57 protein-coding genes and 1 pseudogene (1 of these 58 cut by a window edge) are annotated in these 56,251 nt (G+C 68.8%); 28 read left to right on the top strand and 30 right to left on the bottom strand.

Annotated features, from left to right (window positions below):
• A protein-coding gene (locus tag NB3_RS23075) for an ABC transporter substrate-binding protein (protein ID WP_067807238.1) crosses the window boundary here: on the bottom strand, nt 1–826 show its 5' portion. Its footprint begins 467 nt before the window's first position; the window shows 826 of its 1,293 coding nt (coding positions 1–826); the start codon lies at nt 824–826; the stop codon falls past the left edge of the window.
• A gap of 256 nt (nt 827–1,082) precedes the next feature.
• Between NB3_RS23075 and thrS the strand changes: the two genes are divergently transcribed.
• The 3 genes from thrS to NB3_RS23060 all read left to right on the top strand — a co-directional run bounded on the left by thrS (nt 1,083) and on the right by NB3_RS23060 (nt 4,502).
• Nucleotides 1,083–2,303, top strand: coding sequence for a threonine--tRNA ligase (gene thrS / locus NB3_RS23070; protein ID WP_067807236.1), 1,221 nt, complete (start codon nt 1,083–1,085; stop codon nt 2,301–2,303).
• 99 nt (nt 2,304–2,402) lie between these two features.
• The gene (locus NB3_RS23065) at nt 2,403–3,743 is read left to right on the top strand and encodes a cytochrome P450 (protein WP_067807233.1); all 1,341 of its coding nucleotides are present in this window, start codon (nt 2,403–2,405) and stop codon (nt 3,741–3,743) included.
• Between the two features lie 141 nt (nt 3,744–3,884).
• Nucleotides 3,885–4,502 (top strand): TetR/AcrR family transcriptional regulator, encoded by a 618-nt coding sequence (locus NB3_RS23060; protein WP_244892035.1) that lies wholly within the window; start codon nt 3,885–3,887, stop codon nt 4,500–4,502.
• A gap of 18 nt (nt 4,503–4,520) precedes the next feature.
• Here the strand turns inward: NB3_RS23060 and NB3_RS23055 are convergent, their stop codons facing one another.
• The 11 genes from NB3_RS23055 to NB3_RS23005 form a co-directional block, all read right to left on the bottom strand.
• The gene (locus NB3_RS23055) at nt 4,521–5,291 is read right to left on the bottom strand and encodes a 2-phosphosulfolactate phosphatase (protein ID WP_067807229.1); all 771 of its coding nucleotides are present in this window, start codon (nt 5,289–5,291) and stop codon (nt 4,521–4,523) included.
• Between the two features lie 103 nt (nt 5,292–5,394).
• A complete protein-coding gene (locus tag NB3_RS23050; RefSeq protein ID WP_067807226.1) occupies nt 5,395–6,396 on the bottom strand; it encodes an ABC transporter substrate-binding protein in 1,002 nt (333 codons plus the stop codon).
• 16 nt (nt 6,397–6,412) lie between these two features.
• The gene (locus tag NB3_RS23045; RefSeq protein WP_067807324.1) at nt 6,413–6,754 is read right to left on the bottom strand and encodes a 4Fe-4S dicluster domain-containing protein; all 342 of its coding nucleotides are present in this window, start codon (nt 6,752–6,754) and stop codon (nt 6,413–6,415) included.
• The gene (locus NB3_RS23040) at nt 6,754–8,343 is read right to left on the bottom strand and encodes an FAD-dependent oxidoreductase (protein WP_067807223.1); all 1,590 of its coding nucleotides are present in this window, start codon (nt 8,341–8,343) and stop codon (nt 6,754–6,756) included. The genes NB3_RS23045 and NB3_RS23040 overlap by 1 nt, the downstream gene beginning before the upstream one ends.
• On the bottom strand, nt 8,340–9,068 hold the full coding sequence (locus NB3_RS23035) for an ABC transporter ATP-binding protein (RefSeq protein WP_067807218.1): 729 nt from the start codon (nt 9,066–9,068) through the stop codon (nt 8,340–8,342). Before NB3_RS23035 ends, NB3_RS23040 begins: the two co-directional genes overlap by 4 nt.
• Nucleotides 9,069–9,911, bottom strand: a complete 843-nt coding sequence (locus NB3_RS23030) for an ABC transporter permease (protein ID WP_067807215.1) — start codon at nt 9,909–9,911, stop codon at nt 9,069–9,071.
• A 224-nt stretch (nt 9,912–10,135) separates the two neighbouring features.
• Nucleotides 10,136–10,339: a hypothetical protein gene (locus NB3_RS23025; RefSeq protein ID WP_067807208.1), complete on the bottom strand. Its 204-nt coding sequence runs from the start codon at nt 10,337–10,339 to the stop codon at nt 10,136–10,138.
• Nucleotides 10,340–10,582: 243 nt separating this feature from the next.
• Entirely contained in the window at nt 10,583–11,470 is an 888-nt protein-coding gene (locus NB3_RS23020; protein ID WP_157111965.1) for an NAD-dependent protein deacetylase, read from the bottom strand.
• A 59-nt stretch (nt 11,471–11,529) separates the two neighbouring features.
• The gene (lexA, locus tag NB3_RS23015; protein ID WP_067807318.1) at nt 11,530–12,189 is read right to left on the bottom strand and encodes a transcriptional repressor LexA; all 660 of its coding nucleotides are present in this window, start codon (nt 12,187–12,189) and stop codon (nt 11,530–11,532) included.
• 94 nt (nt 12,190–12,283) lie between these two features.
• A complete protein-coding gene (locus NB3_RS23010) occupies nt 12,284–14,578 on the bottom strand; it encodes a molybdopterin-dependent oxidoreductase (protein ID WP_067807314.1) in 2,295 nt (764 codons plus the stop codon).
• A gap of 54 nt (nt 14,579–14,632) precedes the next feature.
• Nucleotides 14,633–15,115 carry a nitroreductase family deazaflavin-dependent oxidoreductase gene (locus tag NB3_RS23005; protein WP_067807205.1) on the bottom strand — a complete coding sequence of 161 codons (483 nt, stop codon included), beginning with the start codon at nt 15,113–15,115 and terminating at the stop codon, nt 14,633–14,635.
• A 355-nt stretch (nt 15,116–15,470) separates the two neighbouring features.
• Between NB3_RS23005 and NB3_RS23000 the strand changes: the two genes are divergently transcribed.
• Both NB3_RS23000 and NB3_RS22995 read left to right on the top strand, forming a co-directional pair.
• A complete protein-coding gene (locus tag NB3_RS23000) occupies nt 15,471–16,790 on the top strand; it encodes a family 1 glycosylhydrolase (protein ID WP_067807202.1) in 1,320 nt (439 codons plus the stop codon).
• A gap of 34 nt (nt 16,791–16,824) precedes the next feature.
• A complete protein-coding gene (locus tag NB3_RS22995; protein WP_067807199.1) occupies nt 16,825–17,019 on the top strand; it encodes a hypothetical protein in 195 nt (64 codons plus the stop codon).
• 5 nt (nt 17,020–17,024) lie between these two features.
• Here the strand turns inward: NB3_RS22995 and NB3_RS22990 are convergent, their stop codons facing one another.
• Together NB3_RS22990 and NB3_RS22985 are read right to left on the bottom strand one after the other, a co-directional pair.
• Nucleotides 17,025–17,933, bottom strand: coding sequence for an NAD(P)H-dependent flavin oxidoreductase (locus NB3_RS22990; protein WP_244892034.1), 909 nt, complete (start codon nt 17,931–17,933; stop codon nt 17,025–17,027).
• 119 nt (nt 17,934–18,052) lie between these two features.
• Nucleotides 18,053–18,754, bottom strand: a complete 702-nt coding sequence (locus NB3_RS22985; protein ID WP_067807197.1) for a TetR/AcrR family transcriptional regulator — start codon at nt 18,752–18,754, stop codon at nt 18,053–18,055.
• Between the two features lie 187 nt (nt 18,755–18,941).
• On the opposite strand from NB3_RS22985, the gene NB3_RS22980 reads away from it, so the two are divergent.
• The 3 genes from NB3_RS22980 (at nt 18,942) to NB3_RS22970 (ending at nt 22,961) form a co-directional block, all read left to right on the top strand.
• Nucleotides 18,942–20,663 (top strand): GMC oxidoreductase, encoded by a 1,722-nt coding sequence (locus NB3_RS22980; protein ID WP_067807194.1) that lies wholly within the window; start codon nt 18,942–18,944, stop codon nt 20,661–20,663.
• A gap of 171 nt (nt 20,664–20,834) precedes the next feature.
• Complete coding sequence (locus tag NB3_RS22975) at nt 20,835–22,394, top strand: serine hydrolase (protein ID WP_067807309.1); 1,560 nt, start codon at nt 20,835–20,837, stop codon at nt 22,392–22,394.
• Nucleotides 22,395–22,526: 132 nt separating this feature from the next.
• On the top strand, nt 22,527–22,961 hold the full coding sequence (locus NB3_RS22970; RefSeq protein WP_067807191.1) for a hypothetical protein: 435 nt from the start codon (nt 22,527–22,529) through the stop codon (nt 22,959–22,961).
• Nucleotides 22,962–23,071: 110 nt separating this feature from the next.
• Here NB3_RS22970 and NB3_RS22965 read toward each other — a convergent pair whose 3' ends face one another.
• The 4 genes from NB3_RS22965 to NB3_RS22950 form a co-directional block, all read right to left on the bottom strand.
• Nucleotides 23,072–23,455 carry a VOC family protein gene (locus NB3_RS22965; RefSeq protein WP_067807188.1) on the bottom strand — a complete coding sequence of 128 codons (384 nt, stop codon included), beginning with the start codon at nt 23,453–23,455 and terminating at the stop codon, nt 23,072–23,074.
• 306 nt (nt 23,456–23,761) lie between these two features.
• Nucleotides 23,762–24,637 carry a DUF4231 domain-containing protein gene (locus NB3_RS22960; RefSeq protein WP_067807185.1) on the bottom strand — a complete coding sequence of 292 codons (876 nt, stop codon included), beginning with the start codon at nt 24,635–24,637 and terminating at the stop codon, nt 23,762–23,764.
• A gap of 285 nt (nt 24,638–24,922) precedes the next feature.
• Nucleotides 24,923–26,194 carry a cytochrome P450 family protein gene (locus tag NB3_RS22955; RefSeq protein ID WP_067807182.1) on the bottom strand — a complete coding sequence of 424 codons (1,272 nt, stop codon included), beginning with the start codon at nt 26,192–26,194 and terminating at the stop codon, nt 24,923–24,925.
• 358 nt (nt 26,195–26,552) lie between these two features.
• Nucleotides 26,553–27,665, bottom strand: coding sequence for a hypothetical protein (locus NB3_RS22950; RefSeq protein WP_067807180.1), 1,113 nt, complete (start codon nt 27,663–27,665; stop codon nt 26,553–26,555).
• A gap of 709 nt (nt 27,666–28,374) precedes the next feature.
• On the opposite strand from NB3_RS22950, the gene NB3_RS22945 reads away from it, so the two are divergent.
• On the top strand, nt 28,375–29,136 hold the full coding sequence (locus NB3_RS22945) for a bestrophin-like domain (RefSeq protein WP_067807178.1): 762 nt from the start codon (nt 28,375–28,377) through the stop codon (nt 29,134–29,136).
• A gap of 86 nt (nt 29,137–29,222) precedes the next feature.
• Complete coding sequence (locus tag NB3_RS22940; protein ID WP_067807175.1) at nt 29,223–30,137, top strand: hypothetical protein; 915 nt, start codon at nt 29,223–29,225, stop codon at nt 30,135–30,137.
• 34 nt (nt 30,138–30,171) lie between these two features.
• Here the strand turns inward: NB3_RS22940 and NB3_RS22935 are convergent, their stop codons facing one another.
• The gene (locus NB3_RS22935) at nt 30,172–30,933 is read right to left on the bottom strand and encodes a 3-hydroxyacyl-CoA dehydrogenase (protein ID WP_067807173.1); all 762 of its coding nucleotides are present in this window, start codon (nt 30,931–30,933) and stop codon (nt 30,172–30,174) included.
• Between the two features lie 238 nt (nt 30,934–31,171).
• Here NB3_RS22935 and NB3_RS22930 point away from each other — a divergent pair, with 238 nt between their 5' ends.
• Nucleotides 31,172–32,023, top strand: a complete 852-nt coding sequence (locus NB3_RS22930) for a crotonase/enoyl-CoA hydratase family protein (protein WP_067807170.1) — start codon at nt 31,172–31,174, stop codon at nt 32,021–32,023.
• A 42-nt stretch (nt 32,024–32,065) separates the two neighbouring features.
• On the opposite strand, the gene NB3_RS22925 is transcribed toward NB3_RS22930, so the two are convergent.
• A complete protein-coding gene (locus NB3_RS22925) occupies nt 32,066–32,728 on the bottom strand; it encodes a cyclase family protein (protein ID WP_067807167.1) in 663 nt (220 codons plus the stop codon).
• A 141-nt stretch (nt 32,729–32,869) separates the two neighbouring features.
• On the opposite strand from NB3_RS22925, the gene NB3_RS22920 reads away from it, so the two are divergent.
• From NB3_RS22920 to NB3_RS22870, 11 genes are all read left to right on the top strand, one after another.
• Nucleotides 32,870–33,076, top strand: coding sequence for a hypothetical protein (locus tag NB3_RS22920; protein WP_067807164.1), 207 nt, complete (start codon nt 32,870–32,872; stop codon nt 33,074–33,076).
• 354 nt (nt 33,077–33,430) lie between these two features.
• Nucleotides 33,431–34,225 (top strand): MlaE family ABC transporter permease, encoded by a 795-nt coding sequence (locus tag NB3_RS22915; protein ID WP_084823592.1) that lies wholly within the window; start codon nt 33,431–33,433, stop codon nt 34,223–34,225.
• On the top strand, nt 34,225–35,109 hold the full coding sequence (locus NB3_RS22910; protein ID WP_067807160.1) for an ABC transporter permease: 885 nt from the start codon (nt 34,225–34,227) through the stop codon (nt 35,107–35,109). The genes NB3_RS22915 and NB3_RS22910 overlap by 1 nt, the downstream gene beginning before the upstream one ends.
• Before the next feature lie 7 nt (nt 35,110–35,116).
• A complete protein-coding gene (locus tag NB3_RS22905) occupies nt 35,117–36,142 on the top strand; it encodes an MlaD family protein (RefSeq protein WP_067807157.1) in 1,026 nt (341 codons plus the stop codon).
• Complete coding sequence (locus NB3_RS22900) at nt 36,139–37,155, top strand: MlaD family protein (RefSeq protein WP_067807155.1); 1,017 nt, start codon at nt 36,139–36,141, stop codon at nt 37,153–37,155. Before NB3_RS22905 ends, NB3_RS22900 begins: the two co-directional genes overlap by 4 nt.
• Entirely contained in the window at nt 37,155–38,174 is a 1,020-nt protein-coding gene (locus NB3_RS22895; protein WP_067807152.1) for an MlaD family protein, read from the top strand. The genes NB3_RS22900 and NB3_RS22895 overlap by 1 nt, the downstream gene beginning before the upstream one ends.
• A gap of 11 nt (nt 38,175–38,185) precedes the next feature.
• Nucleotides 38,186–39,274 (top strand): MlaD family protein, encoded by a 1,089-nt coding sequence (locus NB3_RS22890; protein ID WP_169810736.1) that lies wholly within the window; start codon nt 38,186–38,188, stop codon nt 39,272–39,274.
• Nucleotides 39,271–40,302 (top strand): MlaD family protein, encoded by a 1,032-nt coding sequence (locus tag NB3_RS22885; protein ID WP_067807145.1) that lies wholly within the window; start codon nt 39,271–39,273, stop codon nt 40,300–40,302. Before NB3_RS22890 ends, NB3_RS22885 begins: the two co-directional genes overlap by 4 nt.
• The gene (locus NB3_RS22880) at nt 40,299–41,270 is read left to right on the top strand and encodes an MlaD family protein (protein ID WP_067807142.1); all 972 of its coding nucleotides are present in this window, start codon (nt 40,299–40,301) and stop codon (nt 41,268–41,270) included. The genes NB3_RS22885 and NB3_RS22880 overlap by 4 nt, the downstream gene beginning before the upstream one ends.
• On the top strand, nt 41,267–41,944 hold the full coding sequence (locus tag NB3_RS22875) for a hypothetical protein (protein WP_157111963.1): 678 nt from the start codon (nt 41,267–41,269) through the stop codon (nt 41,942–41,944). Before NB3_RS22880 ends, NB3_RS22875 begins: the two co-directional genes overlap by 4 nt.
• Before the next feature lie 86 nt (nt 41,945–42,030).
• On the top strand, nt 42,031–42,966 hold the full coding sequence (locus NB3_RS22870) for an oxygenase MpaB family protein (protein WP_067807136.1): 936 nt from the start codon (nt 42,031–42,033) through the stop codon (nt 42,964–42,966).
• Nucleotides 42,967–42,982: 16 nt separating this feature from the next.
• Here the strand turns inward: NB3_RS22870 and NB3_RS22865 are convergent, their stop codons facing one another.
• The gene (locus NB3_RS22865; RefSeq protein WP_084823583.1) at nt 42,983–43,747 is read right to left on the bottom strand and encodes a TetR/AcrR family transcriptional regulator; all 765 of its coding nucleotides are present in this window, start codon (nt 43,745–43,747) and stop codon (nt 42,983–42,985) included.
• Between the two features lie 147 nt (nt 43,748–43,894).
• Between NB3_RS22865 and NB3_RS22860 the strand changes: the two genes are divergently transcribed.
• Nucleotides 43,895–44,881, top strand: a complete 987-nt coding sequence (locus tag NB3_RS22860; protein ID WP_067807133.1) for an oxygenase MpaB family protein — start codon at nt 43,895–43,897, stop codon at nt 44,879–44,881.
• 510 nt (nt 44,882–45,391) lie between these two features.
• A complete protein-coding gene (locus NB3_RS22855) occupies nt 45,392–45,880 on the top strand; it encodes a DUF2505 domain-containing protein (RefSeq protein ID WP_067807130.1) in 489 nt (162 codons plus the stop codon).
• Nucleotides 45,881–45,906: 26 nt separating this feature from the next.
• Here the strand turns inward: NB3_RS22855 and NB3_RS22850 are convergent, their stop codons facing one another.
• The 3 genes from NB3_RS22850 to NB3_RS22840 all read right to left on the bottom strand — a co-directional run bounded on the left by NB3_RS22850 (nt 45,907) and on the right by NB3_RS22840 (nt 48,694).
• Entirely contained in the window at nt 45,907–46,971 is a 1,065-nt protein-coding gene (locus tag NB3_RS22850) for an LLM class flavin-dependent oxidoreductase (protein WP_067807127.1), read from the bottom strand.
• Nucleotides 46,968–47,798 (bottom strand): DUF1684 domain-containing protein, encoded by an 831-nt coding sequence (locus NB3_RS22845; RefSeq protein ID WP_067807301.1) that lies wholly within the window; start codon nt 47,796–47,798, stop codon nt 46,968–46,970. The genes NB3_RS22850 and NB3_RS22845 overlap by 4 nt, the downstream gene beginning before the upstream one ends.
• A 170-nt stretch (nt 47,799–47,968) precedes the next feature.
• Complete coding sequence (locus NB3_RS22840) at nt 47,969–48,694, bottom strand: SDR family NAD(P)-dependent oxidoreductase (RefSeq protein WP_067807124.1); 726 nt, start codon at nt 48,692–48,694, stop codon at nt 47,969–47,971.
• Nucleotides 48,695–48,752: 58 nt separating this feature from the next.
• Between NB3_RS22840 and NB3_RS22835 the strand changes: the two genes are divergently transcribed.
• Nucleotides 48,753–49,274 carry a MarR family winged helix-turn-helix transcriptional regulator gene (locus tag NB3_RS22835; RefSeq protein WP_067807120.1) on the top strand — a complete coding sequence of 174 codons (522 nt, stop codon included), beginning with the start codon at nt 48,753–48,755 and terminating at the stop codon, nt 49,272–49,274.
• Between the two features lie 157 nt (nt 49,275–49,431).
• On the opposite strand, the gene NB3_RS22830 is transcribed toward NB3_RS22835, so the two are convergent.
• Nucleotides 49,432–49,926 carry an anti-sigma factor antagonist gene (locus NB3_RS22830; protein ID WP_067807118.1) on the bottom strand — a complete coding sequence of 165 codons (495 nt, stop codon included), beginning with the start codon at nt 49,924–49,926 and terminating at the stop codon, nt 49,432–49,434.
• Between the two features lie 317 nt (nt 49,927–50,243).
• Between NB3_RS22830 and NB3_RS34420 the strand changes: the two are divergent.
• Nucleotides 50,244–50,477, top strand: a pseudogene (locus NB3_RS34420) (carboxymuconolactone decarboxylase family protein); the annotation flags it as partial.
• Nucleotides 50,478–50,577: 100 nt separating this feature from the next.
• A complete protein-coding gene (locus tag NB3_RS22825) occupies nt 50,578–51,819 on the top strand; it encodes an FAD-dependent monooxygenase (protein WP_067807114.1) in 1,242 nt (413 codons plus the stop codon).
• Here NB3_RS22825 and NB3_RS22820 read toward each other — a convergent pair.
• Nucleotides 51,813–52,610 (bottom strand): SDR family NAD(P)-dependent oxidoreductase, encoded by a 798-nt coding sequence (locus tag NB3_RS22820; protein WP_067807111.1) that lies wholly within the window; start codon nt 52,608–52,610, stop codon nt 51,813–51,815. The two genes, NB3_RS22825 and NB3_RS22820, sit on opposite strands and share 7 nt — an antisense overlap.
• Nucleotides 52,611–52,882: 272 nt before the next feature.
• Between NB3_RS22820 and NB3_RS22815 the strand changes: the two genes are divergently transcribed.
• The gene (locus tag NB3_RS22815; protein ID WP_067807108.1) at nt 52,883–53,275 is read left to right on the top strand and encodes an Rv0313 family protein; all 393 of its coding nucleotides are present in this window, start codon (nt 52,883–52,885) and stop codon (nt 53,273–53,275) included.
• A 27-nt stretch (nt 53,276–53,302) separates the two neighbouring features.
• Here the strand turns inward: NB3_RS22815 and NB3_RS22810 are convergent, their stop codons facing one another.
• The 4 genes from NB3_RS22810 to NB3_RS22800 form a co-directional block, all read right to left on the bottom strand.
• On the bottom strand, nt 53,303–53,746 hold the full coding sequence (locus tag NB3_RS22810) for a TIGR03618 family F420-dependent PPOX class oxidoreductase (protein WP_067807105.1): 444 nt from the start codon (nt 53,744–53,746) through the stop codon (nt 53,303–53,305).
• An 83-nt stretch (nt 53,747–53,829) separates the two neighbouring features.
• On the bottom strand, nt 53,830–53,955 hold the full coding sequence (locus NB3_RS36610) for an N-acetyltransferase (protein ID WP_280516597.1): 126 nt from the start codon (nt 53,953–53,955) through the stop codon (nt 53,830–53,832).
• 28 nt (nt 53,956–53,983) lie between these two features.
• A complete protein-coding gene (locus NB3_RS22805; protein WP_067807102.1) occupies nt 53,984–55,135 on the bottom strand; it encodes a serine hydrolase domain-containing protein in 1,152 nt (383 codons plus the stop codon).
• Nucleotides 55,136–55,396: 261 nt separating this feature from the next.
• Nucleotides 55,397–55,996 (bottom strand): SLATT domain-containing protein, encoded by a 600-nt coding sequence (locus NB3_RS22800; protein ID WP_067807099.1) that lies wholly within the window; start codon nt 55,994–55,996, stop codon nt 55,397–55,399.
• Between the last annotated feature and the right edge of the window lie 255 nt (nt 55,997–56,251).

The raw sequence follows: 56,251 nt of genomic DNA, 5'->3' as shown, positions 1-56,251 counted from the left end.
GCTCGGCGAAGTCGGGAGCGACGACCGCCGCCGCCCGGCGGTGCTGGAACACCTCCCGGACAGCGTCGGAGAACTGCCTGGTCAACGCGACGCCGACGCCGCCGGGAAACGCGTGACGCTGCCCCCACAACACCCCCAGATGCCCGAAGGCGGCCCGAACCGCCGGGTTGTCCCACTCCCGCTCGTCCTTGGAGGCCAGATCGTCGTAGATGCGCGGTGATTCGGCGAGCAGGACGTTTTCGAAGAAGTCGGTGAGCACCCAGCCGTCGGCCGCGGCCAGCGCCAGCAGGCGGATCGGCGTCTGCGCGAGCACCTCCATCCGGTCGACCCAGCCACCGAGGGTCCATGCCGCGGGTTCACCCAAGCCGTGGGCGTCGAACTGGTGGCGGTCGAACCAGACCAGCGATTTGTCCGCGGCCTTGAACGGCACGCCGTAGAGCCGATTCTCGTGGCGCAGCAACAGTTGCCAGGGTTGGGCGTAGCGGCTGCCGAGCGCGTCGGCCCACACCGACTCCGCGACGGGCCGCAATTTGCCCGCCTCGGCGAGTTCACGCACCCGACCGGCCTGCGGAAGCAACACCACGTCCGGCGCGGACCGGCCACCGGCGGTGAACGCGGTGTCGGTGTTGTCGCCCAGCGGGATCACCTCGACCTCGAAACCGAGATCCAGCCCGTCCAGTACGGCGTGGAAGGCCGCGAGTTCCTGCCCGCTCCAGGACACACCGACGCGCACCGCGTCCGAACTGCCCAGCAACAGCTCCGGCGCGCACGCGGCGGCCAGCGGGAGGACCATACCCGCTTGCAACACCGCTCTGCGCGTCCCCATCAACCCCCGATGTCATTGCCTCACAGACGAACCCGATTATGCGCCAAAGCCATGACGCCGTCGGGCGAACGTCGAAAAATCCTGTGCGCCGACGCGGATGCCTCTGCTAGCGTCGCCGGCATGGAGCGCGCTGCTGTGACGACGACGCCGGAATTCGTCCCGGCGCGCTGATCCATGTTTCATTCCAGCCCCGGGGCGCGCGTCCCGGGGTTTCGCTTCGTGGTCGCTCGCCCCTGTCGACGAGGAGACCACCACCATGCCCGACCATCGCACTCTCGGCCGTGCGCTGAATCTGTTCGACACCGACCCGCTCATCGGCGCGGGACTGCCGTTCTGGCTGCCGGACGGGGCGGCCGTGCGCCAAGCCCTGGAGGACTACCTTCGCACCGCCGAACGCCGCGCGGGCTACCACCACGTGTATTCACCGGTGCTCGGCAAGCGTGAACTCTACGAATTGTCCGGCCACTGGCGGCATTACCGGGACGAGATGTTCCCGCCGATGGATCTCGGCGGGGAGCAAATGGTGCTGCGCCCGAGTCTGTGCCCGCACCACGCGCTACTGTTTCGTTCGCGTGCACGCAGTTATCGCGAATTACCTTTGCGCATCGCGGAATTGGGCGGCATGTACCGATCGGAACTCTCGGGCGTGCTGGGCGGGTTGACCCGGGTGCGCGCGATCCAGCTCAACGACGCGCATACCTTCTGCACTCCCGAGCAAGCCGCCGCCGAAGTCGCCGGAGCGCTGGCGATGATCGCCGACGCCTATGCCGCGCTGGGCATCCGTGCCGCCCGCTATCGGTTGTCGCTGCCCGGCGCCGGCGGGAAATATGTCGCCGCCGCGCGCTTGTGGGAGCGGTCGATCACCTTGCTCACCGACGTCCTCGACGACCGCGGCGTGGATTACGACGCGGTGGAAGGCGAAGCCGCGTTCTACGGCCCGAAGATCGACGTGCAGGTGCGCGACAGCGCAGGCCGGGAATCCACCCTGTCCACCGTGCAGGTCGATTTCCATCAACCCGAGCAGTTCGATCTCCGCTACACCGGCGCCGACGGCGCCGCGCACCGACCGGTCATGGTGCACCGCAGCATCATCGGCAGCATGGAGCGGGCGGTGGCCCACCTGATCGAATGTCACGGCGGCCGGTTCCCGGCGTGGCTGGCGCCCACCCAGGTGGTCGTGCTGCCGGTGACCGACGCCCAGCTTCCGGAGGCCGTGCGGCTGGAGGACCACTGCCGTGACCGCGGGCTGCGGGTGGCGATCTCGCCGGCCGATCGCGGCAGTCTCGCCGCGCGCATCCGCGAGCACCGGCTCGTGCCCTATCAAGCGGTCATCGGCGCGCAGGAGGTCGCCGCGGGCCGGGTGGCGTTGCGGCTACGTGATGGTCGCCGCGTCGGCTCATTGCCTGTCGCCGAAGCGCTCGACCGCATCGCCGCCGCGCTCGCCGCCCGTGGTGCCGGGTTGTGGGACATTTCGTGACGACCGCGCGGATCGGCGCGGTGTAATCCTTGCCACAGTGCGGTACGTGCGCGTACCGTTCGGGTGGTACATCGAAGTACCACACGAGGAGGTGGGCGCATGCCCGCTGTGCGACTTCCCGACGGGCCATCCACCCCGCCGATCGTGCAGAATCTGCAGATCCTGACCGGGCGCACCCGGACCTGGCGGCGCCTGCACGACCGCTACGGCTCGGCCTTCACCATCCACCTGCCCCGATTCGGCCGCTGCGTCGTGCTCGCCGATCCCGCCGAGATCAAAGCCCTCTTCACCACGAGCACCGATCTCGTCGACAACATCGACGTCAACCTCGGCCAGTTCCTCGGCCCCGGTTCGCTGTTCGCCCTCAGCGGCGCCGAACACCGCAAGCAGCGCAAACTGCTCACCCCGCCGTTCCACGGCCGCAGGCTCACGGTGTACGAATCGCTCATCGAAGCCGAAGCCGTCCGTGAGATGAACTCCTGGCCCTCGGGCCAGGAGTTCGCGACCATGGACTCGATGATGCGCATCACCCTCGACGTCATCCTGCGCGCGGTCTTCGGCGCCGAGGGAGCGGAATTCGAGGAACTGCGCCGGCTGCTGCCCGAACTCGTCCTGATCGCCTCCGCCCTCGCCGCCATCCCGATCCCCCAACGGGCACTGGGCAGATTCGGCCCCTGGGCCCGCTTCGCGGCCCGCCGCCGCCGCTACGACGAGATCGTCGGCCGGCTCATCGACCGCGCCGCCGCCCAGCACCGTATCGACGAGCGCGACGACGTGCTGGCGATGATGCTGCAAGCCCGCTACGACGACGGCTCGGCCATGTCGCGCGGTGAGATCGCCGACGAACTGCTGACCCTGCTCACCGCCGGGCACGAGACGACCGCGACGACGCTGGCATGGACCATCGAGCGGCTGCGCAGGCACCCGGACGTGCTGCGCCGCCTGGTCGCCGAAGCCGACGCGGGAGGTTCGCAGCTGCGCGAGGCCACGCTGCTGGAAGTGCAGCGCGTGCGGCCGGTGATCGACGCGACGTTCCGCCAGGTCCGAGCCGAAACCCTGCAACTGGGCCGCTGGACCCTGCCGCGCGGGCAGAAGATCGTGGCCAACATCCGACTGATACACGACAACGAGGAACTCTTCCCCAACGCCCACGCCTTCGACCCCGACCGGTTCCTCGGTGTCCGTCCCGGCACGTTCAGCTGGATCCCGTTCGGCGGCGGCAGCCGCCGCTGCATCGGCGCCGCGTTCGCCACCTTGGAGATGAACGTCGTCCTGCGCACCCTGCTGCGCGATTTCACGCTCGAACCCACCACCGCCCGCGACGAGCGCACCCACTTCCGCGGCGTCGCGCTCGTCCCCGCTGAGAAAGGCCGCGCCGTGGTGCATCGCCGGACATCCAGCGGGCGTGCGCTCGGCCGCGCCGTCGAGGCCACGGCATGAGCCAACGGCCGCCCCCTCCGCGTCACTCGAACACGCCGTGACATCGCGACCCGGATACCGGCCGACCGACGGCCTGAGCATCGCCCCCGCGGCGCTCGGGCCGGACGCGACGCACCGAAGTGAGTAACTACCCTGATTCTCGTGACCCGCGCCGCGCCCGTACCCCGCACCACCGCCGACAACGGCCAGGATCCGGGGTTCCGCCGCCGCCTGCTCGACGCCATGGCCACCGCGGTGCGCGAGCGCGGCTACCAGGACTCGACCGTCGCCGACGTGGTCCGCCACGCCCGCACCTCACGCCGCACCTTCTACGAGCACTTCACCAGCAAACAGGACTGCTTCATCGCCCTGCTCACCGAGCACAACAAGGACATGATCCAGCGGATCGAGGCCGCCGTCGACCCGCACCTGCCCTGGCGCACCCAGGTACGCCAGGCCATCGAAGCCTGGATCCGCACCGCACAACAAGAACCCTCCCTCACCCTCAGCTGGATCCGTGTCATCCCCGCTCTCGGGGACGACACGCGGCAGTTGCAGCGCGAGGTCGGCGCGGCATTCGTGACGCTCATCCAGAAACTCGCCGACACACCGGAATTCGCGGCCGCCGGACTGCGGCCGCCATCGCGCCAGGTGGCGACAATCCTCTTCGGCGGCTTCCGGGAACTCATCGCCACCACCGTGGAAGACGGCGACGACATCGCGGGCATCGTCGACGTCGCGGTCGAATCGGCGATCGGACTGATCGCGCCCCGCCACTGACACTCACCCGCTGCGAAGTCACCGCGCGGCGTCGACGAACGCTCCGTCGATCAAGACCGGCACCACCCCGCTGCTGTCGAGCTCCGTGGCCACCGCGACATCCTGCGCGAACCCGCCCTCGCTGAGCTCGCGGCCGGACGCGCAGTCCCGGATCAGCGCCGCGACATCGGCGATCCCGTCGTACGCCACCGCGGCGGCGTGCGCTTCCGCGGACAGCGGCCCGGCTCCACCGCGCGCCAGCGCCGCCGCGACCGCCCCGGCGCCGAGCCAGTCCTCCACCGCGGGCCGCAGCACGTCACGGCCGGGCCACTGCTCACCGGCCGCGATCAGAGCCACCGGCTGCCGCTCGGTCCCCCATCCGCGCCCGGCGATCCACCCGGCGACCGCACCGGCATTGCGCAGGCACGCCGCGACCACCGGCACACCGCTGACGGCCGCGGCGATGGCCGAACCATTGGGTGAGGGCAGCACGAGCCGCTCGACGACCGACGCAGACCGCAGCGCGGCCGGGGACAGCGACCACGGCTGCCGCTCGGACACCGCTCGCCGCCCCACCGCCAGCTCGGCGCCGTGCCGTGCGGCGAACTGCGCGGCGCCACCCTCCCGCGACGGATACGGCAGCACCCGCGTCCCCGCTTCGACAGCGACCGACACCGACGTGGTGAACGACAAGACATCGACCACCACCACACACGCGCACTCCGGTCCCAGCGCCGCCGCACCGGCCGAACCCCACTCCAGCCGCACACCCGACGGCCGCTGCCGCGCCCACTCGGCGATCTCCGCCATCGACTACCCTCCCGACGATCGACCCGGCCGACCCCCCAAGCACTCGCCGGAGAACCGGGCCATCACCTCCCGGCCCCGCACTTCCCCGACGGCCCGGACCAGCTCAGCCCTGTTTCGGCCGCTCCGGCCGGTAGAACCACTCCTCCAGCCCGAAATCCTCCCGGATCTTCTTCTGTTCCACGAGGAACTGCTTGGTGCCCGTCAGCAACTGCACGCCCAGCGGCGCGAAGATCTCGTCGGGAATGTAGCTCTGCCGCGCGGTGGCACGCACCACCGCTTCCGGCGATTTCGACTGCGACACCTCGTAGTTCACGTAATCGTCCCAATGCTGCTTGGCATACCGGTTGGCCTCGGCGATCACCGACTGCCACGCGGCGCCGAACTGGGGATGGCTGTCGAGGAAGTCCTGGCTGCTGACCGAAGAACTGGTACCGGCCAGATCGGGATGATTGTCGTGAATCGAGTCCACCTGGTGGAAACCCTTGGCCAAGAACGCGTGGAAGTACGACGACGGATTCACATCCGGCAACGCGACCGCCGCGATGTCACCGCCGTTGAGCGGAGCCTCCGCGTCGGTGGCCAGCAGATGCACCAGCTGCGCCTGAATCCCCTCCGCCTTCAGCGCGCCCTGCAGATACCGATCGATATACGAACCCGACTGCACGCCGATCTTCTTGCCCGCCAGATCCTTCAGCGTCCGGATCGCCGGATCCTTCGCCACCACACCCGCGTTGTAGTTCACCGCCGCGATGGCCAGCAACCGCGTCTTCAACCCGCTGCCGCGTGCCACCAGCGCAGGCGTGTCACCGTAGGTGGCGACGTCGAGGCGGCCACCGACCAGCGCCTGGTTCAGATCCGGCCCGTTGGGGAAGCTGTAGACCTCGATGGCGTCCACCCCCAGCGGCTTCAGCGCAGGCAGCAGAGCGCCACGCTGATGAGCGAAGCCCACCGGCCCGGTCAGCACATTGCCGGTGCCGATCGTGCCGATGCGGAGGGTCTTGATCTCGGCGCGCGTCGCCGAACCCGAGTCGTCCGACCCGCATCCGGTGAGGACCAGCAGTAGGGCGGACACGAGGGCAGGCACGATCAGCCTGAGTTTGCGCATGATTCGCTTTCGTAGTTCAGAGTTCCGACAACCGCGGCGGCGGAGTGCCGTGCGGAAGACGCGGCCCCACCGCGACCAGACTGCCCGGTTTACGGCCACGACCCCAGCCGAGTTCCTTGCGGTAGCGGCCGATGTGCTCGCCGGGCACGGCGTCGTGATCGGCCAGCGGCGTCGCCTCCGGATCGACGTACAGCGCGTCCGTCGGGCAGTACGCCTCGCACATGAAACAGGTCTGGCAATCCGATTGCCGCGCGATCACCGGAATCCCGCTGTCGGTACGGTCGAACACATTCGTCGGGCACACGTCCACGCACTTGTCGCAGCCGATGCAGTCATCCGCGCGCACGATCTCGATCATCACGCCACCGCCGCTGTGCTGACCGCCGCCGACGTCGCCGTCCACACCTCGTCGAGCCCGCCGGCCAGGATGTGATGGTGCTGCTCCGGGTCCAGATCCGGGTGATCCGCCCGTTTGCTCATCCCCCGCGTCTCCGTGCGCGCCAGCGTCGACCGATACATCAGCCGCCCCACGGCGGTCATGGCCGCGGCCTGGCGAGCCCGCACCCGCTCATCTCCCGTACCGCCGCCCAACCCACGGCTGGCGTCGGCCCACACGTCGTCCAGCCGGTCCACCGCGGGCCGGATCCGGTCGCCATGGCGCAAGTAGTTCTTCTCGAACGGAATCACCTCTTGCTGCACGGCCGCCACCACCTCCGCGGCGGACACCGACTCCGCGTGCTCCGGTCGCAACCCGGCACGCCCCGCGCCACGCACATCGGCGCTCCCGGCCCGGCCCGATCCCAACGCGAACAACGCCGCGCCACGACCCGCCCAACTGCCCGACGACATCGCCCACGCCGAATTGTGGCTGCCGCCACCGGTGAAACCGCCGCAGATCCGTTCTCTGGTCGCCGCGTCACCCGCCGCGTACAAGCCCGGCACCGTGGTGGCGCAGTCGTCGTCGACGACATCGATGCCGCCGGTGCCGCGAACGGTGCCCTCGGCGAGCAGATCCACCTCGAACCGGTCGGTGAACGGGTCGATGCCGCGCCGATCGAACTGCAGGAAGAAATTCGGCTGACCCAGCCGCATCTGCGCCTGCACCGCCGCGTCGGCCCGATCGAGCTGCGCGAACACTCTCTCCCGCAACAGAGCTCGCGCGATCACCGAACGGCCCTTGGTCGAACCCGCGCCCTCGAGCACCCGCCCGTCCTCGTGGAAGAACGTCGCGTAACCGTAGTAGGCGGTCTTGGTGATCGTCGAGCCCTTCGGCACGATCGCGTAAGCGTTGGAGAATTCCATCCCCGAGAACCGAGCACCCACCTCGGCCGCCATCAGCGCGCCGTCACCGGTATCGACGTTGGTGCCCAGCGCACGGGACAGGAACGCGCACCCACCGGTGGCCAGCACCACCGCACCGGCCACGACACGGTAGTCCCGGTCGGCCTGACGCTGGTAACCCGCCGCGCCGCGCACCACGCCGTCGGCATCGACCAGCAATTCCAGCGCGGGCGAGTGATCCAGGATGCGCACCCCGGCACGCTTCACCCACGCCCGCATCCGCCGCATGTACTCCGGCCCCTGCACACCGGTGCGGACCTGCTCACCCGTGGCGGGATCGACGGGAAACGGATACCGCCCCTCCACCGCCAGCCGATTCATGTTCGCGTAGGTCTGATCCAGCACCCGGTCCATCCAGTAGTGGTCGGCCAGATGCCCGCCCAACGCCTCCCGGCTGGCCTTCGCGTTCGCCCGCGCGGTCGCCTCCGGCGCCACGTACCACACACCGGTGCCGGAGGGGGCGGTGGCGCCGCTGGTCCCGCAGTACCCCTTGTCCACCAACGTGACCTCGGCGCCGGCCTCACGGGCATGGATCGCCGCCCAGCAGGCAGCGGGCCCGCCGCCGATCACCAAGACGTCGGTACTGATCTGCAACGGTTCACTCATGCGTCTGCTCCTGTCGGTGCCTCGGGATTCACGCCGAGTGCGAGCAGCAACCGGCGGCGAAGTGCGGAAAATTCGGGATCGACCACCGAACGCGGGCGGGCGACGGTGATATCGAAGGATTCGGCGATGCGACCCGCACGCAACACGAGCGCACGATCGGCCAGCAGCAGCGCCTCTTCCACGTCATGGGTCACCAGCAGCACCGACTGCCGGTGCAGCGTCCACAGACGGGCAACCAGAGCCTGCACCTTCAACCGGGTCAGCGCGTCGAGAGCACCGAACGGCTCATCCAGCAGCAGCAGCTCAGGATTGCGGACCAGCGCCCTGGCCAGGGCAACACGCTGCGCTTCCCCACCCGACAGCGTCGCGGGCCACGCGTTCGCCTTCGCGGTGAGCCCCACTTCCTCCAGCGCTGCCAACGCCCGCGCCTTCGTGGCCCCGTCGACACCCAGTACGACATTGCGCCACACGTTGATCCACGGAATCAGCCGATGCTCCTGGAACACGATCGCCTTCGACCCAGGCACCTCGAACGATCCGCTGAAGCCACGGTCGAGGCCACCGATACCACGCAGCAGCGTGCTCTTCCCCGAGCCGCTGGCACCGAGCAGGGCGACGAATTCACCCGGCGCGATATCCAGATCGACTCCGCCCAATACCGTGCGGCCGCCGAAAGCGCGCCCCGCCCCGCGGATGCGGACACCGGTCCCGATGGTGGCGGTCATCTACTTCCCCTCGTAACCGGTGCGCCACGCCAGGAACCGGTGTTCCAGCACACGCACGAACAGATCGGTGAGCAACCCCAGCACCGCGTAGATCACCAGAACCAGGAAGATCTGGTCGGTCCGCAAGAACTCCTTGGCATCGTTCATCAAGAACCCGAGACCGACCGGTGTCGTCTGCATCTCCGCGACCACCAAGGTCAGCCAGCCGATGCCGAGCGCTTGCCGCAAACCGACGAGGATCTGCGGCAACGCCCCGGGCAGGATGATTTTCGTGGTCAGCTCGAACCTGTTGAGCCCCAACGATTCCGCCGCCTCCACCAGCCGCCGGTCCACGCCCCGGATACCGGCCAGCACGTTCAGATAGATCGGGAAGATCGGCGCGACGATGATCAGCGCGATCTTGAACGAATCACCGATACCGAACCAGATGATGAACACCGGCACCAAAGCCAGCGTCGGCAACATCCGCAACGCCTGCAACGGACCGTTCACCAGATCCTCGGCGACACGGAACAACCCCGCGGCCACCCCGCACACCAGACCGATGCCGATACCGATGGCCAACCCGACCGCCACCCGGCGCCCGGAGGCGGCCAGATGCTGCCACAACTCACCCGACCTGATCAGCTCCCACCCGGCCTCGAGCACCTCCGTCGGCGCGGGAGTGGTCGCGCCGAGCCAGGATCGAGCGCCCAACTGCCAGATGATCACCGCCAAGACCAGCCCGGAAGAGGCCCGAGCCAGGCCGATCAGCCTGCGAGCGAAGGGGAACGGGCTCTCGGTCGCCGTCTCGGCCGGGGCGGAGGGCGGCGCGGAGGTGGCCGGATCCAACTGCAACGTCATCTGACACGGTCCTCACACGAGAAGTACTGTCCGGAACAGTAAGGTGTGCGGACGGTTCACAGAATGATTGCGATCAGCGCGATCCTGAACCCGCGGCGCGGGCGCTCTCCCCCTGCCGACCAGCCCCCATCAGGTACGACGCGGTACCGGTCGAGCGAATACCGAATCAACGCAAGCGCTTGCCGGACGCTCGACAGGCACCCGTTGTCACGACATCGGCTGCGTCACCCGTTCTCGGTGACGGTGGTGTCGGGATGGCGGCGGCTGGTATCGGGCTTGACGAAGTGCCCGGTGATCGCCGAACGGTCACGCCGATTGTCACCGTCGTGCGGCTCGTCCTCACCGAGCGTGGTCCTCGGGTTCTCCTCCGCGGTCTGCTCACTCACATATTCACCGGTTTCGGCGGAGCGATAGCTCTTCTCGGCCACAAGATCCTCCTTCGAATACCCCTCATCAGGGCATTGCGTCCATTCCTTCCCCGAATAGCACCAGCACGCCACGGGAAACGTCCCTTGGTCAATGGACCGATGTGCATGCCGGAATGGGTGACCCGCGCTGAACCGCGATCCCGGCCGCGCGGCTTGAACGTCACCGGCCCAGCGGCATCCAGGCTCGGCCCGGCAACCACCACACGGCGCACGACACCGGCCGGAATGAGCAGATGATCGGGACTACGCCCGCCCAGCGGATTCGGCCGCGACCGGCACGCGCGTCCCGTCCACACGCTCGGCGAGCGCGGACAGCACCGTCGAGCACCCCGCATCCAGCGTCAGCGCCGCCAGCTCGTCACCGCGCGTGCGTCCCCGATTGACGATGACGACGGGACGACCGCGCTTGGCGGCGTGACGCACGAAACGCAACCCCGACATCACCGTCAGCGACGACCCGGCCACTAGCAGCACGTCCGCGGCCTCGACCAGCTCGTAGGCCGCGGCGACCCGCTCCTTGGGCACGGTCTCCCCGAAATAGACGATATCCGGCTTCAGCAATCCGCCACAGCGCGCGCAGTCCACCATCCGGAAACCCGCTGTGTCGGCGACCACCGCATCGGCGTCGGGCGCCACCTCGAGCCCGTCGGTGGTCACCGCCTCCGCGAAGCCCGGATTCGCCGCCTCCAACCGGTCGGCGAGCGACATCCGCGAGATCAGCGATCCACAGCCCAGACAGCGCACCCGCGCATACGTGCCGTGCAGATCGATCACCCGCCGATGCCCCGCCTTGGTGTGCAACAGATCCACATTCTGCGTGATCAACCCGCTGACCACGCCCATCCGCTCCAGCCGTGCCAGCGCTCGATGCCCCGGATTGGGCCACGACCCGTCCATCCGCCGCCAGCCGACGTGATTACGCGCCCAGTACCGCTGCCGGAACACCGGATCGCCGACGAACTGCTGGTAGGTCATCGGAGTGCGCGGCGGCGAGGACGGACCGCGATAATCCGGGATCCCGCTGTCGGTCGAGATCCCGGCGCCGGTCAACGCGACCACCCGGCGCCCGTCCAGCAAGCCCACCAGCCGCTCGAACCCGGCGCCGAGCGGCATCCGCACCAACTCCGACATGCCGTTCAGGGTACGGCCGCCGCGGTCACCGCACCCAGCCCGCCGCCGGTTCGCCCAGGTCAGACCCGCCGCATCACCGACACGACCTTGCCGAGCACCACGGCTTCGTCGCCGTCGATCACCTCGTAGGCGGGATTACGCGGCTCCAGGAACACGTGACCGTTGCGCCGCCGGTAGACCTTCACCGTCGCCTCGCCCTCGATCATCGCCGCCACAATTTCCCCCGAATGCGCCTCGTGCTGCTGCCGCACCACCACGATGTCACCGTCGCAGATGGCCGCGTCGACCATCGAATCACCACGCACCCGCAACCCGAACACCGTGCCGCGACCGACGAGTTCACGCGGCAACGTCATCGTGTCGTCGGCATGCTCCTCGGCCAGGATCGGAGCACCCGCCGCGATATCACCGACCACCGGCACCGCCACCGAATCCTCCGCGGTCTCCCGCACCGGGGCCTGCAAGAACATCCGCACATCCATCGGACGCGACACCGTCCGGCCACGGCGCAGAAAGCCACGCTCCTCCAAGCTCTTCAGATGCTTGGACACCGACGACGCCGACCGCAGACCCACCGCATCACCGATCTCGCGCGTATTCGGCGGATACCCGTACCGCAGCACCCAGTCCCGAATCGTGGCGAGAATCCGCTGCTGGCGCGGCGGCAACGTCGAGGTGTCGAGGTGCTCGAACGCATCGAGCGGGTCGTATCCGGTCACCCGGGGAATGGTAGAGGCACCGGCCGACACCGCGAACCGGCCATCGCACTGGACCCACCGAAGCGCGATGTCGCCACCGCGCCGCACGGCGGCCTCACAGCGCGTCCGGTTCCAGCCGGTCCGGCGGGCGAATCACCTCCACCTCCTGGAGTGGGCCCGCATAGCGCGCGATCTCCACCATCGTGAGCTGCCCCGCACACCCTTGGCTGAGCGTGGAGGACGGACGGTCGGCGATGAGCACGTTCGGATTACCGTGGCGGCACAACGCCGGATCCGCCGGATCCGGGTCGTACCACGCGCCGGTGGACAGCTGCGCGACGCCGGGCCGCACCCCCTCGTCCACGACCAGCCCGGCCAAGCAACTACCCCGGTCGTTGAACACCCGCACGATGTCACCAGCACACAGACCACGAGCGCCCACGTCCGCGGGATGCATCCGAATCGGCTCCCGCCCGGAGATCTTCACCGACTGACTGTAGGCGCCCACGTCGAGCTGACTGTGCAACTTCGTGCGCGGCTGATTCGCCACCAACTGCACCGGAAACCGCTTCGCGACCGGGCCACCGAGCCACTCCTCCGGCTCCAGCCACGCCGGATGCGGCGGACAATCGGTGTACCCGAAGCCATCGATGGTCGCCGAGAAGATCTCGATCTTCCCGCTGGGCGTGCTGAGCGGGTACCGGCCCGGATCGGCGCGAAAATCCGCGGCCAGCACTTGCCGTGGGTCCGGCACCGGAAGCTCGATCGCCTCGCCCGACCAGAGCACGTCGAAATCCGGGAACATGTGGCCCGCACTCGACTGCTCCGCGCGCCACCGCTCGTACAGATGCCGCAGCCACTCCGACACCGAGCGCCCTTCGGTGAACTCCTTGCCGACTCCGAGCCGATCGGCCGTCTCGGCGAAGATCCGGAAATCGTCGCGCGCCTCGGCGGGCGGACGGGTCAACGCTCGCATCGCGAACAACGACCGGTCGCCCTCCCCCGCACCGAAATCGTCACGCTCGATCGACATCGTCGACGGCAGCACGATGTCCGCGTGCCGTGCGGTAGCCGTCCAGAACGCGTCGTGCACGACGACGGTGTCAGGACGTGCGAACGCCGCACGCAAACGGGCCAGGTCCTGGTGGTGATGGAACGGATTTCCACCACACCAATAGACCAACCGCACATCCGGATACACGAGTTCCCGACCGTTGTACCGATACGGCGCACCCGGGTTCAGCAGCATGTCCGCGATCCGCGCGACCGGAATGAACGCATCGACGCCGTTGCGCCCCTGCGGAAGTCGCGGCACCGGCCCACGCGCGGGCTCCCCGACGCCCGCGGCCGATCCGTAACCATGCCCGAACCCGCCACCGGGAAGCCCGATCTGCCCCAGCATCGCCGCGAGCACCACCCCAGCCCACACCGGCTGCTCACCATGCCGCGCCCGCTGCAACGACCAGCTCACCGTCACCATGGTCCGGGCCGCGGCCATCTCGCGCGCCAGCATCCGGATGCGCTCGGCCCGCACGCCGGTGATCGCCTCGGCCCACTCCGGATCCTTGACGACGCCGTCCACCGCCCCGCGCAGATACGCAGCGAATCGGTCGTAGCCGACCGTGTACTCCCGCAGGAACTCCTCGTCGGCCAGACCTTCCGCGTCGAGCACCTGCGCCAGCGCGAGCATCATCGCCACGTCCGTGCCCGGCAATGGGGCGATCCACTCGGCGTCGCTCTCCGGCGGCGTGTCGTCACGCAATGGACTGATCGACACGAATCGGCAGCCCCGCTCCCGCGCCGCCGTGATCCAGCCCCGCATGTTGTGCCGGGAGACGCCACCCGGCGACACGGCCGCGTTCTTCGGCGACAGACCCCCGAAAGCGACCACGAGTTCGGAGTGCTCGGCCAACACCGCCTTCGCCGTGGCTTGTTGCGTCACCCAGCCGATGTCTCCGATGACGTACGGCAGCAGGACCGTCGAGGTGCCCAAACTGTAGCTGTTCACGTGCCGGACATAGCCGCCGAGACAGTTCAGGAAGCGGTGCAATTGGCTCTGCGCGTGATGGAAGCGCCCCGCGCTGGCCCAGCCGTACGAACCGCCGAATACAGCCTCCGCACCGTACCGCCCGTACACCCGGCCGAGTTCGCCGGCCAGCAGGTCCAACGCCCGCTCCCAGGACACCGGAACGAAAGCTTCCGAACCGCGCGGCCCCGGCCCCGGTCCGTTCTCCAGCCACCCCCGACGGATATACGGACGATCGATTCGAGTGGGATGATGCTGCGCCGAAGCGACATTGCCGATCAACGGCATCGGCTCCGGGTCGCCACGCCACGGTCGTACCGCCGTGAGCCGTTCACCGTCGCTGTCCGCCTCGAAGGCCCCCCAGTGGGTCAGATGCGTGGTCACCGCCCCACCGTAACCGTCTCCACCCACACCGCGCCGCTGCCGATTCACCTTGCGTCAGTGAGACTTCCGGCGCAGTTCGAAGATCCGGAACAGCCGGCCGCCGGAGAGCTCGTACTCCATGGCGTAGCCGGGCCAGAACTCGACCGCCAGATCCCAGATGGGCTTGCGCTCAGCGCCGTCTATCTCGCGCACCGCGACCAAGAACTGCTCGCCCTTGTGGCGGACGGAGGCAGTCTGCGCTGCGCGCAGATTCGCCGACCACGCCGGATGCCGGGAACTCCCCCAGTTCGAGCCGAGGACGATGAAATCCGAACCGTGTGGCACGTACAGCAACGACGTGGTGCGCGGGATACCCGTCTTCCGGCCGGGCACGGTGACCTCGATGGAGGGCAGGCCAGCAAGATCCAGGACGCCCTTTCGCCCGCCGCTGACTCGCCGGATCAAGCGCTCGAGCCGAAGCACGGCCGGCGCCGTCCGCATGACCCAGCGGCGCTGGGCGAGCCGTCGGGCTACTCGCGGCAACGGATTGGACAGCATGGTCGCATCCTGACATGCCCTTGCTTCCGAGCAGGTGACCCAGGCCGTGAGCGAGGGACATCTCACAGCCGATTTCCGCCCCTCTCGTCCTTGCCGCTTTTGGGAGGCGCGGTGGGTGATTGGATAAAGTATAGTTAGATGCGAATATCTACGTATCAATATGTAAAATTAAGACCTCCGCTCCCGAACTTTCGTCACGGTTTATGCGGTTCGAATACCAGACATTCCATCTGCGCTGCCCGCCCTCCCCGAGTTCGAGAAAACGGTCAAGCGACCAGTTACCCTGTCCCCCATGCCGCCCCAGGCCTCGTGCGCCGAGGTCTCCCGAGGGCCCCCTTCTCGGAACAGGAGTTCGATGCGTTCACACCGCCGCCATATCCCGGCTGCGCTGGCGGCCGTCGCCGCGGTACTGCTCGGAGGCACCGCTCCAGCCGCCGCTCGTCCCGCGCCGCCCGCCGCGGTGGCACCGATGGGCCCGGATTTCCTCTGGGGCGTCGCCTCGTCGGGATATCAATCGGAAGGCCACGCACCGGACAGCAACTGGTCGCGTTATGTCGCGTCCGGGAAAACGGCGGATCCCTACCTGGATTCGATCGACTTCTACGCGCGCTACCGCTCCGACATCGCCCTCGCGGCCGATCTGGGCGTGAAGGTGTATCGCATCGGTGTCGAATGGGCTCGGCTCCAGCCCGAACCGGGCACCTGGGACCCCGCGGCGCTGAAGTTCTACGACGACGTCGTCACGGCGATCACAGCGGCGGGCATGCGCCCCATGATCACCATCGACCACTGGGTCTACCCGGGTTGGGCGGTGGACCGCGGGGGGTGGACCACCCCGGGCATCGTCGAGGACTGGCTGGCCCACGCACGCGCGGTCGTGGATCGTTACGCGCCGTACCAGCCGTTGTGGGTCACGTTCAACGAGCCGGCCTTCTACCTGGTGAACGAACTGCGCAACGGCGGATTGCCGCCCGCGGCGGCGCCCGCGATGCAGGACCGGATCGCCAGGGCGCACGACGGCATCTACGACTACATCCACCGGGTTCAGCCGGGCGCCATGGTGACCAGCAATGTCGCCTACATCCCCGGTGGCGAGGACGTGGTGAACAAGCCGCTGGTGGACAGGCTCGCCACGAAGCTCGACTACATCGGCATCGACTACTACTACGGCCTCTCCCCCGACAGCCTCACCGCGTCGGCGAGTTTCACCGAGTTGTGGAAGAACCCGCTGCAGCCGGAAGGGATCTACTACGCGCTCCAGCACTATGCGCGTCAGTTCCCCGGCAAGCCGCTCTACATCGTCGAGAACGGCATGCCCACCGAGAACGGCCTGCCGCGCGCGGACGGATACGGTCGCGCCGACTCACTGCGCGACACCGTCTACTGGCTCCAGCGCGCCAAGGCCGATGGCATGAACCTGATCGGCTACAACTACTGGAGTCTCACCGACAATTACGAGTGGGGTTCCTACACACCGCGTTTCGGTCTCTATACCGTCGACGTCCTGACCGATCCGGCCCTCACGCGCAAGCCGACGGACGCGGTGGCCGCGTACACCGGCATCACCCGGACCGGCGGCGTCGCGCCCGATTACCGGCCGACCCGTGCGCCGAAGGATTGTTCCCTCGTCGACGTGCCCGCCAGCTGCTCCGATCCGGTCACCGTGCCCCGGTGACGCGGCTGGGTACACCATCGACCGGAGGTGGACGATGACCGACGATCCCATCGAAGTGCTGCGGCGCTGGACCGATTCCGGCGGGATCTGGCGGGTCGCGGGACGCCGATCCGGTTCGGTCACCGTCGCGCTGTATCAGTGCACCGGCGGCGAGGAGGTCGACCGGCTGGTCTCTTCCGATCCCGAGCTGATTCGCTACCTCGGTGAGCGGATCAGCAGCGAGGACTGAACCGCTCAGCTCGCGACCGATCCGGTCGCGGCCGCCCACAGTCGCTCCAGCACGCGCGCGACCGGCTCCACAGCGGTGACCAGGCCGACGCCCTCCCCCGCGTCGATCGGCGTGACGGACGGGTCGTCAGCGGCGAGCGCCGCGGCGAGCGCGCGCTTGGCCGCCCCGTCCATGGCGAGTTCGTCTTCTCGTCCGGTCCACCGATCGGTGAACCCGGTGCGCAGTACCCGCGCGGGAAACTTTGGCGGCCACGGCAATTCCATTCCCACGTCGTAGGCGCGGGTGAGCACCGTGTCGTCGCCGCGCGCGTCGATCATGGCGCGACGGCCCGCCTCCGGCAGCAGCGATTCCGAGCACGCTGCCAGACAGGTGCCGAGCCAGGCCCCACCGGCCCCGGCTCGCAACACGGTGGCGAGGTCCCGTGGCGTGCCGATTCCACCGGCCGCGAGTACCGGTACCGACGCCACGGCCAGCACCTCGTCCAGTAGCGGCAGCAGCGCCGCGTTCACGGCGCCGTGTCCGCCGCCCTCCACACCGCGGGCGACGAGGACGCCGATACCGCCGTCTTCCGCACGCCGCGCATCCTGCCCGCTGTACACCTGGGTAACCGGGACGATCCCGGCCTCCGCGACGCGGGCCGCCCAGTCCAGGTCTTCCCCGAAGCTCACCGAGATCAGTGCGGGACGGGCTTCGATCGCGACCTCGAGCAGTCGCGGTTCCTTCGCCACCACCCAGTCGACCAGACCGATGCCGAAGGGGCCGTCGGTGCCGCGGACGTGCGGTAACTCCCGCTCCAGCGCCGCGACCGATCCGGCGCTGCCCATTCCGATCATCCCGAGTCCACCGGCGGCGGTCACCGCCGCGGCGAGCCTTCCGCCCGCCACACCACCCATCGGCGCGTTGACCAGGGGCATGCGCGCACCCATCCGGTGCGCCCATGCGATTGCGGAAGACTGTCGGCCGGGCATCGTCACACGTCCCATCGCAGCACATGCCGCCACGACCGGTCACGGGCCCCCGGTCCGGCGGATGATCAGCCGCGGCGGCCGAGCAGGTCCAGCAGTCCGCCGAGCTGGAGTTCGAACAACTCGTCGCGGTCGGCGAAGGTGTCGGCGCCGTACATGTCGAAGACGTCCGCGCTCACCGCCCCGAACAGGCCGACCCAGAACGTCACACCGCGGACGATCAGCCAGTCCGGCAGGTCGAGCCGGAACTCGTCCCGGATCAGCGCGAAGCTGCCCGCCAGAGGGGCGGATATCCGCGGCTGCTCGCCGGGCGCGGCGAGCAGGCCCGCACGATGGGCGCGAGCGAACAGGCTGAGCAGCGCGGCGATCACCCTGGTGCCAGGAGCGATGGTCTCGGTGGCGGGCGCGTCGTAGCCGGGAACCGGTGTGCCGAACAGCAACCCGTAGCGCGCGGGCTCGGCCAGCGCCCAACGCCGCACCGTGCGCCCGAGCACCCGCAGTCCCTCGATCGGATCGTCCCCGCCCTGTTCGGCCAGCGCTTCGTCGACCGCGTCGCCGAGTGCGTTGTAGCCGTCCACCACGAGCAGGGTGAGCAGTTCGTCACGACTGCGGACATACCGGTAGACGGCCGAGGAGACCACACCGAGGTCACGCGCCACCGCGCGCAGCGACAGCGCGGCCGCACCCTCGGTCGCCAGGTGCTCCCGTCCGATCCGGACGATGTCGTTCATGGTCTGGGCCCTGGCGCGGGCGCGGGGAGTCGTCGGCATAGCAGCAACGATGCGCGCTTGAGAGAGCGTTGTCAACTATTGAGAGCGTCGCTCTGAAACCGGGGCGGACAACTACCGGCAACGCCGAATACCGGAGCGATCGGCCGATTCCGGCCGACTTGCGAACCGTTACTTACCCGGGAGTAGTGTTAGCCGAGTCACTGGCGACACGATCGAGGAGTTCCACATGGACCAGCGGACGACGGATTTCGACGTGCTGATCGTCGGTTCCGGGTTCGGCGGCAGCGTCACCGCGCTTCGGCTGGTGGAGAAGGGGTACAAGGTCGGCGTGCTGGAGGCGGGCAGGCGCTTCGCCGACGACGAGCTGCCCAAGACCAGCTGGGAGCTGAAGAAGTTCCTCTGGGCGCCCGCGCTCGGCTGCTACGGAATCCAGCGCATCCACCCGCTGCGCAACGTCCTCATCCTCGGCGGCGCAGGCGTCGGTGGCGGTTCGCTGAATTACGCGAACACGTTGTACGTGCCGCCGGAGCCGTTCTTCCGCGACCCGCAATGGCGTGACATCACCGACTGGCGCGACGAGCTCACACCGTACTACGAGCGGGCTCAGCGAATGCTCGGCGTGGTGCGCAACCCGCACATGACGCCCGCCGACGAGGTCTTCAAGGCCGTCGCCGAGGACTTGGGCGTCGGCGACACCTTCGTGCAGACACCCGTCGGCGTGTTCTTCGGCGAGCCGGGCAAGACCGTGCCGGACCCGTACTTCGGCGGCGTGGGCCCGGAGCGCACCGGGTGCGTCGAATGCGGCGACTGCATGGTGGGCTGTAAGTACGGCGCGAAGAACACCCTCGTGAAGAACTACCTGTATTTGGCCGAGCAGGCCGGCGCCGAAGTCATCCCGATGACGACGGTCACCGAGCTGCGTCCGCACCCGGACGGCACCTGGGATGTGTCCACCGCGCGTACCGGCGCCTGGATTCGCAAGCAACCGCAGACGTTCACCGCCGCGCACGTCGTGCTCGCGGCGGGCACGCGCGGTACGCAGAAGCTGTTGTTCGCCATGCGGGACAAAGGCGTGCTGCCGGACCTGTCCGACCGGCTCGGCGTGCTCACGCGCACCAACTCGGAGTCGATCGTCGGCGCCGCGACCAAGACGGTGCGCCCCGGCACCGACTTCACCAAGGGCGTCGCGATCACCTCGTCCATCCATCCCACCCCCGACACGCATATCGAGCCGGTCCGCTACGGCAAGGGCTCCAACGCCATGGGCCTGCTGCAGACGCTCATGGTTGACGGCGGCGGCCGGATCCCGCGCTGGCTGCGTTTCCTCGGCTTGGTGCTGCGGCACCCGATGAACCTGCTCAGCTTCCTGAGCACGAAGAATTGGAGCGAGCGGACCATCATCTCGCTGGTCATGCAGCACCTGGACAATTCGATCACCACCTACACCAAGCGCGGCCTGTTCGGCCGCAAGTTGACCAGCAGACAAGGCCACGGCGAACCCAATCCGACCTGGATCCCCGTCGGCAACGACGTCACCAGGCGGGTCGCGGAGAAGATCGGCGGCATCGCGGGCGGCAGCTGGGGCGAGATCTTCAACATCCCGCTGACCGCCCACTTCCTCGGCGGCGCGGTGATCGGGGCCGACGCCGAGCACGGCGTGATCGACGCCTACCACCGCGTGTACGGCTACCCCACGCTCAGCGTCGTCGACGGCGCGGCGGTCTCGGCGAACCTGGGCGTCAATCCTTCCTTGACGATCACCGCGCAGGCCGAGCGGGCGGCGGCGTACTGGCCGAACAAGGGCGAGGTGGACGCCCGTCCGCCGGTGGGCACGGGATACCGGCGCATCGCTCCCATCGCGCCGGCGCATCCGGCGGTGCCCGCGAGCTCCCCCGCCGCGCTGGTGCTTCCGATCGTGGAGATCCGCGACACGCCCGCCGCGGGATAACCAGCCGGGATTCGACGGCGGCGGGCGAGCGCGGAGCCCGCCGCGGCGAAAATCCGAACCGTCCGCGTAGCAAATCTATCTCAACTAGCCTTTATCTGGTCTTTTGTCGCTCCAACGGCCAGGAGGCGACCCGTGAGCACACTGCGGCGCACATTGCTCGGTCCCACGGCGATGGCGACGGCCGTCGTCCTCGCGCTGACCGGGTGCGGCGACGACCGAGCCGACACCACGCAATCGGCAACACCGTCCAGTTCCGCGGCGCTGCCCAACCAGATCGCCGGTGTGCCGATACCGGAGGGCCGGATCGATGACGCCGTGGAGGAGCTGGACCGGCTCGCCGAAGACCTGTTCGCCTCCTCCGGCGTTCCCGGCATGGCGGTCGCCGTGGTGCACGGCGGGAAGGTCGTGTACAGCAAGGGGTTCGGCGTCCGCAATGTCGTCACCAAGGAGAGGGTCGACCCGGACACGGTCTTCCAGCTGGCGTCGCTGTCCAAGCCGGTCGGGGCGACGGTGGTCGCCCGCAGGATCGCCGCGGGAGGCGTCGAATGGGACACTCCGGTACACCGGCTGCTGCCGTCCTTCGCCTTGGCCGATCCCTACGTCACCGAACACGTCACGATCGGCGACCTGTACGCGCACCGCTCCGGGCTGCCCGATCACGCGGGCGACCTGCTCGAGGACCTCGGCTACGACCGCGACCAGATTCTCGACCGGCTGCGGCTGCTGCCGTTGGGCCCCTTCCGGACTTCGTACGAATACACCAATTTCGGACTGACCGCGGCTGCCGTCGCCGTGGCCGCCGCCGCGGGGACCGAGTGGGAGACGTTGTCCCAGCAAACCATCTACGGCCCGCTCGGCATGAAATCGACCAGTTCTCGCTATGCCGACTTCGCCTCCCGCGCGAACCGGGCGGAGGGGCACGTGCTGGTCGACGGGAAGTACGAGCCGGCGAATCCGCAGCGCCAGCCGGATGCGCAGTCCCCGGCGGGCGGGGTCAGCTCCTCGGTGGCCGACATGGCCGCATGGATGACGATGGTGCTGGCCGACGGGTCCGCGGGTGGCTCGATCCTGGTCCCACCGGAGGATCTCCTGCCCGCCGTCTCGCCCCAGGCCGTGTCCGCGCCGCCGAAAACGCCCGACGCGCGGGCCGGGTTCTACGGATTCGGTTTCAATGTCGGCGATTCCGCCTCCGGCCGCGTCGTGCTCGGTCACTCGGGGGCGTTCGGCCTCGGCGCGGCCACCGCGTTCACCCTGATCCCGTCCGCCGACGTCGGCATCATCACGCTCACCAACGCGGCGCCGATCGGGGTGCCGGAGACACTGAACGCCGAGTTCGCCGATCTGGTCCAGTTCGGGAAGGTGCAGCAGGACTGGCGCACCCTCTATCGCGAGGCCTTCCAGCCGCTCGGCGCACCGGCAGGGGCGCTGGCGGACAAACAGCCGCCCGCAAAGCCCGCTCCCGCGCGACCACCGGCATCGTATGCGGGCACCTACGACAACGCCTACTACGGACCGGCGACGATCAGCGCCACCGATCAATCGCTGACGCTCACCCTTGGCCCGAACAACATGACCTTCCCCTTGAAGCACTGGGACGGTGACATTTTCGTCTTCACACCTCCCGGCGAGAATGCCAATCGCGGATCGATCTCCCAGGCCACCTTCGACGGTGACCGGCTCACCCTCGAGTACTACGACACCGAACACCTCGGCGTATTCACCCGGCGCTGACGGTCACGCCATCGACCGCGATCCCCGGCCACGGATCGGCCCGCAACCGATCCAGGACATCGCTCATCCATTTCCCGGGGGTTTGCCGATCCCGGTTGCGGGAAGTCGCTGAATGCAGGAGAGGAGGCAGCGATGACCGAACCGAACGAGACATACGACCCGCCGCAGGACACCGGCGCGCCCGACTCGGTCGAAACCGATCCGGCGGCCCTCAACAGCGCCGAGGACCTGGACGAGGACCGGCTGCGTTCCGACCCGCTCGAGGCCGGAATGGACCCACCGGAGCACTGGAGCGGCGTCACGAAGTACGGCGTGACGCAGTGGGAGCAGGCTCATCCCCGATCGATCGGAGACCGGCTCGCCGAGGAAGAGCCCGACACCGACCCCGATCGAGAGCCGGAGCCGGAGGCCGCCGGAAGCGAGGACGACCGGCGACTCCAGGACATCACCGACGACAACGAGCGAGTGCCCGCCGCACACCGCTACGAGGAGGAGATCGGTGTAGCGGCCGACATCGCGGGCGGCTCGGTGGGCGAGGACATCCGGCGCCCGGCCCCACCCGACTGACGGACGCGGCCGATCGGCGGACACTGTCGTGGCCCGGCCCGCCGTACCGGAGAACGATCGCGCGATCGCCTCCGGTACGGCGGGCCGAGTCGCATGCACGGCCCCGGTTCTTACTCCTCCGGGAGCCACACCAGGCAGAACGTGTGCCCCACCGGGTCGGCGTAAACGCGGAACGCTCCATCGGTCCGGCCCTGCACGAGGGTCGCGCCCAACGCGAGCGCCGCGGGCTCCGCCTGCTCGATGTCGTCCACCAGGACGTCGAAATGTATCTGCTGTGATCCCTCGGGATCGGGGAATCGCGGCGGCTGGTAGTCGGGCGCCGTTTGGAATGCGATGCGCCGGCCCGAAGCCTCGATGAGCACCACCCAATCGTCGTCATCGTCCTCGAGCAGGTCTCCGCCGAGCAGCTCTTGGTAGAACCTGGCGAGTTTGCGCGGTTCGGGGCAATCCAGTACCACGCTGCGCAACCGTCCGACCCCGTTGTTCGATGCCATACTCCGACCTCCTGACCTTTGCCATTCGTCGTTGCCTACCCGCACCGCTCGGCGGCAAACGGGGGCGCCTGCCTCCACCGCGATGAACCGCACGGATTCGGTGTGCAGAGAGCCGGAGCGAACGCAACGGCCCGCCCGGCGCCACGCAATACGCCGGACGGGCCGCTTCCCCGTTCGCCGTGCGACGCCGCCACGTCACACAGCCCGTTCATGGTAAGCGCCGATGCCCGGCATATCCGGCAGCCACGCCGGATCATCCGATGTCCGATCGTCGCAGTCGCACCGGTCATCCTCCGTGCGCGAAAGTCATTCGCCGTGTGAGGCCCGCCAGAGCGTGTGTTCCCGGCTGATCGCTTCCTCCGCGTCGGATACCGCGTCGGCCCAGTCGGCTTCGGTGTCGTGCTGTTCCAGGACTTCGGCGACGATGCTCAATTCGTTGGAGGCGACGGCATAGGCAGCCGCGCCCGTGCTGTGCTGGCGAGCCGACGACCACGCGGCCAGTCCCGCCACCGCGGACGCGAAAATCCCTGCCAGATCGAAACTCACCGCGTTGAACGCCTTCGCCAGCGCTCCGGCGACACCAGCCACCTCGAAAACGAGTGCCAGCGTGCCGAACAGCTGGGACCTGCGCTGGTGGTATCCGGACTTGCCCGCGTACCACCGTTGTTGCTCCCGGATGCGGTCGTCCAGATAGACGCGGCGCCGTTGGTCGAACGGAGCGGAGCGCAGTTGCCGCATGCGAGCGGTGATGGCAGGGGCAGTGGTCGGCCGCAGCGCGAGCGCCGAGATGTCCTGGCGCAGCAGCATGAGTCGCTCGATCAGCATTCGATCGGCCTCGGCGGCGGACAGCGTCCCCACGAACGGCGCACCCCGCACCGCGTACTTCCAGGTCAACGTTTTCACCGACTCGGCGAGCGCGCGACCTTCGTACCAGGACTTGCCCGGACGGCCGCGCAGGACGCCCACATCCACCGCGAGGATGCCCACGAAGGCCATCGCGGTGAGAACGGCCGCGATATCGGTACCCGAAGAGCCGACGCGGACCGTGAACGCCGCACACGCCGCCGCCACCACGGCCAGCAAGAGCCGGGCTCCATAGGCGCGAAGATAGAACTTCTGGCCGTACAGCGATGCCGTGTCCGCGGACTGGAACAGCCCCGGGTAGTCGTCAGCGTGCTGCACGGGACGCGGGACGCGTTCGAACCGACATGGCGGAAGCGTAGCAGGCAGCGAATGCGCATCGAATCTGTTTGCACGGCATCCGAATTGCCGATTCCGCGGTCACAAAGTCGGCGTTTCTACCCGGATTCGCGTCATCCGCCACGGACCTGCCACACCGGCGTGCGCGTCCGCCGCGTCGGCGATATCGCCGTGCCGGCCGGCCGTTTCCACCGCCGAGCATCGGTATGGACCCGAACCGGCCGGGCCACATCCGTTTCCGCCCGTGCCGTCGAGCGGAGGCCGCGCCTACCCGATGTGCACCGGCGCGGACTTGGGGAAGACGACCGGCAAAGCGATCAGCGCACGGTGGAACGGTCCCGGTCGCCATTGCAGTTCGTTCTTCGGCTTGCCCAACTGCATTTCCGGCAGCGCGTCGAACAGCTGATCGATGGCGTTCTGCACCGTCATGTAGGCGACGGATTTGGCCGGGCAGGCGTGCGGACCCGCACTCCACGCCAGATGCGACCGATTGCCGATACGACTGCCACCGGGTTCGTCGGTACCGCGGATCTGGGGGTCGTTGTTGCACCCGGCCAGACTGATGACCACCGGCTGGTCGGCGGGCAACCAGACACCGTCGACCATGATCGGCTGCCGCGGGTACGTCGTGCAGAAGTTCGCCATCGGCGGGTCGTTGAACAACACCTCGTCGAGCGCGTCGGTGGTGGACAGATTCCGGCCGAGCACGTCGCCGAAGCGGAACCGGTCGTCGGTGATCATCAGCAGGACCGCGTTCGTCAGCAGATTGCGCTGCGCCTCGAAACCGGCGCCGTAGAAACTCATGAGCTGGGCGAAGATCTCGATGTCGTCGAGTTCGGTGGAGTGGTGCGCCAGCCGTGAGGTGACGTCGTCGCCCGGGTGCTGCCGCTTGAGCCGGATCAGCTGCATCAGCGCGTCCTTGAGCATCTTCATGCCCTCGGGCCCCCGCACCGTGTCGAAGCGCGCGGCCATACCGGTCGCGACCCGCTCGCCGATGTCGGCCGGGCAGCCGACCATCTCGTTGAGCACCTCCAGGACGAGCGGAAACGCGTACTCGGTGACCAGGTCGGCGGATCCGGTCGCGCAGAAGGCGTTGATCAGCGGGACGGCGATCTGCTCGACCGTGGAAGGCACGTCGAACAGGTCGATTCCGTCGATGGCGTCGACGGAAGCATGCCGGTAGCGATCATGGGCGAGTCCGGTGTTGTAGCGCGCGGCCGGATACCACTCCATCATCGGCCGCACGGGCGAGTCCTCGGGAATGGTCTTCTGCCAGGTGCGCGGGTCAGCGGGGAAATGATCGGGATCGCTGAGGATCCGCACCGCGGTCTGATAGCCGATCACCAGCGTGGCAGGCACACCGGGCGCCAGCTCGATCGGCACCAAAGAGCCGTGTTCGCGACGCATCTCGCGGTAGGCGCGGTGCGGGTCGGCGACGAACTCCTTCGTATACATCTGGACGCGTGGGGCATCCGCTTCCGTGAAGGGGCCGTGCTGGACGGGGCACGCTCCGGCTCCAGTGGTGTGCGGCGCGGCCATCGGGGACTGTGGTGTGGTCAAGAACGTGACTCCAGGTTATGGAACAGCAATTCGACGAAGGTGATCTGTGAGCGGGTACACGTGCCTTCCAAGACCTGTCGTCCAGAGCTCGGCGACCCGCCTACGCTAAGCAACATAGCAACGCTCCGATCCCACCGCTGACGAAGGCGGCGCCGCCGAACGCGCGAGAGCCACGCACGGACAAGGCAATTCGCCGCCCTTTCGCGGGCAACGCACTGTCCGCGCTGGTCGGCAGCGCACGATCCGGTGCTCGCGCATCGGCGCCCAATCGTGGTCCGCGCGTGCGGACCACCGGCGCTTCCGCACGGTCACGCGCGGTCGGCAATCGCGCGGCAGATCACTGTTCGGGTTCCCCGCCGCTGGTCAGCGCCACCGTGGTCGCTACCGCCTGCCGAGCGGCGTCGACGCTGCATCGGCCGAGTCCGCAGGCGGTGGCGACACCGTAGGCCGAGCGCCCGGCGGCTTGTTCGAAGAGCGCGAGCGCGCGAGCGCTGTCCTCGTCGGAGTCCGGAGAGACGACACCGGCGATCACTTTCCACTCGGGATCGAGCTTGCGCAACGGGGCGTAGAACCGCGGCTCCAGCGGCGCGGGCTCGGCGCCGTAGGCACACGGGATGTGCACCGGGGGTAACGGTGTGCCCTGTTCGCGCAGTAGCCGCGCGGTGCGGCCGAGCAGCTTCACCGCCGGAGCCAGAGTACGCGGGGTGAGCAGGCTCTTGTGCTGATAGTCGCCATAGCACAGGTGCACGATCGCTTCCGCGCCGATTTCGTGCATCCGGCCGAGGAAACCGGCCAGTTGCCGCGCGACCAGCGGCGCCAGCGCCCACTGCGAACGTAGTTGCTCGGCCTTGACCATGCTCAGCAGGGCGATCGGCGACTCCACCTGCCAGACGACACGGTCGCCGTGCCGCTCGACGACCTCGGCCATCTCCCGCACCACCGCTTCGGTGAACACGGGAAGCTGCCGAAGCGCGCCGACCACGAGCCCGGAGCGCCGGACGGCAGGCCATACGGGCAGCCCACCGGAGACCGCGGCGCCCGCGAAGACGAACATCGCCAGATCTAGCGGATTGGGCTGGCTGATCTGCACTTTCGTTCCGGCCAGCTGCGGACGGTCGTCGCGCAGCGACTCGAAGGTCGCCACGACCCGGCCGATCCGCTCGACCCGGTCCATCGAGACGTGCCGCGGCTCCAGCGTGCTCCCTGGCCTCAGCCCGTAACTGGGGAAATCACCGTAGTCGGCGTAGTCGCCAGGGCGGACGATCTCGAAGACGTCGGCGTGCTGCTTGCGCGTGCGCAGATAGTCGAGAATCCAGTCCGGATCGAGATCGCAAGGCACGGCGGTCACCGGCCGCCCCTCGCTGTGGTCGGCAAACCATTGCATGACGGCACGATCACCCGTCATCAGCTCGGCAGGCAGGCTGCCGACATAATGCGCGTATCTGGTCATCTGTGGCTCTTCTGTTGTCTGGACGCGTGATCCGCGACCCAGGGCCTTCCCGTTACGCCGATCGGTAGCTGTGCAAGCGTACACGGGCACGCTCCGATCTCGCATCCCCTGATGTTCTCATGCTATCGACGCGCACAGGGGCGTTTCCGGATGCATTCCGCTGTTGCGGTGGACCATCCCGGCAATCGCGGCTTCCGCCTGCCGAGGAATCGAATACGTTGTGGGACAGTGCGATAGGTCAACGCTGCGCCGGGAGCAGGGTCTGCTGCCATCACCGCGACAGACGAGCACGACCATCACGAGATTCGTCGCGCAGCCCGATGTCCCGACGGTAGGGGATGCTTGCCGACAGTTCCCCGCAGGCAGCGCCGGTCGGCATCACGTAGTGCCGCCCGATCCGCTGCGCCGTCCCGACCGCGTGCGGCGGGACATTCCCAAATTTCGCCACAGGCAGGCGGTTTCGCCGTCTACTATCGGTGTCGTCCGAACCGGTCTGCCGGGTAGGGCAATTCCACGGCGCCTGGTTCCTGGCGGCGCCGCAGCGCGTTACCGCTTTGCTGTGCATCACTGATCAGATCCGAACAGTCGCAGACTCTCGACAGCGTGATCGTCGATCGTCTCGGTAACCATCTCGGGGGTGAGGGCCGCAGCCCGAGGACGCTTCGCTTCCGACGGTCGCGAGAACCACTCAGACAGAACGGAGTCCCGCATGGCCTTCGAGTTCGTGGTGCCCGCTCTCACCGCGCTCGTCGCGGTGGTCGTCTTCGTGGCCGGTGATCGTCTACATCCGAAGGCATGGCGGCACACCGACGACGACACCGTCGGCGCGCTGGTGCTCAACTTGATCAACACGATCTTCATGGCGGTGGTGGCATTCATCGTGGTCATCGCCTGGCAGCAGTACGACAACGCGCGCAATCACACCATCGCCGAAGCCAAGGCGCTCATCGACACCTACTGGGCCGCGCACGGGATGCCCGAACCCGACCACGCACGCATCCAAGGCTTGGTGCACGACTACACCCAGCAGGTTCTCACCGAGGAATGGACCGTCATGGCCGACGACGGTCACCTCAGTCAATCCACCCAGGACACCCTCGACACCCTCCGCGACGCGGTGGCCTCGGTGAATCCGGCCGACACCGAGGTCGATGCCCTCCGGACCGGTGCGCTGACCAGCCTCGACGCGGTGGCACAGGCACGCGCCGATCGCGCGCTCGACGCCGGTTACCGGGTACCCGCCTTCCTCTATCTGGCCATGTGGATCTGCACGGTGCTGCTGCTGTTCAGTGTGGTGCTCTCCGGCGTCCAGGTCACCAAACGCACCGTCGTGACGACCGCGCTGCTCGGCGCCATCGTCGGTGTGGTGATCCGGGCGATCTACAACCTCGACGAGCCGTTCTCCGGCGGGAACGTGGTCCCGAAGGAGGCTTTCGAACTCGCGCTGTCGCGGTACCAGCACACGACGTGAACTTCCGGCCGGTTTCGACTACGACGAGGCGACTGCACATGCGACCCCACCGAGAAGCATCTCGAACACCGCGATGGGCACGAGGATTGACCTCTGCGCTGTTGCCGCTGACCATGGCGGCCTTCGTGGCGCACCCGTCGGAAGCATCCGCGCAGGCGCCACCGTGGTCGCCCTTCGGTGACCTCGCCACCGGGAGTTCGGGCACGGCCGCCGGCTTCGATCCGGTGGGCGCCTTCCCGGGTGGCGGTTCCAGCGGCGGTCCCGCCGTCTCATCCGGCAGCGCCGCCGAGGGCGATACTTCCGGCGGGTCCCTGAGCCTCGGACCGATCAGGCTGCCCTCCGGCAGCGCCGGTCTCAGCCCGACCGGCAGCGCCGGAACCGGCGGTGCTCGCGGTCTTCTCGCCACCGGCGATGCGGCATCCGGCGGCATCGCCCACCCGGTGGAAACGACGCCACGCGCGGATGCCGCGGCGGAACATCCCGCCGCGGCGCCGGGAGTCGACGCGGGCAGCGCCCAGCTGGCCTGCACCGGCAGCGCCGTGACGGGGAGCGCGTTGCTGCTGCTCGGGCTGGTGACCGGAAGCGGCTTCGGCTCGCTCGTTCCGGGTCTGATCGGCCCGGGGTCGAGCGGATCGGGTCTGGGCAGCGCCGCGGTCGGCAGCGCCGCCACCGGCAGCGCGGTGCTGACCTGTCTGCTACTGCTTCCCACCACCCCGCCCGAGCCCATGAGCCCGCTTCGGCTCGGCCCGCCCGCCCCGGTCCTCCCTGTCGTTCCGGCACCCGCCGCCGTTCCCGTACCGATCCAGCCGCGGGCCGAACGCCCCATTCCCGCGTCATCCCCTCCGCCGCAGCACCGGCAGCGAGGTAGGGACATCCAAGCCGCCGAACCGGCCCCCGACCCGGGTCCATGGAGTCTGATGAAGCTGATGACGGTGCTGGTGGTCACCGTCATCACCGTCGTCGGAATCCGTCTGTCCCCCGGCCCCAGACGTGCCCGCTAGGCCTCGATCGAGCCCGCTCGGCTCGGCGACTACTTCAGCGCGGAGCCATCCGGATCGCGCCGTCCAAGCGGATGGTCTCGCCGTTGAGCATCGGGTTCTCCACGATGTGGCGCGCGAGCGCGGCGTACTCGGCCGGATCGCCCAGGCGCGAGGGGTGCGGGACCTGCGCGCCCAGGGAGGCGATGGCCTCATCCGGCAGCGTGGCGAACAGCGGCGTGTGGAACAACCCCGGCGCGATGGTCACCACCCGGATCTTGATGGCCGCGAGGTCACGCGCCACCGGCAGGGTCAGGCCGACGATTCCGCCCTTGGAGGCCGAGTACGCCGCTTGCCCGATCTGGCCGTCGAACGCCGCCACCGACGCGGTGTTGATGATGACACCGCGTTCCTCGCCCACCGGATCGGTCTTCGCGATCCGCTCGGCGGCCAGACGGATCACGTTGAAGGTGCCGATCAGGTTGACATTCACGACCTTGGTGAAGTCCGCCAGCGGGAAGGCACCGTTCTTGCCGACGGTCTTGATGGCGTTGCCGATACCCGCGCAGTTCACCGCGATCCGCAGGTCGCCCAGCTCCTGCGCGGCGTCGAGTGCCGCCGTGATCTGCTCTTCGTTCGTGACGTCCGCCGCGGCGAAGACCACGCCGTCGCCGAGTTCCTTCGCGACGGCCTCGCCGGAGGACGACGGCAGGTCGATGATCACGACCTTCGCTCCCTTGCCGTGCAGCTCCCGCACGGTCGCCAAGCCGAGTCCCGACGCACCACCGGTCACCGCAGCGACCGAGTTGCTGATCTCCATCCCACTCCTCTTCTCCGGGTTGTCCAACGACGACGCCAAACGCAGGCCGACCGGTCCGCGCCGCCACCCCGGTGCGGGATGCCAGGTGCTGCGACCGATCGGGACACGGCGACAGGCTAACCGCCCGGGGAGCATTAAGTAAACAGTCATTCTCGTTCGATTCGATCCGAGGGTGCGGCGATGCCTCGGGAACCCCCTGCAAGAGCGCGCATGTCGAGGTGATGGCACAGTGTTCGTTATGGCCGATATTCGCCTGGACGTCTCCGACGCCATCGCCACCATCACCCTCGACCGCCCGCGGCAGCTCAACGCGTTCACCACCGCGATGAGCACGGAGCTGATCGAGGCGTTCGACACCTGCGACCGCGACGATTCCATCCGCGCGGTGATCATCACGGGTGCCGGGCGCGCCTTCTGCGCCGGCGCGGATCTGTCGGCGGGCGCGGAGACCTTCGTCGCGGGCGACCAAGACGCCGCGGAGTCCTTCCGCGACACCGGCGGCGAGGTCGTCCTGCGCATCTACGAATCCCGTAAGCCCGTCATCGCCGCCGTCAACGGCCCCGCCGTCGGGGTCGGCATCACCATGACGCTCGCGGCGGACTTCCGCATCGCCGTCGACGACGCCCGTATCGGGTTCGTCTTCAATCGGCGCGGCATCGTGCCCGAGTCCTGTTCCAGTTGGTTCCTGCCCCGCCTGGTTCCGATGCAGACCGCACTGGAGTGGGTGTACTCGGGCCGACTCGTCGACGCGGGCGAAGCGCTCGACGCGGGACTGTTCTCCGCGCTGTATCCGGCCGACACCCTGCTCGACGAGGCGCGTGCGCTCGCACGCCGCGTCACCGAGCATTCCGCGCCGGTCTCGGTGGCCCTTTCCCGCCAGATGCTGTGGCGCAACCTGGGAGCCGATCATCCGATGATCGCGCACCGCATCGAATCCCGCGGCATCTACCACCGGGGCGCGAGCGCCGATGCCAGGGAAGGCGTGACCGCTTTCCTGGAGAAGCGGCCCGCGCGATTCCCCGACAGCGTCGACCGCGATCTGCCGGATATTTTCGGCGACGATCTCGCGGTCCCGCCGTTCCGGCCCTGAGTTTCCCACGGCGACAGCAGGTTCCGTGGAGGACAGTCCCGGTCAGGATTCGTGTTCGGTCCACGCCACGACGCGCAGCGGGAACGAGCCCATCCCCCGCATCGGCGCAGGCAGTGCGACGAGCCGTGCGCCCGCGCCGGGGAGCGCGGCCAGGTTCGTCATCTGCTCGATGATCGGGATGCCCGCTCCCAGCAGCGTGTGATGGCACGGACGCGTCGGCAACGACGTGTCGTCGACGTCGAGCGAGTCGATGCCGACCAGCGCGACATTGGCGGCGACCAGCGCATCGGCGACCTCACCGACCAGGAACGGATGCCAGGGGTCCCGGTAGGCGGCCGAACCCCACTTGGCCGACCACCCGGTGTGCACCAGTACCGCCTTGCCCCACAGCAGCGCGGGATCGCCGAGCACATCCGGCCCCACCGCGCGCACTCCCGGCGCGCGGATCACCACGATCGGCACGTTGAACAGCCGTTCCAACGGCAGCTCGGCGATGTCCGCGCCCTCGGCGTGAAAAAGTCGCGGCGCCTCGATATAGGTCCCGGTGTGGCCGACCATATCCACACGCGCGATGTCGAATGCCATGTCGATCAGCGGTGATCTGTCCGGCGCCGCTTCGGTGCCGACGCGGGGCGCGGGCAGGCCCGGATAGGTGAGCATGCCGTCGGAGACCGGATGCGACAGCTCCACGATCGCTCGGCTCATACCTCGGACGCTACCGGCTGATCCCCTTCTCGCATACGGAGTCGTCGCGCGCTCGGCCACCCAGGAAGGATTCGGATTTTCGATCGGGTCGGCACATGCGCTTCGCCGCGCGCGAGCGCAGAATGGAACCGGAAGGTCGTCATGCGTGCGCTACAGGGCCTGCTCGGCGTCGTACTCGGGATCCTCACCGCCGTGCTCGGCACGGTACTGGGGCTGGTGGCGGCCGTGCTGTGGCTCGTCGGCGCGGTGCTGTGCGTGACGGTCATTCTTCTTCCCGTCGGCCTCCCGGTCGTGAAACTCGCCCGCCGCCTGCTGACCCTTTCCCGGCAGCTCATGCATCTGCCCTGACGGGCGTCGCGGCGCTCGGCGGGCATGACCGCGCGAAGGTCGCCGCGTCTCGCAGGTGTCCGACGACCACCGGCCGTCCGGCTCCAACCATGCTCGCCCACGCCCCCGAACGGACCTGATCGAGTTCTCGATGGATGTCATTCGATCGTTCTTCGCGAAACTGGCCCACCGGATCCCCTGGATTGATAGCCTTAGCACGGTTGAACTATCAACGGCTCAGCACTCCGCGCACGGAGCGATAGACGACCTCTCTTCGGGCGACGGGTTGGTTTGTTGCGCGAGGAGTGGGACGTGTCCGAGCACGCGGCGCCCGCGGAGTGGCCCTCCGGCGGGGAACAGGGCCCGGTTCCGCTCGTGGTCGCGCTGGCGAGCCGGACCGCGTCGAGCGCAAGGACTTTCGGGCGCACGGTACGACTCGGCGCCCGCTCCACCGCGCTGCTCGCCACCGATCTGGTGCTGCGCCGATTCCCGGTACGGGAGGCGCTGGTCCAGGCATGGTTCTTCGCGTCGGTGTCCCTGCTGCCCGCGATACTGATCTCGCTGCCGATGGGCGTGGTGATCGCGGTCCAGGTCGGCAGCATCACCGAGAACGTCGGCGCCGGTTCGATGGCGGGCGCGGTCGGCGGCATGGGCGTGATGCAGCAGATCGCGCCGCTGGCCGCGGCCTTGCTCGTCGGCGGCGCCGGCGCGTCGGCGATCGCCTCCGATCTGGGCGCGCGCACGATCCGCGAAGAGATCGACGCGTTGCGCACCATGGGCATCGACCCGCACCGCAGGCTCGTCGCACCCCGTCTGCTGGCGATGACCGTGGTGGCGCCGATGCTGGCGGTGCTGGTCATCCTGATGAGCATCCTGGCCAGTTTTCTCGTCGCCTCCGTGGGCCAGGGCGTCGCGCCCGGTTCGTATTGGCTGTCGTTCGGCAGCTTCGCCACCGTCACCGATCTGGTGATCTGTCTCGGCAAGGCAGCGGTTTTCGGCTATCTGGTCGCGGTGATCGCCTGCCAGCGCGGGCTGGAGGCGCAGGGCGGGCCGAAGGGTGTGGCCGATTGCGTCAACGCGGCGGTCGTGCTCGGGCTGCTGGCCTGCCTCGTCGTCAATCTCGTCATCACCCAGGTGGTGCTGTTGTTCGTGCCGTTGGGATTCCTGTGATGGCTCTGCGAAACGGGCCGTTGACCACGCGGCCGTCGGAGTATCGGCCTCGTGGCCTGCGCTGGACCCGGCACGTGGCACGGCTGTGGGAACCGTTGGACGAGTTGGGCTTCCAACTGCGTTTCGCGACCGCGGCGTGTCTGGGCGCCGGTTACGCGCTGCGCTGGTACCGCAAGCAGGTGGTGGCCGTCTTCACCGACCTGGCCTGGGGTGGCGGGCGATCGGTCATCGTCGGCGGCGGGGTGGTGCCCGTGCTGGTCATCATGGGCGCCGTGGCCGGGGCGATGATCGGCATCGTCGGCTTCACCGCCCTGGACATGCTCGGTATGGGTCCGTTGGCCGGCGCCATGTCGGCGCTGGCGAACCCGAGGGAACTGGCCCCGCTCATCGCCGCCGTCGGCTTCGCCGCGCAAGCGGGATGCCGGATGACCGCCGAGATCGGCGCCATGCGGATCTCCGAGGAGATCGATGCGCTCGAAGCGCAGGCGATCGACCCCATCCCGTACGTGGTGTCCACGCGGCTGGTCGCCGCCGTGATCACCGTGATACCCACCTATCTGATCGCACTGGCGCTCGGATTCCTGACGACCCGGCTCACCGTCACCGCGGTGCACGGCCAGGCGTCGGGCGCCTTCGCGCACTACTTCCACATGTTCGTCGCGCCGACCGACCTGGTGTACTCGCTGATCAAAGTGGTCGTCTTCGTGCTCGTGATCACCGGCGTGCACGCCTACCAGGGTTTCTACGCCACCGGCGGCCCCGAAGGGGTTGGTATCGCCTCGGGCCGGGCCATCCGGGCGAGCCTGGTGCTCATCGCATCGACCGACATGGTGCTGACGATCGCCATGTGGGGCTTCGACACCGATATCAGTTTCGGGGGGTGAGCAAGTCATGAGTCGCGCGGCGCAATTCTCGGTTCGTGGTCCCGGCCCCGCCGGTCTGCGCTTGCGCGGGCTGGCGCTGCTCGCCGCACTGGCCGTGCTCGCCGTGGCCGTGTGGCGCACCACGGAGCCCGCCCGTGCGGACCTGGCCGGTTTCGACCTTGTGATGACCGGCATCGGCGACGGCGTCGGCACGCATACGCCGGTCCGGCTGCGCGGCATGACGATCGGCTCGGTGGAGGCGATCGAGCCGATCGGCCCCGACCGGCAGCGGGTGCGAGTCGGCGTCGCGGCGCCGCGGCTGTCCGAGTTGTCGACGACCATGCAAACCCGGTTCGTCTCCGCCAACGTCTTCGGATCGACCGCGCTGGAACTGGTCCCGATGCCGGGCGGCGCCCCGATCGCCGCGGGCGGGACGCTCGATCTCGGCGATCGAGTCGACAACTTCACCGTGACGCGGATCCTGCGCGACTCCGGCCGCGCGGTGGCCGACGTGCTGACCTCCCGTATGACGACGTCGCTGGAGAACGCGGCGCGCCTGACCGACGCGGTGGCTCCGATGCTCACCTCGGCCCTGCTGCTCGCGCGCACCTGGCAGCGTGCGCGGCCCGGCCCGCTCGCCGACCTGCTGCGCCAATCGGCGGATGTCGCCGAAGGGGTCGGCGCGTTCACGCCCTCGGCGCTGAGCATCCTCACGGCCCTCGCGTCGGTCACCGAACTCGACGACGAACTGCGCACCCGCCAGGCCTCCGACACCATCTCCGAAGTCTCCAACCTCGTGTTCGCCTTCGCCGGTCAGCTGGTCGGCGCGCTCGGCCCGACCTCGCAGGCGGTGGACATGCTGCTGGACCTGGTGATTCCGCTCGATCGGGCGATGCGGGGCGTCACGCCGGGACAGCTGCACGACCTCGCCACCGGCATCGACGGGGCGCTGCACCGCCGCGACGATCGGGTGGTGCTCGACGTCGAAGTGCTCATCGCGGCGGTGCCCGCGTTCCGCTTCCCGGTCCAGGCGATGGGCGGTGCGCCGCGATGAGGACACCACGAGCCGCCGCCGTGCGCCTGCTGCTGTTGCTGCTGGTCGTGATCGCCGTGATCACCGTGGTCGTGCAGGCGATCCACCGGCCGGTCGGCGGCGAGACGACCGACTACCACGCCGAATTCGGCGACGTCTTCGGACTGCAGCAGAACGCCGATGTGCGCCTGCGCGGTGTGCAGGTCGGCAAGGTGACCGGCATCGAGCTGACTTCCGATCATCGCGCCAGCGTCCGCTTCACCCTGCTGTCGCGGTACCGGCTGCGCAGCACCGACCGCATCGCCATCCGATTCCAGAATCTCACCGGCCAGCGGTATCTGGCGGTCACCGTCGGCGAGGGGCAAGGACCGTTCCTCGACCCGGCCCGGCCGGTGGTCGACACGGTCGACTCGTTCGACATCACCACCGTCTTCAACGGGTTGCGGCCGCTGCTGCGTGAGGCCGATCCCCAGGTGTACAACAGGTTCGCCGCCCACCTCGTCGCGTTGGTCGAGGGCAGCGGCGGCGACATGGCCCCGCTGCTGCGCGATCTCGCCACGCTGACCGCCTATGCCGAGGACCGCACGACCGTCATCACGACCATCGTGGCGAATCTCGACGCGCTGTCGCAGCGGCTGCGCGGGCGCTCGGCCAATCTGGAGAACATCCTGCGCGTCTTCCACTCCATCTTCATGCCGGTCGCCAGCCGGATGGAGGAGTTCCTGAGCCTGATGGACAAGGGTTCGGTCGAGATGACCGAGATCGTCCGCACCGCCGAGGCACTCGCGCGGCTGCTGCTCGGGGCCCGCGACAGCTCCGACGCGCTCACCGAACGCATCCACCAAGCCATCCCCGACACCACCGCCGCCGTGCGCGCGCTGTCGGCTCTGCCCGGCCTGCTGGAAGCGCTCAACGCGCTGATCCCGCGCTCCGAGCCGTCCCGGCACTGCGCGAACGGCACGGTCGCGCTGCCGGTCACGGCGGCCGTGCTGCTGCACGGCCGCCCCTTGACCGTTTGCGAAGGGAGTCGGTGATGCGATTGATCCCGGCGCGCACCGTCGTTTCACTGGGCCCGGAAACCCCCTCCCCCCGAGCGCAATTGATGTGGGCGCTGTTCAGCGTCATCGCTGTCACCTTGGCTTTCACCACGGTGGGCGTGCTGTATCTCCGCCCGCCGGACTACGCGACCTATCGGCTGCACTTGCCGGAAACGGGGGGCTTGACCACCGGCGACAGCGTGCGGATAGCCGGCGTGAAGGTGGGCCGGGTGCTGTCCATCCGCCTCGGCGAAGATCACGTCGACGTCGAATTCATCGTGCGATCCGATCAACGTCTCGGTGACCGTACCGCCGTGGACGTGCGCATGCTCACCCCGGTGGGCGGGCTGTACCTGGCACTGCTGCCCGCCGGTGCACAGCCGCTGCGCGCACCCATTCCGATGGAACGCGCGCACCTGCCGTTCCTGGTGAACGAGCTGATCCCGGAAACGGTCAGGGTGACCGACCGGATCGACACCGAGTCGCTGCGCAAGACGCTCGACGCCGCGGCGCGCGCGCTCACCGACGCTCCCGGCACGGTTCGCCAGGCGGTGTCCTCGCTCGGTGCGGTGGTCGGCGCGCTGGCCGAGCAGAAGGAACAGGTGCAGGGGCTGCTGGCACTGTCCGACGAATACCTGGCGACCGCGCGGGACAACGAGATGCTGGCCACCGAGGTGATCCGCGCCTACGCCGTGCTCGGACCGCAGATCGTGGCGGCCCGGTCCAAGGTCGAGATCTTCGCCGACAAAGTGACCGCCGTGGTCGGGCTGCTGTTCGACTTCCTCGCCGGTCCCTACGCCGAGAAACTCGAACCGCTGTTCTTCCCGCTCGAGCAGAGCCGCGAACTGAGCCGCGAACTGCTGAGCTCGACGGACGCCGTCATCGCGGCGATGACGCACACGATGGAAGAACTCGCCGGACTGGCGGGACCGGAGGGCCGAGCGCTCATCGATCAGAGCGGCCTCACCGTGCGCCGCCCCGACGTCTGCCTGCCGGTGCCGGGAGCGGGGTGCTGATCATGTGGTCGATGCCGAGCGGACGACGCCGGGGACCGGCGATCCTGATCGCGACCGCCGTGGCGGTGACCGCGGTGGCCGGCGCGGCGATCCACGACGCCGAACGCCATACCCGTGCGGTGTGCGCCTTGTTCGACGACACTTTCGGGCTCTATCCGGACGCACCGGTGACGATCCGCGGTGTCGCGGTCGGGAAAGTGCGTGCCCTCGTGCCCGACCACCGACACGTCCGGGTGGAGATGAGTATCGACGAGCGCCCGCTCTCGGCTCGCGTACGGGCCGTGGTGGTGAATTCCTCGATACTCACCGACCGTCGCGTAGAACTGGTGGACACGCCGCCGCGGGACGGACCGGCGCTGCCCGCGGACCACTGCATCCCGCCCGACCGCACGGCGACGCCGGTGAGCGTCTCCGACGCGCTCGGCTCCTTCACCGGCCTCCTCGACGATCTCACCCGCCCCGGGCCGGACGGCGCGACGCCGTTGCGGGCCCTGCTCGACGGCACCGACCGCGAACTGCGCGGGCTCGGTCCCGCGCTCGACCAGCAGCTGCGGCAGCTGTCCGACCTGCTGGCCACGCCGGACACGTTCCTGGCTCAACTCGGCCGACTGCTGGACAACTCCGCCGAGCTGAGCCGGTTCGTCGCCGCGGAATGGAGCGATATCAAGACCTCGCTGATCACCTTCGGGCCCGGCCTGGAACTGCTCGAACGCACACTGGTGATCGTCAAGATCCTGGTCGGCAAGCTCGCGGCGGCGATCGGCCCGCTCGACCGGCTGTTCAACCACCACTTTCCCTACCTGATGGAGATCCTCGAATCCTCCGTCCCGATCGTCACGCTCGCCCGTACCAGGGCCGAGGAATCCCGTGATCTGCTCGCGGCCATACCGGGGGTCGTCACCATGTTGCGCGGCATGATCGAAGACGGTTCCGGCCTCAGCTTCGACTATCGCCCTCCCGAGGTCGTTCTCGGCGCGGCCGATGCGACGGCGCTGTGCGCCTCCGTGCCGGATCCGCCTACCTGCCAGGCGCTTTCGGCGAACGCGGTCCGGCTGCCGGTACCGCTGGCCGTCCTCGCGACCGTAGGAGGCGCCCGATGAACGGGTGGCGACGGCCGCGTGGTCCGCGGCTGCTGTTCGCGAGCATCGGCACCGTGCTGCTCACCGCCTGCGGTTGCGGTTTCGACCCCAGCGACCATGCTCTGCCCGGCACCGGCGTCGACGGACCCACCTATGGCCTCGCGGTGGAGTTCGAGTCGGTGCTGAGCCTGCCCGCGGGCGCCCGGGTCAGCAGCAACGGCGCCGATGTGGGCCGGCTGCGCTCGATCGATCTCCTCCCCCATGCCGCGGTCGCGCACATCGACGTGCGTTCGGACGTGCGCCTGCCCGTCGGGACGCGCGCCGAATTGCGGCAGAACACCGTCCTCGGCGATATCTACCTCGCACTGCTGCCGCCGCCCGGCAACGCCGCGGGCCAGCTGCGCGACGGGGACACCATTGCGTTGCGCGACACCGACACCGGCCCGCAGATCGAACAGATTCTCGAGCGGATGGCCGCGTTCGTCAACGGCGGCAGCGCCGCCAGGATGCAGGACGCCGTCGAACAGCTCGACCGCGCACTCCCCGCCGATCCGGCCGAGACCAGGGAACTGGCGGGCCGCATAGCCACCGATCTGGGCGCGGCGGCCGACGGCATCGGCGACATCGACCGGATCGTCACCGCCACCGAACAAGTGACACGGCGACTGCACCAGATGCGCGAGGAGGTCGGATTCCTCTTCTCGGAAACGGCGGCGCGGCGGCTCGGCCGTGTCCCCGAATTCATGACCGCGGTGCTCAACGTCGTGATCGACGTCAACACGCTCACCACCGGGCTGGACTGGCTCATCCCCCGGCTGCCCCACCTCAACGATGCGCTGGAGCGAACGGCGGTGCTGTTGCGGGACCCGTCACCCGATGCCGCCGTCTGGACCGGCAACGGCGCGCTGCTGTCGGAATTGCTGTCCGGCAAGGTGGTTCCGTTCCTGGGGAATCCGGCGCTGGATCTGCGCCGGATCGGACTCGCGGGCAGCCGCGACCGCGATGTGGACGCGCTGATCCTGCTCCGCCTGATCGGAGTCCTGCCGTGACCAGGATTCCCGCGTGGCTGTCCGGCGTGGCGCTCGCCGTGGTCACCGTGCTCGGCAGTGGCTATCTGGCGCTCGACGTCCTCGACGTCGAGCCGATGGCCGCGCGCGACCATGTCACGGTCCGGATGGACCACGCCGCGGGCCTGCGGCCCGGCTCGGCCGTCGTCTACCGCGGCGTGGACATCGGCGCCGTCGACGAGGTGCGCAGTGTGCCAGGAGGTGTCCGGCTCCGGCTGTCCTACGACCGTGCCCGCCCGGTCCCGGTGAACAGCGTGATGAAGATCGAGAACCTCTCCGCGCTGGGCGAACCGGTCTTCGCCTTCCTGCCGGGCGAGCCGGGCCGCGCAGGCTACCTGCGCGACGGCGACGAGCTCGCCGGCTCGGTCGACACGCCCGCCACCGTGCCGGAATTGCTCGCGGCTTCGGCGCGGCTGCTCGACCAGGCCGATGCGGCCGCGATCAGCCGGTTGGTGGATACGTTCGCCGCGGCGGTCGAGCACGCCCCGCAGGTGGCTCCGGCGCTCGAGCGAGCCGCCGGACTGCTCGCGGTCACGCTCGCGCGGCACGAGCCGTCCCTGGAAGCGCTGTTGCGCGATCTGCTGCGCCTCCTGCCCGATTCCGACTGGGTGCGGCCCGCGCTGACCGCCGCGCCGCCGCAGCTCGACCGGTTCGGTGCGACGCTCGGCGTGTCCTACCAGTACCTGTTCGAGGGGTCGGCCCTGCTGCGCGGCCGTGAAGTGCTCGGCTCGTGGCGGGAAGAGGAACAGCGATTCGTCGACTTCCTGCGCCGTCTCGCACCCGAACTCGGCGCGCTCGGAGTGGCGCTGCGGCCCGTGACCTCGGCCGCCGGGCCCGCGCTCGGGGCGGTCGACGTGGCGACCCTGCTCGACCGCGCCCTCAGCGCACTGCCAGGCGATCGCCTGCGGATCACCCTCCGGACACCGCGAGCAGACGAAGGAGAACGATGAGCACCACGGACCGGAGCCCCCGGACGCCGGACGCCACGACATCCCAGAGCGACCGCGCTGCCGCCGACGATGCGACGGCGGACCCTTCCAGCGAACCCGCACGACGACGATTCGGGCGCGTGCCCGGGATACGCGCACTCCGACGATGGGCGCGCCCGACCGCCGCTGTGGTCGCCGCCGTCGTCGTGGCCGCGGCGGCTTTCGCGGCCGGGCGGCTCAGCGCCGGTTCCGATGACGAACTGGCGTCGTTGCGCGCGCAGCTGGCAGTGGACGCCGCCGCCGAAAAGGCCGCCTCGTCGTACGCGCTCGACGTCTCGCAGGTACGCGCGGGCGATATCGAGGGATGGCGCAAAGCCTTGCAGAGCGGCGTGAGTCAGCAACTCGCGCCGAAACTCTCGGCGGCCGTCGACGTCGTCGGGCCGTGGTTGTCGCAGATGGAATACACCGCGACCGCGAAACTGCTCGCCGCGAAAGTCTCGCGCCGTGACGGTGATCTGTACGTGGTCCAGGTGTTCGTCGACATGAATTCGCGCAGCAGACAGACCCCCGAGGGCGTCACCGCCACCGCCGCCTACACCGTCACGCTCAACCGCGCGGCCGACTGGACCATCACCGACGTCGGTGGCGTGACCCCCGATCTGCCCGCACCGGCACCCGCACCACCACCCCGATGAATCGGGCACCGCTTTCGCAGTCCCTGAGACAGGAGAAGATGATGACCAGAGCCTCTCGTGATTCCACAACCACGATCGGGACCGCGATGCCCGGTGCGGCCGCCGCAAGGGTGGTGACGGTCGATGGAGAACCCATCGAACTCGTGTCGCCGGATTCCATGACCGCCGAAATGGTCGGTCATTGGACCTATCTGGTGGTCGAGGGGGCGGCGTTCGCGATGCAGGGGCTGCACCCGGTGATCCGCGATGTCGTCGACCGGTATTCCGTCGCACGCACCGATCCGCTCGGCCGCGCCATCCGCTCGGTCGACTCGGTGTTGCGCTGGACCTACGGCGGCATGGAGGCCATCGACGAGGGCAAACGGCTGCGTTCGCTGCACGAACCGCTGACCATGCGCAACGCGGACGGCAGGCATATCAGCGCGCTCAACCCCGAGGCGTACCAATGGGTGATCGCGACCGCCTACGTCACCACCGCGAAGGCGGGGCCTTTGCTGGTCGGTCGTGAGTTCACCGCGACGGAACTGGACGATCTGCTCGCCGACAACATCCGCATCGCGCGGATCCTGCGCGTGCCGATGAAGGGCTATCCGAAAACCAGGGCGGAATTCGACGCCTATTACGAGCACATGGTGTCCGATGTCCTCTGCGCCACCGACGACGTCCGGCAACAGTTCGCCGACCTGCGCTCCGGGGACAGCGAGCAACTGCGGGCGCTGCCCTTCCCAGTCCGCTCTCTGGCGCGTGGGCTGGCTCGTCCCCTGCTGCGGTTCAACTATCTCTCGATCGTGGGGCTGCTCGATCCGCGCCTGCGGGCCATGGTCGGGGTGGAATGGAGCCAGCAGGAGCAACGGCAACTCGAACGGATCTACGCGGTCATCCGCCTCGCCTACCGGGTGCTTCCCGAGCGGCTCACCTACTTCCCCATCGCCTACCACGCCAGGAAGCACCACCGGTGCATCGAGCGGATGAAGCAGCGCGAGCTGAAATCCGCGGCGTATCGCGTGCGTCCCAAGCAGTAGCCGCTGCCGGAAGCGGCTACCCGCCGCCGGGATGCGGGAACAGCAAGGGTGCGAGGAAACGCCGGGCGAACTCTTTCGCCGCCGCGGTGTCGGCCAGCGGCAGCGCGCCGTGCGGATTCGAGATGAACGACATGGTCAGGCGGACGAATAGCTCGGCGACCACCTCGGCGTCGAAGACACCCAATTCGCCGCGTTTCTGCCAGTGCACGATGAAGCGCGCGACCAGAGCCCTTCCCTGCTCGATGAATTCGTCACCGGTGAGGAAGCGGGTGAGTTCGCCTGCCGCGGACGAGACACGAAGGCTGCGCGTCAGCAACCGCGGGGCCTTCGCCTCGCTCACGAACGCGGAGAACATCTCCGCCAGCGCGCTCACCGGCCCCGCCGAGCGCTGCACCGCCTCGGCCACGATGATCCCGACACGTTGCGATTCGGCCATGAGGGCATAGCGAACCAGCGCCGATTTGGTGCCGAAACGCCGATAGACGGTGGCGACGCCGACGCCGGCCTGCTCGGCGATACGGACCATCGTCGTCTCCTCGAAACCCACCTCGGCGAAGCAGTCCCGCGCGGCCTCGACGATGCGGCGGGATCGGGTGTCCAGCGCGGTGAGATCGGCCCACGCGTCGCCCACCGCGTTCAGGAACTCCGCGACCGCCTGTTCACCGCCGCGTCCCTGCGGGCGCACGGAGGCGTGCGGGCCGACCGGTCCGACGTCTCCCGCGGCCTTGTCCCGCCGGGTGCTCGCCTCGGGCTTGCTCGAATCGTTTCGCTGCGCCCTCATCGGCGTGAGCCTACCGCGCATCGTTCGCGTCACCTCGCCACCACCATCGGCTCTTCCACCGCCCCGTCGCAGCGGATCTCGTCGTACCACTCCCGAAATGATAGTCTTGACGGTATGTCACTATCACCCGTAGTTCAGAGGTGACCCATGGCAACGAACGCAGAGCTGCCCGTTGTTTCCGAGCCCGCCACCGCCGCGCCGCCGTCCGATCGGGTGCGCCCCGAGGTCATCGCCGAGTTCCGCAAACACACCGGCAGTGTGCTGTCGGGTGTCTTCGCCGGCGCCGCCTTCGATCAGGTCGCGCTGGTCCCCGTCGCCGCCGCCGTGGACCGCACGGGTCGCTTCGCCGCGAACTTCGCCGACCGGGGCGTGCGTTCGGGTTTCTCCGCGCTGCTGGCGATGTGGGGCGATCCGGCCGACCGGCTGGCCGAGGCCGAGTGGCTCAAGCAGCGCCACCGGGACGTGCACGGCCGGGGTCGCGGCGACTACCGGGACGTCCGCTACAGCGCTCTGAATCCGCAGACGTGGATCTGGGTGGGGGTCAGCGGGATGTTCGTCGCGCTGAACACCTTCACCCACTGCACCGGGACGGTGCTGCGGCCGGAGGAGAAGGAAGCCGCCTATCAGCTGCTGCGCGAAGGGTTTTCCGGGCTGGAACTGGCCGCGCGGTCGGGCAAGCTGCCCCCGGACCTGGCGTCGGCGACGGAATACTACGACGCGATGGTGGAGCGGGAGCTGGCGGCGAACCCGTTCCTGGTCGAGCAGTTCGCGGGCCTGACCCGACTGCCGTTGCCGACCCTCGGGCTGCCGCCGCTCGCGCGCACCGTACTCATGCCGTTGTGGCTGCTGCTGCGTCCGCTCGCCGGTCACGTGATCCAGGTGTGCTCGGCCGAGGTCATGCACCCCGGCGTGCGCCGCATGGTCGGCTTCGAACTGAAGCAGCGCCACCACCGCGAGTTCGCGGTCTACGTCCGGCTGCTGCAGGCGGCATGGCGGCTGCTGCCGGATCGCCTGCTGCTGCTACCACTGGCCTACAACCGCCTGCAATACGAGAAGCTGGTCCGCTATCACCGCAGGTTCGCGCTGGACTCCTTCGCGCCGCCCCCGGGCGCGGCGGGCGGTTGCCCGATCTGATGTTGGCTCCGCGCCGATGGTCTGGTGATAGTGACAAACACGGTTACTATCACCGAATCCAAAGCCGTCCCGGAGCGCGACCGTGTCGGCGGCTGTGGAGAGACCGCCTCGAGTTTTCGCCCGGCTAGGCGGGCGCTCGCGCGCCATGAGCTCCTCCCACGGTCGGCGCCGCAGAGTCGCCCACAGTTGGTCGAGACCGCCCGCGCCGGTTGTCTCCGAGTCCGCGCTCCAGCGGGACCATCCGACCACACCTACCGGCAGGCGATCACCGCCGCGGGCTACCTGCGGCGTTAGACGCCGGGCGCTGACTGGCCGAGGGCGGCCACATTCGTCGCGAATGGGCAAGGCGGCTCGGTTGACGGATTGGACACGGCATGCCGCAGCGGATATGCGAGCATGGTGCGCCGAGGTCGAACATGCTCTTCCGCAGGATGATTCAGCGCATCCCGGCGCGAAGGCGCGGCGATTCATCGACTCCGTGGCACCGCGCGACAGGTAGCGTGGGCCGCTATGGCGACCCCTTTGGCGTACACGGCCACCTACGCCCATGCGGCGGAGGCGCTCCGCGCGGTGCTGTTCGACGAGCAGTACTGGAAAGACCGGGTCGATGAGGTCGGCGGAGTGCTCGTCGCGTTCGACGCCGCCGACGACCGTGTGCACGTGCGCATGGCACAGACCATCGCGGCGGAGTTGCCCGGCATCGTCACGGCGGTGCGACCGGAGGGCCTGGTCGTCACCCGCACCGAGAGCTACACCCGCGAAGGCGGCACCTTCGACGCTCGCGTCGAGGGTGTGCCCGCGCGGGTGAGCGGCACCGTCCGGCTCACCGAGTCCGACGCCGCCGCGGTGGCGGTCGTAGACGGTTCGGCCGAGGTCGGCATCCCGTTGTTCGGCAGGAAGATCGAGGGCGCGGTCGTCGCCCGGCTCCTCGACATGCTCGCCGTGGAAGCGCGATTCACCGATACCTGGATCAGCGGCCACCGTCGCGTCGATCGGTGACCGCGGCGAGCCCAGCGGCGCGCGGATCAAGCGGGCGCGGCCACCTCACCGGTCTCGTGCTCGACTCCGGTCGTGGACCGACGCCCCAGGGCGGGGGCGATCAACGCCACGGTGTCGTGCAGAATCTGCTCGTAGTCGGCGCGATGGAACTCGTAGGGCAGTTCCAGCCGCAACTCCGAGGTCTGCGCGAGCACCGGATCGGCGCGCAGTCGATCGACGATCTCCTCGGCGGGCCCGACCAGATCCGGGGCGAACAAGACGCGCCGCTCTCCCTGTGGCGCGAGGGTGCGCTCGTACCTGCTCGCCGCGTATTGCCGGTACCGCTCGCGAGTGGCGCGGTCGGCGCTGTCGAACGGGACGATTACCCGCCCCACCGCTACCCGGGCGGGCCTGGCCGGATCGACCAGTCGACGATACTCGCCGATCAGGCTGGTCTGAGTAGTGGCGAAATCATCGCTGCGCTCGCCGAACACGATGTTCCCCGTCAGCAGATTCAGCCCGTTCTCTCCCGCCCAGCGGACCGAACGGCCACTGGCGCCGCCGTACCAGAGCCGGTCGATCAAACCGGGATTGTGCGGCTGCAGCCGGGGCCGCTGGGTGTTGCCCGGCGAGTGGATCACCGTGTCGGCAGCCCCGAGGTAGTCGCCACGCAGGTTGTCGATCAGCCGGGCGATCCGCCCGTAGGACAGATCGTAGGTCCGCCAGTCCCCGTCGAAGACCAGGTCGCCGATCAAGTCGGCGTGCGGCGGCGTGCCCGCGCTGAATCCGGCCTGCAACCGGCCGCGCGACAGCACATCCGCCAGCGAGAGATCCTCGGCCAGCCGGAACGGGCTTTCGTAACCGATGGGAATCACGGCCGCGCCCAGCTCGATTCGGCTGGTGCGCTGACCGGCGGCGGCCAAGAACACCGCCGCCGACCCGACGCCGTGCTCGAGATGACGCTGCCGGATCCACGCACCGTCGTACCCGAGACTTTCGCCGTACTCGAACAGCCGCAGTGTGTCCTCGAGCCCCGAGTACGGGTCCTCATCGGGATAGTTGCCCGGTGTCAGGAACGACAAGGTCCTGATCCGTGGCGTCGTGTCGCTCATCGGGTTCCGCCGCGTTCGTACGGCAGCTTCTCACCGGCTTCGATCGCGATCGGGAGCCGGTTCTCCGCGGGCGGCAACGGGCAGGTCGCCAGATCGGTGTAGGCGCAGGGCAGGTTCGCGGCCCGGTTGAAGTCGAGCAGCACCGATCCGTCGGCCTCCGGCGGCGCCAGTTGCAGCACTCGGTTGGCGGCGTAAGTCGTGACGCCGGAGGTCTCGTCGGTGAAGAGCACGGTCAGGCCGCCCGGGTCTTTGCCGGGGAAAGCGGTCAGGCGCAGCGGCCGCCCGTCCAGCTCGAACTCCACCTGGCCCGGCGCCTCGTAGACATGTTCCAGGCCTTCGACAGCGGCGCCGACCGTGGTCGGCCGCGGCTGCTGGAAGGCGACATACCGCCCGGTGACCACCCACCGGGGATGGGGCGGGTATGCGGGCGTGCCGCGAAAGGCCGTGCGCAGCGAGTTGCCCGGGTGTCGTGGGCGAACGATGTCGTGCCCGCCGCGCTTGGCGACCTCGATCACCGCGTCACCCCAAAAGGCGTTCACCCCACCGCGTTCCCGGATGACCCCGAACACATGCCTGCCGCGCACGGACCTCCCGTCGACCACCAGTTCGTCGCCGTCATCGAGAACCACCGTGACTCCTTCGGCGCCGGTGGACCAGGCGCCCGGCGCGTCGGGGAATCGCTGCGGCGTCTCCGAAAGCCAGTGCAGATTCGTGATGGCCAGGAAACCGTGCGGGTCGGCCAGGCGCGCCTCTTGCCCGCGGTGCCAGTCCTGCCAGTCGGCCACGAAGGCGTCGGTCGGAGTTGCCGCGGCGGCCTGCGCTGTCATGTGGTGCTCCTCGTCTGAAGCCGTGCCCGTCCCCGGTCCGGTGCCGTTCACACCATTCGAGCCGAAATGTTGCGACACCACTGCGGACGACGGACGGAGGTGATACCGGATTCAACCGCAGGCCGCGGGCCTACCGACAGGATTGCGATCAGCGCGAACGCAACCGGCTTTCATCTCGTCGTGTGCGCGCCGCCGTTGACGTGGATCGTCTGGCCCGTGATGTGCCGGGCGTGCGGCGAGGCCAGGAACTCGATCAGCCCGGCGACGTCGTCCGGATCACCCGCGCGCTTGTCGTGGGTGGAGTCGATCAACGAGGTGCGTCGCTGTTCGCTGAGCTGCCCCTGGAAGAAGTCGGTGTTCTCGATGTAGCCGGGCGCGACCGTGTTCACCGTGACACCGCTGGGCGCCAGCTGCGCCGACAGGCCGGCCGACCATGCCGCCAGCGCCGCCTTCGCGGCGCCGTAGGACCCCGCGGCGTACTCCGCGCCGATCGAGCCGACGTTGATCACCGCTCCGCCGGGTCGCAGCCGCTCCCGCAGCGCCGAGGTCGTCAGGACCGCGCTCAGGAGATTCGCCGACAGGTTCGCCCTCCATTGCTCGGCCACCTCCGCCAGCGATGCCGGATCGGCGCCTCCCGCGGCGAGATCGGTGTTTCCCCCGGCCATGTTCACCAGTACATCGACTTCGGGCCCGACCGACTCGGCGAACCGTTCCACCTCCGACGGAACCGCCGCGTCACAGACGATCCCACGCACTCCGAGCTCGTGCGCCGTCCGCTCGACCCGTTCCCGCGAACGCCCGGTGATCACCACGTCCGCCCCACTTGCGGCGAACCGCTGGGCCACCCGGCGGCCGATTCCGCCGCTGGCACCGGTGACGACGACCGTTCCACGCATGCACGTCTCCTCTCGCTATATTTAGCACTAAATGTACCGAGGGGAGCGAATTCCGGCAATGACGCACGAAGCACACGACGCGATACCGTCGCCCACACAGATAGCCTCCGCCTGGCGGCGCGAACTGCCCGGCGCGCGGGTCGAGTCGATCGAAATCCTCACACCACTGTGGCGAGTCGCCAAGCTCCTCACCGACGAGCGCCAGCGCACTCTCCAGCGCCTCGGCATCGACGAATCGACCCTCGACCTGCTCAGCACCCTGCGCCGATCCGGCCCGCCCTACCAGCTGACCACCCGCCAGATCGCCGCCCGCAGCCTCGTCACCGCAGGCGCCATCTCCCAGCGCCTCGCCCGCGCGGAGGCGGCCGGGCTGATCCTCCGCGAACCCACCTCGGCCACCCGGCGCGGCGTGCTGGTCACGCTGACGCCGGACGGCCATCGGCACATCGAACGAGTCGTCCCCGCCCTGCTCGAGCACGAGACCGCTTTCACCGACCGGCTTCCCGCCGACGAACGCGCTGTGCTCACCGCGGCATTGCGCACGCTCGAGGCGGCGATCCGATCCGCCGAACCGGCCTAGCCACCGTGGCGCCCGAACGGATCAGGTTCCGGACAGATCCCTGGCTTCCACGCCCTCGGGCAGCCGCACTTCCGCCACCGGTTCCGGCCGGTCAAGCCTCGATGCGCCGCACGGCCGGGGCTCCGCCTAGCGGAACCCCGGCCGTGCGAAACGCGGCTCAGAGCGGATTTCGCTCCGCTGTCCCGGCGTGGCCCCGCAACGACGCCCGCGGTCCGTTTCCGTGGAATCGCCCGCTCGGCGGCGGATCCGCCAGCGCGTCCTCGAGGCGGGAGTGAACGGGCCGCAGCATATGGAGGTCGAGGACGGCGACGACGCGGCCCACGACCAGTCGGTCGCCGACCACCCGCACCCGAATGCCGCGGCGCAGCCACGCCTCGGCTTCCTCGGCCAAGGTCACCAGCGAGCGGCAGGACATGAAGCCGAGGCCGCTGGTGTCGATCACCATCGGTCCCGGCGCCGTGGCGGCCGCTGCCGCCTCGTCCAGCAGTCGCCGCCACGCGGGCAGGGTGTAGGCGTCGACCTCACCGTGGACGCGGACGACGGTCGCGTCGCCGCGGTGTTCGAGGGTTGCGTTCAGCCCGGAGAGACCGTTCTTCCACCCGTCCGAGGACGATGCGGCGCCGCCGCCGAGGCCGTGCAATTCTGTGCTCATCTGGCACTCGATTCGTTTCGCGCGTAGCGCGCTAGATATCGGACCACCCTGCATCTTCAAGACAGACCCGTCCCTCCTTGCTAACAGAGAGAAGCCCGTCTGTACAGCGGTGGCGCGATTCCGTTCCGCCGGAAGCCATTTCGAATCCCCTATGCGTCGGCTTCCTGACGGGCGGCCGGGCGGCCCGATCGATCCCGAAACAGTCGCAGCCACGTCGGTCGAGTCGCTATTACGTCGTGTACCTTAGGTTTTCGCATGAGCGTGCGATCGGATCACCCGCTGATGATATATTTAGATCTATAGCGCCTCCTTCTCTCATGGCTTCCGCTGCGCACCCGCTCGCCTATCGCCGCAATCCGCCGTTCCAGGCGTTCCTACCTGCGATCGAGGCGGCCCACCGCACGATCGGCCAGTCCTCGCTCGAGGAAAGGACCCACGCGTTGGTGCGCATCCGAGTGAGCCAGATCAACAGTTGCTCGTTCTGTGTCGGATTGCACACCCAGGACGCCATAACCGCGGGCGAGGATCCACAGCGGCTCCCCCTTCAGATCTATTGGCGGATCTATGGCACTGCCGCGGACGCTGACATTTCTTCAAGACGTATCTCCCGCTCGCCCGGCAAGGTGGTGGCCTCACCAGGGAGGCGTACTCATGCGAATACTCATCTCCGGCGCCAGCATCGCCGGTCCGGTGCTGGCGTACTGGCTCACCAGGCACGGATTCTCCGTCACCGTCGTGGAGCGCGCCCCTGCTCTGCGCAAGACCGGCGGCCACGCGGTCGATCTGTTCCGGCCCGCGCTGGACATCTCGCAGCGGATGGGCGTGCTCCCGCGCGTGCAGGAGCGGGCCACCGGCACCAACCGGATGACTCTTCATCGGGAGGGTGCACGGCGTCCGGTGCGGGTGGACCTCGTCAAGGTCTTCGGCGCGGCCTCCGACCGGCACGTCGAGATCATGCGCGACGACCTGAGCGAGATCTACTACGACGCGGCCTCCAGCGAGGTCGAGTATCTGTTCGGCGACTCGATCACCGCGATCTCCCCGCACGGCGAAGTGCGGTTCGAAAGCGCCGAACCGCGCCGCTTCGATCTCGTCATCGGCGCGGACGGACTGCACTCCACCGTGCGCCGCTTGGTCTTCGGCGACGAGTCCGGCTTCAGCGCCTGGACCGGTGCCTACCTCGGAGTGCTGAGCCTGCCCGAGACCTCCGGCCTCGACGGCGAGGTCCGCATCCACGTGGGCGTCGGCCGCACCGCGGGCATGTACAGCGCGCGGCACCTCGGTGCGGCCCGCGCGCTGTTCCTGTTCCGCAGCGAGCGCGAACTCGACTACCACCACCGCGACGTGCCCCGGCAGAAGGAATTGCTGCGCGGCGCGTTCGGCGGCATGCACGCCGACGTGGACCGCTGGCTGGGCGAACTCGACCGCACCCCGGCGTTCTACTTCGACTCGATCACCCAGCTCTGCATGGACACCTGGTCGCGGGGCCGGGTGACGCTCGTCGGAGACGCCGGCTACTGCCCCGGCCCTGCCGTCGGCGGCAGCACCACCCTGGCCGTCGTCGGCGCGTACGTCCTCGCCGGAGAACTGGCGCGGGCGGGCGGTGACCACGAGCGCGCCTTCCCCGCCTACGAGCACGCGATGGCCGAGCACGTGCGCGGCAGCCGAGCGGTCGCGCTCAGCGCGGCGAAGACCCTCATCCCGGCCTCCCGCCTCGGCGTCACAGGACTGGTCCAGGGCGCCCGCCTGCTCTCCGCCCTGCCCGCGGGGCCCGGCCGTGCCCTGCTCCGCCTCACCACCGAGAGCGCGCGCTTCTACAACTCCATGACCGTCGACGACTACTCACCGTCGCCCGCCGCATCAGCAGGCCGAGCCGACTCGCGCGCTCAGTAGAAGACCGGACCGGGGACTCCTCCGCCCGCCGCGACGGCGTCGCCGGTGATGGCGACGCTGCGCGGGGAGGCGAGGAAGGTGACCACATCGGCGACTTCACTCGCATCGATGACCCGCCGCAGGGTGTTGCGCGCGATCTCGGCCTCGAGGTCGGCGATCGCGCGTCCGGATTTCTCGGCATCGGCGGTCAGACGGTCCGTGAGACGTTCGGTTCTGGTCAGACCGGGATGAACCACCGTGACATTGACACCCGACGGGCCGAGTTCGTCGGCCAGGTTCTTGGTCAGCGCGGACACACTGATGTTCCGGATGGTCTGCGCGATCGAATTCGCTTGCCGCGCACCGAGGCCGCTGATGTTGATGATCCTCCCCCACCGCTGTTCGACCAGGTGCGGCGCCACAGCGCGGGCGGTGCGCAGATATCCGAGAACCTTGATCTCGATCTCGCGCCGCACGGTCTCGTCATCCGTCCCCGCCAGATCGCTGCTCGCGCCCGCACTCCAAGGGGTGGCGGCGGAGTTCACCAAGATATCGACGCCGCCCAGTTCCGCGACGGTGCGTTCGACCAGCGCGCGCACTTGGTCATCGTCACCGGTATCGGTCGCGACCGCGATCACCCGCCGCCCCGTTTCCCGCGTCAGCGTGCGCGCGGCGGCCTCGAGCGGTTCGGATGTCCGCGCCGCGATCACCACATCGACACCCTCGTTCGCCAGACCCCGAGCGACCGCATAACCGATACCTTTGCTGCCACCGGTCACGATCGCACGCTTGCCGTCCAGATTCAGATCCACGCAGCCACGCTAACCAGCACGCCCCGCCGATGGATCCCTACTGATCGGCGTGATCCGGATCCAGGGCAGGCCGCGGCCCCGAGCAGCGAGACTGCCCGCCGGATCGGCGCTGCGCGGATGCTCCTCCGGCGAAGCGCCGAGATGTCACCGCGGCCGCTCCCCCGCCGGTGGATCGCCCGCACGCCGACGGCGGGCGGGGCCGACGTGGCGGAGTCGGCATTTCCCGAGGACACTGGGGACGTATCACTCGACAATCCCCAGGAGTACATGCGATGCCAAACAACGGGCCTTTCGGCATCGACCCGGAAGATTTCGAACGCGCACTACGCGGGGCGGGAACCGAGCTTCGCGACCTGCTCGGCAAAGCAGGCGTGTACCTGGATCGCGTAGATCACGCGAGCATCGGTTCACTGGCGTCGCTGCTCGGCCAGTTCGTGCAACCGCAGCGGACGCGTCCACCGGAACCGGAGGGCGACATCACCGGTGAGACCGGCAGCGGGGTGTGGGTGATCTACCGTATCGACGACAGCGGCGAGGCCAGGGTCGACCAGGTCTTCCCGAGCGAACTCGAGGCCTTGCGCGCGCATCGCGACAACACCGATGAGCGCCGTCGCGTGCGGTTCCTGCCGTATGGGGTTCCGGCCAGCGTGCTGGATGCGCCCTGACGGCGAGCACCAGGGAGCGCGGCGAGTTCAGCCGTTGCCGTAGACGCGATCCGGCGAGACCAACACCACCGTCCGACGCTCGGCGGCCATCACCCGGTCGTACTCGTCCCAATCCTCGTGCGTGCCACCGGCCGCGGTGAACACTTCGCGCAGCAGAAGACGCAACCGTTCGGCGTCGATGCCTGGAGCCGGGTCGTCGGGGCCGACGATCCACACGGGCCCCTCGGCCGCGAGCCATTCCCATCCGACGCGCACCACGATCGTCGCACGCGGCCGGGCACGCAGGTTGTCCAACTTGCGCGTACCGCCGCGCACCACCAGACCCACCACATTCGCCCCGCTCTCGGGGTGTGGCAACACGCCTGCGTTGACCAGAGACGACTGGATCGTGTTGTCGGCTCGCAGCGTGGAGACGACGCAGAGTCCATGGTCGCCGGCGATCAGCCGGGCGAAGTCCGCGAGATCGGTCATGCCGAGAGTCTAAGTACGCGAGCCGGCGAAGACCGCCCGGAACAGCGAATCACCAGGTCGCCGCCGATGTCGGTGGACCGACGTCACTCGGAACGCAGCTGCTTGTCCAGGTGCATCGAGGACAACCGGTAGCCGTTGCGGCGGTACAACGCGATCGCCGCCGCATTGTCGCCCACCACGATCAAGCCGAGCCTGGTTCGCCCCGACACCCGCCTTGTCCCGCCGCGAAATGGGAACTTACAGCGCCTCGTAGACGGCCGCGACCAGGTCGTGGGCACGGGTGTCACCGTCGAGCCCGTCGCGGCGCAGGTTGGGGATGAAACCGAAGGCGACACCATGCTCGGGGTCGGCGAGTCCGAGCGAGCCACCGGAACCAGGATGACCGAATGCGGTTTCTCGCGCGGCCACGGGCAGCAACAGAGTCTGCGAGGGCAGCATGTAGCCGAGCCCGAACGCGCTCTCCAGCATCAGTACCCGATCCGGGCCGCGCACCTGTTCGACCGCGGCCTCCCGCAGGACGTTTCGCGGCAGCAAGGCGCCGTCGCCGAGGTCACGGTAGAAGCGGGCCAGCGCGCGGGCTGTGGTGATGAGGCCGCTGGCCGGCCACCCACCCGCCTGGACGGCGGGATCGGAGTAGGAGGCGGACGGGTTGGTGGAGCCGCGCATGACGAGCGAGCCGGGATCGGCATAGGCGCGGGCAAGGCGAGCGGTGACGCTGTCCCCGGAGTCGTTCGCGGTCCATTCGGTGGAGGTGCGGGAACTGCCGCCCGAGCGTCGAGGAAAAGTAGTGCGCGCCGGGGTCACCTCCGGAATACCGAGGCACAGTTCCGGCCCGAAATGCTCGCGCACGTAGTCGGCGACCGAACCGCCGGTGTGCCTGCGCACGAATTCCCCGGCCAGCCAGCCGAAAGTGAGCCCGTGATAGCCGTGCTCCGCGCCCGGTTCCCACACCGGCCGTTGGGTGGCCAGCTGCGCCGCCATGGCCGCGGGATCGGCCGCTTCGGCCACAGTGACCGCCCGGTCGAACGCGGGCAGCCCGGCCCGATGTGCCAGCAGATCCGCCAGTGTGGTGCGCTCCTTTCCCTCGACCGCGAACTCGGGCCACCAACGCGCCACCGGCTCCTCCACCCCGATCCCGGTCTCCACGCTCACCCGCAGAGCCGCCGTCGCGGTCAGCGCCTTGGTGCAGGAGAACGCGACACAGGGGGTCTCGCGTTCCCACGCTCGCCCGGACTTGCGATCGGCCACCCCGCCCCACAGATCGACCACCGCGCGGCCCTCGACATATACCGCCACCGCCCCGCCCAGATCCCTGCCCTCGGCCAGGTTCGCCGCGAATATCTCGCGCACCGCGTCGAAGGCCGAGTCGGCATGCCCCTGCACAGTCATGAATAAATTAGAACACGTTCTTATTCTGCCGCGCTGCTCCTCGAGACCGACCACCCGGTCGACCCGATCGGTGAGCTCGCCGGGGTCTCCCGGCGGAGCGGGCGGCACCGTGCAGCGGCAAACGGACTCGTTCGCGCCGAGCGCCCGGCCGATCGGTTTGGCGTGCGCTCCACCGATCGGCCATCCCTTGCACGAACTGGCCGCCCTGCTCTGAACCGGGCACACCCGACTTCCGGAGCCTGCGGTGGCGCTTCCCCGGCGTTACCTGCGATCGACTCTGCTCATCCGCGGTTGCGCTGACAGCTGCAATTGGCCTGTCCAGCTGTCGGTTTCGTGTGCGATCACTTCGTTGACCCGGTAGGAGAAGTCCCGTAGCAGGCCCATCCTGCGGTCGATCTCCCCGTTCGAATTCGCGGGCGCGCGTGAGACGGAAGCCCACTCGAGCTGGAAGTCGCAGAGCATCGCGTTGATCGACTGCGCGCTGCGGAGGTCGCGCATCCACGCCGTGGAGACGCCGAAGAGCCGGTCGCATGCCAGGCTTCCGGCGGCGCAGGCCAGCAGGATGTATCCCCAGCTCGGGTCGATGGCGTCGACTCCGGCGGTGGTCAGCAGAGGCACCAGGATTCCGAGTAGGCCGAGCACGATCAGCGCCGCGGTGAGGGCCAGGCTGGCCCGCCGCTTCGTTAGACCGTCCCGCGAATACCACTCGCGTGCGTCCATGGCATACGCCTCGACACGTTGGAACAGCCGGGCAAGGGTCTCATCGGAACTCGACCAGTCGGCGGAGCGGAGGTCCAGCGAACGCGGCACTCCCAGGTCCTGCGAGCGATCCCCGCCGATGGGCGATCGGTGCTCAGTCACGGCCCGTACTGTATCTCTCCTGAGGCTTCCGAATCACCTTTCGGCCGTTTGCCGGTCGGCCCGATCGGCGTCGCATACCCTGCCGAACACACCGGCCCGTATGTCGCCGAAATTGCCCGAATCATCCTGTCGCGCAGTGCTTTTAATCTACGCTACGGATGGCCCATCCGTTCCCGCTCGGCCGTGCCGACGGGTGGCGATGCGCCGGATTGCACGAAAGTTGCGACTTAGTAACGGATTCGGGCGCCATGCACG

Source organism: Nocardia beijingensis NBRC 16342 (assembly GCF_001612785.1).
In the GTDB taxonomy this organism is placed as follows: domain Bacteria; phylum Actinomycetota; class Actinomycetes; order Mycobacteriales; family Mycobacteriaceae; genus Nocardia; species Nocardia beijingensis.
This window is presented reverse-complemented; position numbering and strand designations above follow the sequence as displayed.

Excerpts from the sequence above, each read along its gene's own strand:
- thrS (WP_067807236.1), top strand. The coding sequence starts at position 1,083 with ATGCCCGACCATCGCACTCTCGGCCGTGCGCTGAATCTGTTCGACACC.
- NB3_RS23065 (WP_067807233.1), top strand. The coding sequence starts at position 2,403 with ATGCCCGCTGTGCGACTTCCCGACGGGCCATCCACCCCGCCGATCGTG.
- NB3_RS23055 (WP_067807229.1), bottom strand. The coding sequence starts at position 5,291 with ATGGCGGAGATCGCCGAGTGGGCGCGGCAGCGGCCGTCGGGTGTGCGG.
- NB3_RS23050 (WP_067807226.1), bottom strand. The coding sequence starts at position 6,396 with ATGCGCAAACTCAGGCTGATCGTGCCTGCCCTCGTGTCCGCCCTACTG.
- NB3_RS23045 (WP_067807324.1), bottom strand. The coding sequence starts at position 6,754 with ATGATCGAGATCGTGCGCGCGGATGACTGCATCGGCTGCGACAAGTGC.
- NB3_RS23040 (WP_067807223.1), bottom strand. The coding sequence starts at position 8,343 with ATGAGTGAACCGTTGCAGATCAGTACCGACGTCTTGGTGATCGGCGGC.
- NB3_RS23035 (WP_067807218.1), bottom strand. The coding sequence starts at position 9,068 with ATGACCGCCACCATCGGGACCGGTGTCCGCATCCGCGGGGCGGGGCGC.
- NB3_RS23030 (WP_067807215.1), bottom strand. The coding sequence starts at position 9,911 with ATGACGTTGCAGTTGGATCCGGCCACCTCCGCGCCGCCCTCCGCCCCG.
- NB3_RS23020 (WP_157111965.1), bottom strand. The coding sequence starts at position 11,470 with ATGTCGGAGTTGGTGCGGATGCCGCTCGGCGCCGGGTTCGAGCGGCTG.
- NB3_RS23005 (WP_067807205.1), bottom strand. The coding sequence starts at position 15,115 with ATGCTGTCCAATCCGTTGCCGCGAGTAGCCCGACGGCTCGCCCAGCGC.
- NB3_RS23000 (WP_067807202.1), top strand. The coding sequence starts at position 15,471 with ATGCGTTCACACCGCCGCCATATCCCGGCTGCGCTGGCGGCCGTCGCC.
- NB3_RS22995 (WP_067807199.1), top strand. The coding sequence starts at position 16,825 with ATGACCGACGATCCCATCGAAGTGCTGCGGCGCTGGACCGATTCCGGC.
- NB3_RS22990 (WP_244892034.1), bottom strand. The coding sequence starts at position 17,933 with ATGCCCCTGGTCAACGCGCCGATGGGTGGTGTGGCGGGCGGAAGGCTC.
- NB3_RS22985 (WP_067807197.1), bottom strand. The coding sequence starts at position 18,754 with ATGCCGACGACTCCCCGCGCCCGCGCCAGGGCCCAGACCATGAACGAC.
- NB3_RS22980 (WP_067807194.1), top strand. The coding sequence starts at position 18,942 with ATGGACCAGCGGACGACGGATTTCGACGTGCTGATCGTCGGTTCCGGG.
- NB3_RS22975 (WP_067807309.1), top strand. The coding sequence starts at position 20,835 with ATGGCGACGGCCGTCGTCCTCGCGCTGACCGGGTGCGGCGACGACCGA.
- NB3_RS22970 (WP_067807191.1), top strand. The coding sequence starts at position 22,527 with ATGACCGAACCGAACGAGACATACGACCCGCCGCAGGACACCGGCGCG.
- NB3_RS22965 (WP_067807188.1), bottom strand. The coding sequence starts at position 23,455 with ATGGCATCGAACAACGGGGTCGGACGGTTGCGCAGCGTGGTACTGGAT.
- NB3_RS22955 (WP_067807182.1), bottom strand. The coding sequence starts at position 26,194 with ATGGCCGCGCCGCACACCACTGGAGCCGGAGCGTGCCCCGTCCAGCAC.
- NB3_RS22950 (WP_067807180.1), bottom strand. The coding sequence starts at position 27,665 with ATGACCAGATACGCGCATTATGTCGGCAGCCTGCCTGCCGAGCTGATG.
- NB3_RS22945 (WP_067807178.1), top strand. The coding sequence starts at position 28,375 with ATGGCCTTCGAGTTCGTGGTGCCCGCTCTCACCGCGCTCGTCGCGGTG.
- NB3_RS22935 (WP_067807173.1), bottom strand. The coding sequence starts at position 30,933 with ATGGAGATCAGCAACTCGGTCGCTGCGGTGACCGGTGGTGCGTCGGGA.
- NB3_RS22930 (WP_067807170.1), top strand. The coding sequence starts at position 31,172 with ATGGCCGATATTCGCCTGGACGTCTCCGACGCCATCGCCACCATCACC.
- NB3_RS22925 (WP_067807167.1), bottom strand. The coding sequence starts at position 32,728 with ATGAGCCGAGCGATCGTGGAGCTGTCGCATCCGGTCTCCGACGGCATG.
- NB3_RS22920 (WP_067807164.1), top strand. The coding sequence starts at position 32,870 with ATGCGTGCGCTACAGGGCCTGCTCGGCGTCGTACTCGGGATCCTCACC.
- NB3_RS22910 (WP_067807160.1), top strand. The coding sequence starts at position 34,225 with ATGGCTCTGCGAAACGGGCCGTTGACCACGCGGCCGTCGGAGTATCGG.
- NB3_RS22905 (WP_067807157.1), top strand. The coding sequence starts at position 35,117 with ATGAGTCGCGCGGCGCAATTCTCGGTTCGTGGTCCCGGCCCCGCCGGT.
- NB3_RS22900 (WP_067807155.1), top strand. The coding sequence starts at position 36,139 with ATGAGGACACCACGAGCCGCCGCCGTGCGCCTGCTGCTGTTGCTGCTG.
- NB3_RS22895 (WP_067807152.1), top strand. The coding sequence starts at position 37,155 with ATGCGATTGATCCCGGCGCGCACCGTCGTTTCACTGGGCCCGGAAACC.
- NB3_RS22890 (WP_169810736.1), top strand. The coding sequence starts at position 38,186 with ATGCCGAGCGGACGACGCCGGGGACCGGCGATCCTGATCGCGACCGCC.
- NB3_RS22885 (WP_067807145.1), top strand. The coding sequence starts at position 39,271 with ATGAACGGGTGGCGACGGCCGCGTGGTCCGCGGCTGCTGTTCGCGAGC.
- NB3_RS22875 (WP_157111963.1), top strand. The coding sequence starts at position 41,267 with ATGAGCACCACGGACCGGAGCCCCCGGACGCCGGACGCCACGACATCC.
- NB3_RS22870 (WP_067807136.1), top strand. The coding sequence starts at position 42,031 with ATGCCCGGTGCGGCCGCCGCAAGGGTGGTGACGGTCGATGGAGAACCC.
- NB3_RS22865 (WP_084823583.1), bottom strand. The coding sequence starts at position 43,747 with ATGAGGGCGCAGCGAAACGATTCGAGCAAGCCCGAGGCGAGCACCCGG.
- NB3_RS22860 (WP_067807133.1), top strand. The coding sequence starts at position 43,895 with ATGGCAACGAACGCAGAGCTGCCCGTTGTTTCCGAGCCCGCCACCGCC.
- NB3_RS22855 (WP_067807130.1), top strand. The coding sequence starts at position 45,392 with ATGGCGACCCCTTTGGCGTACACGGCCACCTACGCCCATGCGGCGGAG.
- NB3_RS22850 (WP_067807127.1), bottom strand. The coding sequence starts at position 46,971 with ATGAGCGACACGACGCCACGGATCAGGACCTTGTCGTTCCTGACACCG.
- NB3_RS22845 (WP_067807301.1), bottom strand. The coding sequence starts at position 47,798 with ATGACAGCGCAGGCCGCCGCGGCAACTCCGACCGACGCCTTCGTGGCC.
- NB3_RS22840 (WP_067807124.1), bottom strand. The coding sequence starts at position 48,694 with ATGCGTGGAACGGTCGTCGTCACCGGTGCCAGCGGCGGAATCGGCCGC.
- NB3_RS22835 (WP_067807120.1), top strand. The coding sequence starts at position 48,753 with ATGACGCACGAAGCACACGACGCGATACCGTCGCCCACACAGATAGCC.
- NB3_RS22830 (WP_067807118.1), bottom strand. The coding sequence starts at position 49,926 with ATGAGCACAGAATTGCACGGCCTCGGCGGCGGCGCCGCATCGTCCTCG.
- NB3_RS22825 (WP_067807114.1), top strand. The coding sequence starts at position 50,578 with ATGCGAATACTCATCTCCGGCGCCAGCATCGCCGGTCCGGTGCTGGCG.
- NB3_RS22815 (WP_067807108.1), top strand. The coding sequence starts at position 52,883 with ATGCCAAACAACGGGCCTTTCGGCATCGACCCGGAAGATTTCGAACGC.
- NB3_RS22810 (WP_067807105.1), bottom strand. The coding sequence starts at position 53,746 with ATGACCGATCTCGCGGACTTCGCCCGGCTGATCGCCGGCGACCATGGA.
- NB3_RS22805 (WP_067807102.1), bottom strand. The coding sequence starts at position 55,135 with ATGACTGTGCAGGGGCATGCCGACTCGGCCTTCGACGCGGTGCGCGAG.